54 protein-coding genes and 1 pseudogene (1 of these 55 only partly in view) are annotated in these 55,002 nt (G+C 75.0%); 30 read left to right on the top strand and 25 right to left on the bottom strand.

Annotated features, from left to right (window positions below):
- Positions 1-279, bottom strand: partial view of a putative immunity protein gene (locus HOY81_RS06405; RefSeq protein WP_237319129.1) — the 5' portion only. The gene continues 237 nt to the left of window position 1, outside the view; 279 of the gene's 516 nt are visible here — the first part of the coding sequence; the start codon lies at positions 277-279; its stop codon lies off the left edge, out of view.
- A 274-nt stretch (positions 280-553) separates the two neighbouring features.
- On the opposite strand from HOY81_RS06405, the gene HOY81_RS06400 reads away from it, so the two are divergent.
- On the top strand, positions 554-1,228 hold the full coding sequence (locus HOY81_RS06400; RefSeq protein ID WP_237319127.1) for a hypothetical protein: 675 nt from the start codon (positions 554-556) through the stop codon (positions 1,226-1,228).
- Between the two features lie 214 nt (positions 1,229-1,442).
- Here HOY81_RS06400 and HOY81_RS06395 read toward each other — a convergent pair whose 3' ends face one another.
- Complete coding sequence (locus HOY81_RS06395) at positions 1,443-1,994, bottom strand: FABP family protein (RefSeq protein ID WP_237319125.1); 552 nt, start codon at positions 1,992-1,994, stop codon at positions 1,443-1,445.
- 263 nt (positions 1,995-2,257) lie between these two features.
- Here HOY81_RS06395 and HOY81_RS06390 point away from each other — a divergent pair, with 263 nt between their 5' ends.
- Positions 2,258-2,770: a CHRD domain-containing protein gene (locus HOY81_RS06390; protein ID WP_237319123.1), complete on the top strand. Its 513-nt coding sequence runs from the start codon at positions 2,258-2,260 to the stop codon at positions 2,768-2,770.
- Positions 2,771-3,292: 522 nt separating this feature from the next.
- Here the strand turns inward: HOY81_RS06390 and HOY81_RS06385 are convergent.
- The 3 genes from HOY81_RS06385 to HOY81_RS06375 form a co-directional block, all read right to left on the bottom strand.
- Positions 3,293-4,207 carry a hypothetical protein gene (locus HOY81_RS06385; protein ID WP_237319207.1) on the bottom strand — a complete coding sequence of 305 codons (915 nt, stop codon included), beginning with the start codon at positions 4,205-4,207 and terminating at the stop codon, positions 3,293-3,295.
- A gap of 77 nt (positions 4,208-4,284) precedes the next feature.
- Positions 4,285-4,989 carry a YqjF family protein gene (locus HOY81_RS06380; protein WP_237319121.1) on the bottom strand — a complete coding sequence of 235 codons (705 nt, stop codon included), beginning with the start codon at positions 4,987-4,989 and terminating at the stop codon, positions 4,285-4,287.
- A gap of 121 nt (positions 4,990-5,110) precedes the next feature.
- Positions 5,111-5,341: a DUF397 domain-containing protein gene (locus HOY81_RS06375; protein WP_237319119.1), complete on the bottom strand. Its 231-nt coding sequence runs from the start codon at positions 5,339-5,341 to the stop codon at positions 5,111-5,113.
- Positions 5,342-5,557: 216 nt separating this feature from the next.
- Between HOY81_RS06375 and HOY81_RS06370 the strand changes: the two genes are divergently transcribed.
- The 3 genes and pseudogenes from HOY81_RS06370 to HOY81_RS06360 all read left to right on the top strand — a co-directional run bounded on the left by HOY81_RS06370 (position 5,558) and on the right by HOY81_RS06360 (position 7,929).
- Positions 5,558-6,031, top strand: a complete 474-nt coding sequence (locus HOY81_RS06370; protein ID WP_237319117.1) for a hypothetical protein — start codon at positions 5,558-5,560, stop codon at positions 6,029-6,031.
- A gap of 254 nt (positions 6,032-6,285) precedes the next feature.
- Positions 6,286-6,474, top strand: a pseudogene (locus HOY81_RS06365) (DUF1062 domain-containing protein); the annotation flags it as partial.
- A 144-nt stretch (positions 6,475-6,618) separates the two neighbouring features.
- On the top strand, positions 6,619-7,929 hold the full coding sequence (locus tag HOY81_RS06360; protein ID WP_237319115.1) for an ankyrin repeat domain-containing protein: 1,311 nt from the start codon (positions 6,619-6,621) through the stop codon (positions 7,927-7,929).
- Positions 7,930-7,968: 39 nt separating this feature from the next.
- Here HOY81_RS06360 and ppsA read toward each other — a convergent pair whose 3' ends face one another.
- Both ppsA and HOY81_RS06350 read right to left on the bottom strand, forming a co-directional pair.
- Entirely contained in the window at positions 7,969-10,395 is a 2,427-nt protein-coding gene (gene ppsA, locus HOY81_RS06355) for a phosphoenolpyruvate synthase (protein WP_237319113.1), read from the bottom strand.
- Positions 10,396-10,591: 196 nt separating this feature from the next.
- Positions 10,592-11,029 (bottom strand): Hsp20/alpha crystallin family protein, encoded by a 438-nt coding sequence (locus HOY81_RS06350; protein WP_237319111.1) that lies wholly within the window; start codon positions 11,027-11,029, stop codon positions 10,592-10,594.
- A gap of 307 nt (positions 11,030-11,336) precedes the next feature.
- Between HOY81_RS06350 and HOY81_RS06345 the strand changes: the two genes are divergently transcribed.
- A complete protein-coding gene (locus HOY81_RS06345) occupies positions 11,337-11,621 on the top strand; it encodes a DUF1540 domain-containing protein (RefSeq protein WP_237319109.1) in 285 nt (94 codons plus the stop codon).
- 129 nt (positions 11,622-11,750) lie between these two features.
- Here the strand turns inward: HOY81_RS06345 and HOY81_RS06340 are convergent, their stop codons facing one another.
- The 3 genes from HOY81_RS06340 to HOY81_RS06330 form a co-directional block, all read right to left on the bottom strand.
- Positions 11,751-12,563 carry an amidohydrolase family protein gene (locus tag HOY81_RS06340; protein WP_237319107.1) on the bottom strand — a complete coding sequence of 271 codons (813 nt, stop codon included), beginning with the start codon at positions 12,561-12,563 and terminating at the stop codon, positions 11,751-11,753.
- A gap of 128 nt (positions 12,564-12,691) precedes the next feature.
- Entirely contained in the window at positions 12,692-13,441 is a 750-nt protein-coding gene (locus HOY81_RS06335; RefSeq protein WP_237319206.1) for a cation transporter, read from the bottom strand.
- Entirely contained in the window at positions 13,432-13,809 is a 378-nt protein-coding gene (locus HOY81_RS06330; RefSeq protein WP_237319205.1) for a helix-turn-helix transcriptional regulator, read from the bottom strand. The genes HOY81_RS06335 and HOY81_RS06330 overlap by 10 nt, the downstream gene beginning before the upstream one ends.
- 164 nt (positions 13,810-13,973) lie before the next feature.
- Between HOY81_RS06330 and HOY81_RS06325 the strand changes: the two genes are divergently transcribed.
- Entirely contained in the window at positions 13,974-14,399 is a 426-nt protein-coding gene (locus tag HOY81_RS06325; protein WP_237319104.1) for a VOC family protein, read from the top strand.
- A 150-nt stretch (positions 14,400-14,549) separates the two neighbouring features.
- Here the strand turns inward: HOY81_RS06325 and HOY81_RS06320 are convergent, their stop codons facing one another.
- Positions 14,550-14,948, bottom strand: coding sequence for a RidA family protein (locus tag HOY81_RS06320; RefSeq protein WP_237319103.1), 399 nt, complete (start codon positions 14,946-14,948; stop codon positions 14,550-14,552).
- On the bottom strand, positions 14,945-16,072 hold the full coding sequence (locus HOY81_RS06315) for an acyl-CoA dehydrogenase family protein (RefSeq protein ID WP_237319101.1): 1,128 nt from the start codon (positions 16,070-16,072) through the stop codon (positions 14,945-14,947). Before HOY81_RS06315 ends, HOY81_RS06320 begins: the two co-directional genes overlap by 4 nt.
- Positions 16,073-16,188: 116 nt before the next feature.
- On the opposite strand from HOY81_RS06315, the gene HOY81_RS06310 reads away from it, so the two are divergent.
- The 4 genes from HOY81_RS06310 (at position 16,189) to HOY81_RS06295 (ending at position 20,680) form a co-directional block, all read left to right on the top strand.
- The gene (locus tag HOY81_RS06310; RefSeq protein WP_237319099.1) at positions 16,189-17,862 is read left to right on the top strand and encodes an AMP-binding protein; all 1,674 of its coding nucleotides are present in this window, start codon (positions 16,189-16,191) and stop codon (positions 17,860-17,862) included.
- Between the two features lie 4 nt (positions 17,863-17,866).
- Positions 17,867-18,829 carry a PaaX family transcriptional regulator C-terminal domain-containing protein gene (locus HOY81_RS06305; RefSeq protein WP_237319096.1) on the top strand — a complete coding sequence of 321 codons (963 nt, stop codon included), beginning with the start codon at positions 17,867-17,869 and terminating at the stop codon, positions 18,827-18,829.
- A 458-nt stretch (positions 18,830-19,287) separates the two neighbouring features.
- On the top strand, positions 19,288-20,145 hold the full coding sequence (locus HOY81_RS06300; protein WP_237319094.1) for a helix-turn-helix transcriptional regulator: 858 nt from the start codon (positions 19,288-19,290) through the stop codon (positions 20,143-20,145).
- 37 nt (positions 20,146-20,182) lie between these two features.
- A complete protein-coding gene (locus HOY81_RS06295; RefSeq protein ID WP_237319092.1) occupies positions 20,183-20,680 on the top strand; it encodes a hypothetical protein in 498 nt (165 codons plus the stop codon).
- 7 nt (positions 20,681-20,687) lie between these two features.
- On the opposite strand, the gene HOY81_RS06290 is transcribed toward HOY81_RS06295, so the two are convergent.
- A complete protein-coding gene (locus HOY81_RS06290; protein ID WP_237319091.1) occupies positions 20,688-20,960 on the bottom strand; it encodes a hypothetical protein in 273 nt (90 codons plus the stop codon).
- A 19-nt stretch (positions 20,961-20,979) separates the two neighbouring features.
- The gene (locus HOY81_RS06285) at positions 20,980-21,192 is read right to left on the bottom strand and encodes a DUF397 domain-containing protein (RefSeq protein WP_237319089.1); all 213 of its coding nucleotides are present in this window, start codon (positions 21,190-21,192) and stop codon (positions 20,980-20,982) included.
- 434 nt (positions 21,193-21,626) lie between these two features.
- On the opposite strand from HOY81_RS06285, the gene HOY81_RS06280 reads away from it, so the two are divergent.
- Positions 21,627-21,881 carry a DUF3099 domain-containing protein gene (locus tag HOY81_RS06280; RefSeq protein ID WP_237319087.1) on the top strand — a complete coding sequence of 85 codons (255 nt, stop codon included), beginning with the start codon at positions 21,627-21,629 and terminating at the stop codon, positions 21,879-21,881.
- Positions 21,882-21,945: 64 nt separating this feature from the next.
- Here HOY81_RS06280 and HOY81_RS06275 read toward each other — a convergent pair whose 3' ends face one another.
- From HOY81_RS06275 to HOY81_RS06230, 10 genes are all read right to left on the bottom strand, one after another.
- On the bottom strand, positions 21,946-24,237 hold the full coding sequence (locus tag HOY81_RS06275; RefSeq protein WP_237319086.1) for a bifunctional salicylyl-CoA 5-hydroxylase/oxidoreductase: 2,292 nt from the start codon (positions 24,235-24,237) through the stop codon (positions 21,946-21,948).
- A gap of 1 nt (position 24,238) precedes the next feature.
- Positions 24,239-25,066, bottom strand: a complete 828-nt coding sequence (locus tag HOY81_RS06270; protein WP_237319083.1) for an enoyl-CoA hydratase family protein — start codon at positions 25,064-25,066, stop codon at positions 24,239-24,241.
- Positions 25,067-25,163: 97 nt separating this feature from the next.
- Complete coding sequence (argF, locus tag HOY81_RS06265) at positions 25,164-26,165, bottom strand: ornithine carbamoyltransferase (RefSeq protein WP_237319082.1); 1,002 nt, start codon at positions 26,163-26,165, stop codon at positions 25,164-25,166.
- A 233-nt stretch (positions 26,166-26,398) separates the two neighbouring features.
- Positions 26,399-27,625 (bottom strand): arginine deiminase, encoded by a 1,227-nt coding sequence (locus HOY81_RS06260; protein WP_237319080.1) that lies wholly within the window; start codon positions 27,623-27,625, stop codon positions 26,399-26,401.
- Between the two features lie 142 nt (positions 27,626-27,767).
- On the bottom strand, positions 27,768-30,374 hold the full coding sequence (locus tag HOY81_RS06255; RefSeq protein ID WP_237319077.1) for a polynucleotide kinase-phosphatase: 2,607 nt from the start codon (positions 30,372-30,374) through the stop codon (positions 27,768-27,770).
- On the bottom strand, positions 30,371-32,155 hold the full coding sequence (locus HOY81_RS06250; protein WP_237319074.1) for a 3' terminal RNA ribose 2'-O-methyltransferase Hen1: 1,785 nt from the start codon (positions 32,153-32,155) through the stop codon (positions 30,371-30,373). The genes HOY81_RS06255 and HOY81_RS06250 overlap by 4 nt, the downstream gene beginning before the upstream one ends.
- Positions 32,156-32,189: 34 nt before the next feature.
- Positions 32,190-33,119 (bottom strand): homocysteine S-methyltransferase, encoded by a 930-nt coding sequence (gene mmuM / locus HOY81_RS06245; RefSeq protein ID WP_237319072.1) that lies wholly within the window; start codon positions 33,117-33,119, stop codon positions 32,190-32,192.
- Positions 33,120-33,165: 46 nt separating this feature from the next.
- Positions 33,166-33,627: a DUF6099 family protein gene (locus HOY81_RS06240; RefSeq protein ID WP_237319070.1), complete on the bottom strand. Its 462-nt coding sequence runs from the start codon at positions 33,625-33,627 to the stop codon at positions 33,166-33,168.
- A 104-nt stretch (positions 33,628-33,731) separates the two neighbouring features.
- A complete protein-coding gene (locus HOY81_RS06235) occupies positions 33,732-34,061 on the bottom strand; it encodes a nucleotide pyrophosphohydrolase (RefSeq protein ID WP_237319204.1) in 330 nt (109 codons plus the stop codon).
- Between the two features lie 52 nt (positions 34,062-34,113).
- Positions 34,114-35,256, bottom strand: coding sequence for an AAA family ATPase (locus HOY81_RS06230; protein WP_237319068.1), 1,143 nt, complete (start codon positions 35,254-35,256; stop codon positions 34,114-34,116).
- Positions 35,257-35,524: 268 nt separating this feature from the next.
- On the opposite strand from HOY81_RS06230, the gene HOY81_RS06225 reads away from it, so the two are divergent.
- The 6 genes from HOY81_RS06225 to HOY81_RS06200 all read left to right on the top strand — a co-directional run bounded on the left by HOY81_RS06225 (position 35,525) and on the right by HOY81_RS06200 (position 38,588).
- Positions 35,525-36,079, top strand: a complete 555-nt coding sequence (locus HOY81_RS06225; protein ID WP_237319066.1) for a hypothetical protein — start codon at positions 35,525-35,527, stop codon at positions 36,077-36,079.
- Between the two features lie 51 nt (positions 36,080-36,130).
- A complete protein-coding gene (locus tag HOY81_RS06220) occupies positions 36,131-36,496 on the top strand; it encodes a DUF6479 family protein (RefSeq protein ID WP_237319065.1) in 366 nt (121 codons plus the stop codon).
- A gap of 92 nt (positions 36,497-36,588) precedes the next feature.
- Entirely contained in the window at positions 36,589-37,005 is a 417-nt protein-coding gene (locus tag HOY81_RS06215) for a CBS domain-containing protein (protein ID WP_237319063.1), read from the top strand.
- A gap of 153 nt (positions 37,006-37,158) precedes the next feature.
- Positions 37,159-37,386 (top strand): DUF6480 family protein, encoded by a 228-nt coding sequence (locus HOY81_RS06210; RefSeq protein ID WP_237319061.1) that lies wholly within the window; start codon positions 37,159-37,161, stop codon positions 37,384-37,386.
- A gap of 30 nt (positions 37,387-37,416) precedes the next feature.
- On the top strand, positions 37,417-38,283 hold the full coding sequence (locus HOY81_RS06205) for a polysaccharide pyruvyl transferase family protein (RefSeq protein WP_237319059.1): 867 nt from the start codon (positions 37,417-37,419) through the stop codon (positions 38,281-38,283).
- A 116-nt stretch (positions 38,284-38,399) separates the two neighbouring features.
- Positions 38,400-38,588: a hypothetical protein gene (locus HOY81_RS06200; protein ID WP_237319058.1), complete on the top strand. Its 189-nt coding sequence runs from the start codon at positions 38,400-38,402 to the stop codon at positions 38,586-38,588.
- Positions 38,589-38,741: 153 nt separating this feature from the next.
- Here HOY81_RS06200 and HOY81_RS06195 read toward each other — a convergent pair whose 3' ends face one another.
- Positions 38,742-39,908, bottom strand: a complete 1,167-nt coding sequence (locus HOY81_RS06195) for an NAD-dependent epimerase/dehydratase family protein (protein WP_237319056.1) — start codon at positions 39,906-39,908, stop codon at positions 38,742-38,744.
- 371 nt (positions 39,909-40,279) lie between these two features.
- Between HOY81_RS06195 and ctaD the strand changes: the two genes are divergently transcribed.
- From ctaD to rfaE2, 12 genes are all read left to right on the top strand, one after another.
- Positions 40,280-41,998 carry a cytochrome c oxidase subunit I gene (gene ctaD / locus HOY81_RS06190; RefSeq protein WP_237319054.1) on the top strand — a complete coding sequence of 573 codons (1,719 nt, stop codon included), beginning with the start codon at positions 40,280-40,282 and terminating at the stop codon, positions 41,996-41,998.
- Positions 41,995-42,384, top strand: a complete 390-nt coding sequence (locus tag HOY81_RS06185) for a cytochrome c oxidase subunit 4 (RefSeq protein WP_237319051.1) — start codon at positions 41,995-41,997, stop codon at positions 42,382-42,384. Before ctaD ends, HOY81_RS06185 begins: the two co-directional genes overlap by 4 nt.
- 88 nt (positions 42,385-42,472) lie before the next feature.
- Complete coding sequence (locus HOY81_RS06180) at positions 42,473-44,074, top strand: ubiquinol-cytochrome c reductase cytochrome b subunit (protein WP_237319203.1); 1,602 nt, start codon at positions 42,473-42,475, stop codon at positions 44,072-44,074.
- Between the two features lie 137 nt (positions 44,075-44,211).
- Positions 44,212-45,102: a glycosyltransferase family 2 protein gene (locus tag HOY81_RS06175; RefSeq protein ID WP_237319049.1), complete on the top strand. Its 891-nt coding sequence runs from the start codon at positions 44,212-44,214 to the stop codon at positions 45,100-45,102.
- On the top strand, positions 45,092-45,985 hold the full coding sequence (locus HOY81_RS06170; RefSeq protein WP_237319046.1) for a glycosyltransferase family 2 protein: 894 nt from the start codon (positions 45,092-45,094) through the stop codon (positions 45,983-45,985). Before HOY81_RS06175 ends, HOY81_RS06170 begins: the two co-directional genes overlap by 11 nt.
- Positions 45,986-46,208: 223 nt before the next feature.
- Positions 46,209-47,174: an NAD-dependent epimerase/dehydratase family protein gene (locus tag HOY81_RS06165; protein WP_237319044.1), complete on the top strand. Its 966-nt coding sequence runs from the start codon at positions 46,209-46,211 to the stop codon at positions 47,172-47,174.
- Between the two features lie 181 nt (positions 47,175-47,355).
- Positions 47,356-49,050: a carbamoyltransferase C-terminal domain-containing protein gene (locus HOY81_RS06160; protein ID WP_237319043.1), complete on the top strand. Its 1,695-nt coding sequence runs from the start codon at positions 47,356-47,358 to the stop codon at positions 49,048-49,050.
- Entirely contained in the window at positions 49,047-50,171 is a 1,125-nt protein-coding gene (locus HOY81_RS06155) for a glycosyltransferase family 2 protein (protein ID WP_237319041.1), read from the top strand. The genes HOY81_RS06160 and HOY81_RS06155 overlap by 4 nt, the downstream gene beginning before the upstream one ends.
- Positions 50,168-51,136 (top strand): glycosyltransferase, encoded by a 969-nt coding sequence (locus HOY81_RS06150; protein ID WP_237319040.1) that lies wholly within the window; start codon positions 50,168-50,170, stop codon positions 51,134-51,136. Before HOY81_RS06155 ends, HOY81_RS06150 begins: the two co-directional genes overlap by 4 nt.
- Positions 51,133-52,398 (top strand): glycosyltransferase, encoded by a 1,266-nt coding sequence (locus HOY81_RS06145; RefSeq protein WP_237319039.1) that lies wholly within the window; start codon positions 51,133-51,135, stop codon positions 52,396-52,398. The genes HOY81_RS06150 and HOY81_RS06145 overlap by 4 nt, the downstream gene beginning before the upstream one ends.
- A gap of 88 nt (positions 52,399-52,486) precedes the next feature.
- On the top strand, positions 52,487-53,206 hold the full coding sequence (locus HOY81_RS06140) for an SIS domain-containing protein (protein ID WP_237319037.1): 720 nt from the start codon (positions 52,487-52,489) through the stop codon (positions 53,204-53,206).
- A gap of 59 nt (positions 53,207-53,265) precedes the next feature.
- Positions 53,266-54,711, top strand: coding sequence for a D-glycero-beta-D-manno-heptose 1-phosphate adenylyltransferase (gene rfaE2, locus HOY81_RS06135; RefSeq protein ID WP_237319035.1), 1,446 nt, complete (start codon positions 53,266-53,268; stop codon positions 54,709-54,711).
- Positions 54,712-55,002 lie beyond the last annotated feature (291 nt).

Below are 55,002 nucleotides of genomic sequence, written 5' to 3'. Positions count from 1 at the left end.
ATGCCGTGCCGCCCCGCGCAGGTCCCGGGCCGCGCCCATGGCGTGGCCGCCCGCGGCACGGGCCTGCATCATCCTGACCTCGCCACGCGCCCAGGCGCGGGCATGCTCGATCGCCTGACGCGGCCGTGGGTCCTCAGGCCGAGCCGACTCGAAGTGGCCGAGAACGTGCTCCGCGCACGATGCCGCCCACAGAGCGAGCAGATGGTGATCCGCGTCCGTGAGGGTCCCCCCGCGGCGGATCGTCACGAAGCGGGGGTCCCGGACCTTCGGGAGGATCATCGCCGGCACTCCTCAGCCCGGTGTCTGGCAGATCCTCGACCATAGGGGATCGAACGATTGTCCTCGAATCCGCGCGTGCCACGTTCCCGAACCGGCCGGGAGTTGCCGTGCCCGACCTTGTTCAGAGGGCCCCGGTGCGCCGGGTCCGCACCGTGCTGCTCACCTCCGAGCACCCCCTGTACCGTGCTGGGCGGACACGCGGATCGGGGGATGATGCTCCATGCAGGTCGTGCACAGTGTGTTGACGGCGCCCAGCCCAGAGGTTGCCGAAACGATGACTGCCCACGGGGCGGTCCCCCGGGACCCGTGCCAGTGGACCGGCACGCAGGCCGCCCTGCTGCCGGCGCTGTCCGCGCTGCGTGCCCGCGGGCTCCAGGCCGACCTGCTCTACACCTTCTCCCCGGACGAAGAGGACTCCCCCACGTCCTACGGAGCGGAACTCTGCCTGGTCCCCGAAGGTGCCGCCCCGCTTCAGCAGGGACGCCCCGTCCTCCTGGACTCCGAGGACGAGGAGACGGTACTGGCGAACGACGCCTTGACCGATCTGCTGGCACCCGTCGCGACGGGTCCGGAGTGGCTGCGAAGGCAGACCGACGGGCTCTGGGAGCTCGCGACGGCACCCACCCTCCCCGAACCCGTCGTCGTTGCCGGAGCACTGGAGTTCGACCAGGGAACCACCGGCCTCTGGATGATCGCGCACGACGGCAGAAGGGTCCTCACCCCCGGAAACCTGGACTTTCTGCAGCGTCGTGGCATAGCCGTCGCAGAGACGTACCAGGTGGACGGTGAGACCTACCCCGTCGCTCCTGTCCGCATGTTCAGCGGCCAGGTGGTGGAGCGTCTTCTCGCACACGGAGTCGAGTTCTCCGACCCGCCGGTCTACCTCGTGGAGGAAGCCGCATCGGACGCGGCCGCGGTCCAGGACGTGTCCGGGCGATCCCGTTCGTAGCCGGATGACGAGGGGTGCCGCTGCCGCAGTCCCGGAGGACACAGCCGCGCTTGCCGACCGAGTGGCATCTGCCCGTACTGCCGCAAACGCTTGATCACCACCGCGGTCTCGCTGACCCGAACGCGTTGAGCCACACGGACGGCCGGGCGTCCCCGCGCCGCCCGGACCAACGAGCGGACGGCGCTTCACCACAGGGCAACGGCCTTCTGCGTGCCTAGCCTTCGGCGGCACGCCGGAGCCGTGCCGAGAGGTGGTGCTGCAACGGCCGGCCCACCGCCTGGAGGTCGTGCCGGAAGTCGAGCGTGTCCCGGTCGGTCAGGGTGTAGTGCCGACGGGTGGCGTCGACCTGCTTGGCGGTGGGCGCCAGGGCCACCTGGTGGCTGGCGAGTTCGACCGCGCCGGCACTCACCCGGCCGGTCAGGAGCTCGGCGACCCCGGTGGGCTGGGTGATCAGCGCCTCCACCCGCCCCTCGGGCTGCAGCCGCCACCAGCCGCTCTCCCGGGCCGAGGGACGCAAGGGTGCGCCGTCGGCGTCGAGCAGCCAGGCACGTGCCTCGTAGTGGAGGAAGGGGCGGCCGTCGTGGCTGAAGGTGACCTGCTGCCCGTAGACGAAGTCCTCGGCGAGCGTGGGGTACCCGCCGCTCCCCCGGCCGACCCAGGTTCCGAGCAGCCCCGTCACCGGCGCGAGCAGTGCATGCGGTGGCGGCTCCTCACCCGGGTGCCGGGCGTCCTGGTACGGAGAGTGACCCTGTGCGGGGTCGGCCATGGGGCTGTCCTCCTGGTTCGGCACCTGCGCCCCGGCGGGAGCTCCGGAGCGTCCGCCCGGGCACGAACGGTGACGCGCGACGGGGCAGGCATCCTACCTGCGGCGCCTGCCGCTGATCAGCGTGGACTTCCGTCCGGCTCGGCCCGCGGCCCCGCGGGGCGGAGATTACCGCATATGACCTGAATGCCTCGTCCGCGAGCATTCGCACCGCTCCTCACATACGGTGCAAGGGCAACCCCCCTCCGTACACAAGGAGTAGTGACATGCGCGCCATATCCCTCGCCGCAGCAGCGGCCCTGGCCGCCTCGGCCGTCCTGACCTCGGTGGCCGGTCCCGCCGTCGCGGGTGGCGACACCGGCGGCGGCCGCCACCACGACACGGTCAAGGGCCGGGCGTTCCTCGACGGTGCCCAGGAGGTTCCGGAGGAAGGTGACCCCGACGGCCGGGGCCGCTTCCGGTACGTGATCAAGGGCGACCTGCTCTGCTACACCCTGAGAGTCCGCCGGATCGAGACCCCGACCGCCGCGCACATCCACTTCGGTCCGCGCGGAGAGGCGGGCCCCGTCGCGGTCACGCTGAGAACCCCGCGGGTGGGGGTCAAGGTCAGCGACTGCATCAGAGCCCGGCACGACCAGAACCCGCGCAACGCCGCCAGAGTGCTCACCTTCTGGGAGCTCCAGGGCATCAAGCAGGACGCGTTCTTCTTCTACGTCAACGTCCACAACGAGGAGTTCCCCGCCGGGGCGATCCGCGGCCAGTTGCGCCGCACCCGCTGACTTCGCCGCCCGGAGGGGCGCGAGCGCGGCCCCGCCGCCCCGCCCCTCCGGGCGTGCACGGGTCGTCGTCGACGGGACGGTGGCAGGGCGTACCGGCCGGCCCGCGTACCACGGGGCGACCGGGGTGATGCCCGCGACCGACGGTTCCCCCGCCCCCGCGGGCCGAGGCCGGCGGCCACGAGGGCCCCGTACGACCTTGACGGGACACCCTTCCGGCCGGCCCGGTACGCCTGCCCGCCGGCAGCGGACACGCCGACCCGGTCAGGGCGCAGGCTGATCGCCCGTGCTCGGGGCGTCGAGGCGGGTGGCGAGCAGATAGTCGATCCGCACCTCGTGGTGTTCCGAGATCTCGGTGATCCGCTCGGGGAGGTTGCGTCGTTCACTGCGGGAGACCGAGGTACGGCCCGGCGTCCCGTGGAAACGGACGCCGGTCTCGGGAACCTCGCGAAATCCGAGCCGGTCTGCCTCGACCTGCGAGGCGAACGCGATGTCGTCGGGGGGTGCCGTGGTCGGCGGCGTCCTTCACGGCGGGCGGCCGCGCTCGCGCGCGCCGCGCGTACGGGAGCTGCGTTTCGCAGTCCTCGCACGGGACGAGGTGGCCTGGCGCCCCTTGCCGGGGGCCTGACGTGCGGCCTTCTTCGCCGTCCTGCGGGTGGTCCCGGCGGCGGCGCCAGCGGCCTTCCCGGCGCTCTTCCCGGCCTGCTCGGCGACCTCGCGGGTCCCCTCGCCCGCGTCCTCGACTGCCTTCCCTGCGCCCTCCCCGACGTCCTCGGCCGCCTCCCCGACATCCTCGACCGCCTCACCGGCGCCCTCCCCCACGCTTTCGGCCGCCTCACCGGCACCCTCCCCCACGTCCTCGACGGCCTCACCCGCGCCACGGCCGACATCCTCGACCGCCTCACCGGCACCCTCCCCCACATCTTCGACCGCCTCACCCGCGCCACGGCCGACATCCTCGACCGCCTCACCGGCACCCCGGCCCACGTCCTCCACCGCCTCGCCCGCGCCACGGCCGAGCTCACCGACGGCTTCACGTGCCCCTCCACCCAGTTCCCGGACGGCCGAGCCGACGCCGGACGTCACCTGCTCCAGGATCTGCGGGTTGCGGTCGATCGTGGTCAGCACCCTGCCGACGATCTCGGCGACGTTGTCCAGTCGCACCTTGAGCAGCGCCTGGGCCTCGACCCCCTTGATGTCCAGGTGGACGCGCCCCAGCTCCACGTCGGCCCCCACGTTGAGCCTGAGCAGGTCGAGGACCTCGGCCCGCAGGGAGACCCGTGCACGGAGGTCCTCGACCTCGAGACTGATCTCGTCCACCGACAGGTTGGGAACGTCGAGGAGGACGTCTGGATCCTGGGACGGGCCGCGGCCCGCGCGATCTACAGCCTCCTTGGAGTCGACCGGTTCCACGTCCTCGTTCTCGGCCTCGGAGTCCATCGGCGATCCCTCGACGTGAGCCAATTGCCCTCTTTGTCAGGATAGTGGCCCGGACGGCGACGCGAACATCGCGACCGTCACCGCACCCGCCTGGGCACCCCCAGCCGCACCCTGTGTACCCCCTCGGAAAAGTGCGCGAGGGGCTCCCCGGCGGCCGGCGGCAGAGCGGCGGCACGGAGGAGGGACTGCTGGAACTCTTCGATACCGACCGTGGCCAAGGGCCACGGCTCGTGGTCGACGGGCACCTCCCACAGCCTCCCGGCACGGCGGGTGGCCGCCCGCCAGCGTGACGTGAGCCAGAGGTCACGCTCTTCCGCGGCGATCGGTGTGCCCGGCCGCACGGTGAGCCGGTACGAGGGCTCCCCGCCCCGGCGCGTCCCGGCGTAGGCGACGGTCCCGTCCTCCCCGACGTGCAGGCTGAGATCGCCGACGTAGTACGGCACACCGATGGCGTGGGCGGTCAGCATCACGGCGCTGGAGACCTCGATGGAGAGGAACCACAGCGCGTCCCGGCCGTCCGGCAGGCGGACGTACGTCCGCAGATTGGTCTCGGGGAACGACGCGAGCGCAGTGGCCGGCAGACCGGGCATCCTGAGGCGGCTCATCAGGAACGGGGTGAGGCTCACCCATGCCGCGTCGTCGTACGTGTCCACGGTCAGCCCCGACGGCAGCAGCGCCTGCACGGCGGCGGGGTCGTAGGGCCAGTGGACGAACGTCTGATGCAGCCAGCCCACCTTGAGCATGGGAAGGGAGACCTGCTGCTCTGCGGTGAGAGAAACCATGGCGTGCGCTCCGCTGCTACGGACAGGCCTCCGGCGCGGATGCGGCGTCGCAGCCTGCGTCGGCCACCGCCCGCGAACGTCGGAAGCCCGACTCGTTCCCCTGTGCCCCGCTACGCAGGTCTCATACGCCGTCCGGAGTCCTTCGGGCTGCCAGCCGGCCCTCCCTGACCGCGGACACGAACGCGGTCCAGCCGTCCGCCGGGAAGACGAGGGCCGGGCCGTGCGGCGCCTTGCTGTCACGCACCGGGACGAGGGCGGCGAAGTCGCCGGAGACCTCGACGCACTCGCCCCCGTCCTGGTTGCTGTAGCTGCTCCTGCGCCAGGTCGCGGCACTCAGGTCGATGGGTCGCACGGCACTTCCTCCGACATGGCCGCGCACTCGTCGCCGAACAGAACGCCAACAGCCGCCGCGGCCTCTGACCGGCCTGGCTCCTCAGGTGCCGGGCCCGGCAGCTTCACGGGACGGGGCCGGGCGCACTCCCCGAACCCCTTCAGCCCTGAAGATCCGGTTGACGTAACGTGAGCGTGCGGTAGGGCCACGTACATGCCACCGACGGGGGGATTCGCCGTGAAGACCTGCGCACGCATCGGCGTCGCATCACTCATCGCCGTGCTCGCCGGGTGCACGGGCTCCGGCGCGTCCGACGACGTGCCGACCGCCACCCCCGAACCGTCGGCCACGCAGCAGCCGACCGCCGCGCCCTCGGAGGAATCGGCAGCGGAGCCGACCCCCTCCTTCACGCAGGACGGAAGCACCCGCGTGCTGACCTACGGCACCGTGGAGGTACGCGCCACGCCCGAGGACGAAGGCGTACGGACAGCCGTCACCGTCTCCAACGACACCGACGAGGAGGCCACCTACCAGCTCCGGGTGAGCATCGGCGACGGAGAGGACTGGGTGGCCCACAAGAGCTTCTGGTTCCAGAGCGTCGCGCCTGGGGCGACCGCCGAGGACACCGCTCTCCTCGGCGGAAGCCACCGGGGCGACGACGTCCCGGAGCGACCGGAGATCCACATCGACCGGTTCGAGAGGATCGGGTAGGCCTGCCGGCCCCGGCTGGCCGGCCGGCCGCAGAGCGCTCGCGGGCGTGGCAAGGGCCTGCTGATGTCCCCTACGGCCCGCGCCCTTCCCGCGCTCCCGCACGCTCTGTGGGTACCGAGCCTGCGGGCCTCCTGGACGGCGTCCGCGGCGTTCACCGGCAAGGTGGCGGCCTGGCAGGTCGGTACGCCCGACCGCTCCCGGCGACACACTCCCCCTGTTCACGGCGTGGCCGGACCGCCCCGGGTCAAGCCGGGCGCGAGGTGGTCGACGTCTTGGTCCGCTTCGCGGTGCGGATTCCCGTCCGGCCGGTGCGACTGATCGCTGAAGGCTGCGGTCTGTCGCGGGCCGGGGTCGAGAGACTCCTCGCTGAGGGGAAGCTCGTTTCGGCGGTCCGGCTGGGCGGCAAGCTCTCCGGCGACTTCACCTTCACGCTCAAGCGCTGAGCCTCCCTCAGGGCAGGGGCCTGTCCGGCACGATCCTCCGGGACAGGCCCCACGTCTGCCTGCCGACCGGCGGGTCCGACAGTCCGGGTCCGGTCCGGGCCGGGCCGGGCCGGACTGTCGGACCCCGGCTCTACTCTGCGGGGCATGGCGACTGTGGATGTGTGTGAACAGCTGGCGCGGGCCCACGACATGCGGGGCATCGACTCCGCCCGGGGCGAGGTGGACCCCGGCGACGTGCCCCGGCTGGCCGCGCGGTACTGGGAGCTGCCGGACTGGATCTCCCGGGCGCTGCTGGCCGATCTGCTCGTCGACCGGTGTCACCCGTCCGTGGACGAGGTGCTGCGGGACGTGCTGCGTGCCCCGCCGATCGAGCACTGGAAGAACGACTGGATCGAGATCGTGAAGATCGGGGCTCTCGGGCACCTGTACGAGGAGCACGCGGACCAGCGGTCCCGCTACTTCGGGGACCGGGAGGCCCTGCACCGGGCCGTGGAGGAGGTGCTCGACCGGCTCGGGCTCGGTCTCGACGCTTCCCCGCAGTCGGTGCCGGAGCCGTCACCGCAGCCGGAGCCGTCGCCGCAGCCGCAGTCACCGTCACGGCAGGAGCCGCAGCCCGCCCCGGCGCTCCCGGAGGACGCCGAAGCCGCGCTGTCCGAGGCCGCGGCGGCCGGCCGGGAGGAGGACGTCCGGCGGCTGCTCAACGCCGGGGTGAGCCCGCACGTCACCCGTGACGGGGACCCGGTGCTGCTCGTGGCGCTCGTCGCCGGGCAGTCCGCCGCCGCGCTCGCGCTGCTGGAGGCCGGGGCTGATCCGGCGGCGTGCCGCGGGACGGGCGACCAGTCGGCCCTGTGGTGGGCGGCCTTCCACGGCCACACCGCTGTGGTCGAGGAGCTCGTGCGCCGCGGCGCGCCCGTCGACGCGGTGGACCAGTACGGAGTGACCCCGCTGGCCCAGGCGGCGTCGAGCGGCCACCCGGAGGCCGTGCGGGTGCTGCTCCGCGCCGGGGCTGACCCGGCGGCACGCTGGCGGAGCACGCCGGTGGTGTGCGCGGACGGCACGGAGGTGGTCTCGGAGTGGAGCGTGCTGCGGTCGGCCGTCCGGGGCGGCCGGGTGGAGATCGTCGACCTGCTGCTCGCCGCGGGCGCCGGGAGCGATCTGGACGCGGCCCTGGAGGCGGCCTGTGTGGAGGGTTCGGCCGGCATCGTCCGCCGGCTGCTGGACGCGGGCGCGGACCCGGAGGGGCCCGCCGGAGAGGCCCGGACCCCGCTCATGCACGCGGCGGCGAGGGGGCTGACCACCATGGTGCGGGTCCTGCTGGAGGCCGGCGCCGACCCGTCGGTGGTCCGGAACGGTCGCACCGCGGAGCAGTGCGCCAAGGGTGCACGGGCGGAGCGGATACGCGCGTTGCTCCGCCAGTACGACTCTCGCCGCACCGGGGAGGACGCGCACCGGTGAGGGCGGGGCGCGCTGCCGGGGGCGGGCGGCCGGGGCGGGTCAGGGGCCGTCCCCGGGAGGGTGCTGCCGCGCGTCGCGCTCGGCGGCGGCGACGTTCTGCTTGACGACGAGGAAGCTGTCCGGGGTGACGGAGACGGAGTCGATCCCGGCCTCCACCAGGAGACGGGCGAAGTCCGGGTCGTCACTGGGGCGCTGGCCGCACAGGCCGGTCTTGCGCCCGCGGCCGTGGGCGTCCTGGACGAGGCGTTCGATGCTGCGGGTGACGGCGGGATCGCGTTCGTCGAAGAGCGGGGCGAGCTGCTCGGAGTCGCGGTCCACACCGAGGGTGAGCTGGGTCAGGTCGTTGCTGCCGATGGAGAAGCCGTCGAAGCGGTCGGAGAACTCGGCGGCGAGGACGATGTTGGAGGGGATCTCCGCCATCACGTAGACCTCGAGGCCGTTGCGGTGCCGTTCCAGGCCGTGGGCGGCCATGGTCTCCAGGACCCGGTCGGCCTCCCCCAGGGTGCGGCAGAAGGGGATCATCACGACGGTGTTGGTGAGGCCCATGGTGTCGCGTACGTGGCGGAGGGCCCGGCATTCGAGGGCGAAGCCCTCCCGGTAGCCCTCGCTGTAGTAGCGGCTCGCGCCGCGCCAGCCCAGCATCGGGTTCTCCTCTGCGGGTTCGAACTGTTCGCCGCCGAGGAGCCTGGCGTACTCGTTGGTCTTGAAGTCGCTCATCCGTACGATCACCGGCTTCGGCCACCAGGCGGCGGCGATCCGGGCGATGCCGTGGGCCAGCCGTTCGACGAAGAAGGCGGTCTTGTCGTCATGGCCCCGGGTCAGGCGGGCGATGCGCTCCCGGGCCTCGCCGTCGGGGAGTTCGCCGTAGCGGACCAGGGCCATGGGGTGCACCTTGATGTGGTTGTTGACGATGAACTCCATACGGGCCAGCCCGATGCCGTCGGCCGGGAGCCGCCACCAGCGGAAGGCGGCGGAGGGGTTGGCGATGTTGAGCATCACCTCGGTCCGGGTCCCGGGGATCCCGGTGAGGTCGATCTCGCGTTCCTCGTAGTCGAGGAGCCCGTCGTAGACCAGGCCCTCCTCGCCTTCGGCGCAGGAGACGGTGACGTCCCGGCCGTGGTGCAGGGTGCGGCCGGCGTCGCCGGTGCCGACGACCGCCGGGACGCCCAGTTCCCGGCTGACGATGGCGGCGTGCGAGGTGCGGCCGCCGTGGTCGGTCACGATGGCCGCCGCCCGCTTCATGACCGGTTCCCAGTCGGGGTCGGTCACCGCGGTGACGAGCACCGCCCCGTCCTCGAAGCGGTCGATCTCGGCGGGGCTGCGGAGGTTGCACACCGGGCCGGCGGCCACGGCGTCACCGACGGCCAGCCCGCGGACGAGCGGTGTGCCGTCGCTCTCCTTCAGGCGGTACGAACGCAGGGAAGCCGCCTCCTTGCGGGTCTGCACCGTCTCCGGGCGTGCCTGGACGACGGCGAGCTCCCCGGTCCGCCCGTCCTTGGCCCACTCGATGTCCATGGGACGGCCGTAGTGCTCCTCGATGGTCAGGGCCCAGCGGGCGAGTTGCAGCACCTCGTCCTCGTCGAGCACATAGGCGTCGCGCTCGTCCCCGGTGGTCTCCACGGTGGTGGTCGGGGGATCCCCCGAGTCGCTGTAGAGGACCTTGGACTCCTTGCGGCCCGCCTTCCGGGAGATCACCGGCCGCAGCCCGGCCTCCCGTGCCAGCGGCTTGAAGACCAGGTACTCGTCCGGGTCGACGGTCCCGGAGACGACCGACTCACCGAGCCCGAACGCCGCGTTGACCAGCACCACGCGGGGGAAGCCGCTGTCGGTGTCGAGGGTGAACATCACGCCCGCTCCGGCCAGGTCGGACCGGACCATCTCCTGGACGCCGACGGACAGCGCCACCGCGAGGTGGTCGAAGCCCCGCTCCTCGCGGTAGCTGAGGGCCCGGTCGGTGAAGAGCGAGGCGTAGCAGCGGCGGCAGGCGTCGAGCAGCGCGTCCTCTCCGCTGATGTGGAGGAAGGTCTCCTGCTGGCCGGCGAAGCTGGCCTCCGGGAGGTCCTCGGCGGTGGCGCTGCTGCGCACGGCGACGTCCGGGGCGTCGCGCCCGAGCCGCTCGGCCAGGCTGCGGTACGCGTCCCGTAGCGCCGTGACGAGTGCCTCCGGGAGGTCGGCCTCCAGGAAGGCCCGGCGGATCGCGGCGCCGGCCTCGGACAGCTCCGCGCCGCGCTGCAGGGCGTCGAGCTGTCCGGTCACGCGCTCACGGAGGTCCCCGGTGCCGAGGAGGGCCCGGTAGGCGGAGGCCGTGGTGGCGAAGCCGCCGGGGACCCGGATGCCCTCCTCCGCGAGGTGGGCGGTCATCTCGCCCAGTGAGGCGTTCTTGCCGCCGACCGTGGCGACGTCCTCGTTCGAGAGGTCGTCGAACCACCGGATCCAGGTGGCGTCGTCGGGCTGTCGCCCGGCCATGGTTCTCGCCTCCGTGGAAGGGTGCGTGTTCCGTCCGCGCCTCTCCCCAGCCTGGGAGCCCGGTACCTGCCCGGCAACCGCGGGCGGGTGCGGCCGGCCGCCGCCGGTCCGTACGCGCCGCGGGGAGGGTGCCGTGGCGCCCCGGTGCGTACGGCCGCCGGTTGTGCCGTACGGCGCGCTCCGCGGGACGCCCGCGCTATGCGGCGGGCTCGTCGCCCCGGGCGACCTCGATGCGCCGCTTGGCCCGCGGCGTCTCCGCGGGCAGCGGCGCCCGGACGGTCAGTACGCCGTCCGCGTAGCTCGCGGTGACGTCGTCGGCCGTGACACCGGCGGGGAGGCGCACGCTGCGGGTGAACTCCCCGTAGCGGAACTCCGAGCGGTGCTTCTCCTTCCTCTCCTCCCTGCGCTCCGCGTGCACGGTCAGCACGTCGTCGTCCAGGGTGATGTCCACGTCCCGGTCCGGGTCGATGCCGGGCAGTTCGGCCCGGACCACGTAGGCGCCTTCCTCCTCGGCCTCCTCGATCCGGATCGGGTGCTCGCCCATGGGCGAGCGCAGCTCGAACGGGAAGTCCTCGAACATGTCCGACAGGGTGGGCCACCGGCCGGGGACGCGGCGGAGCAGTTCACCAGCCATCACTGCCTCCTGGTGGTGCATGGACGTACGGCTCTCTCTGCTCCATCGTGCTGCGGGGCGCGGCCTCCCGCGAGCCGGGGCGTCGCCGGGCGCGGGCCGGCGGCCCGCAGGGCCCGCTGCCGGTCACGCCGGCCGGGACAGCCGGCGGGCCTGCCGGGCGGGCGTCACGCCACCGGACGGGGTCGTTCGGACGAACTCCCGCATGTCGCGAGCGGCAGGCCCGGAGGAACCGGGCCGGGCCGTCCATCGTGGGCCTGTCCCGCGCCCCGCGCCGCCGGGTGCACCGACACCCCGAAGGAACCGCCGCATGGACATGCCCATCGTGAACCAGTGCACGGTCACCGAGTGCGTCTACAACCGGGAGGAGGCCTGCCACGCCCTCGCCATCACCGTGGGCGACGTCCAGCACCCCCGCTGCGACACCTACTTCAGCGCGGGCACCAAGGGCGGCGACCCCTCCACCACCGGAAGGGTGGGAGCCTGCAAGGTCTCCGCCTGCCGGCACAACGCCCAGTTCGAGTGCCGCGCCCCCGGGATCACGGTCGGCTACCAGCAGACCGAGGTCGACTGCCTCACCTTCGCCCCCGCGTAGCCCGGGAACCGAGTCGCCGGCGCCGTCCGGGACGCCGCATGGACGGCGGTCGCCGACCTCCACCGCCGTACCCGGGCGGCGGGGGACGTACGGCACCGCCGGCGCGGGCGGTCGGCCCGGTGCCGGCGGTCAGAGGCGGAAGACGCGGCGGGCGTTGCCGGAGAGGAAGAGTTCGGTGGTCTCCTCGTCCAAGCCGAGTTCGCCGAGGTGCTCCAGCGCCCGGGCCGGCGTGATCATGGGGTGGTTCGAGCCGAACAGGACCTTCCTGCGGCCCCGGCCGCGCAGGTAGTCCACCAGTTCCGGTGGGTACCGGCGCGTGGTGTAGGCGCTGGTGTCGATGTGGACGTTGGCGTGCTTGTCGGCCACCGCGATCATCTCCGTGGTCCACGGGTGGCCGATGTGCCCGCACACCAGGGTCAGCTCCGGGAAGTCCAGGGCGACCTGGTCGATGTAGGGGATGGGGCGACCCGTCTCGGACGGGCGCAGCGGACCGGTGTGCCCGACCTGGGTGCAGAAGGGGATGCCGAGGTCGACGCAGGCGGCGTACAGCGGGTAGTAGAGCCGGTCCGTGGGCGGAAGCTGCCACAGCCAGGGGATGATGCGCAGGGCCACGAAGCCGAGTTCCGCCACGGCGCGGCGGAGTTCCCGTACGGCCTGGACGGGCCGGGTGAGGTCCGCGCCGGCCACCCCGCGCAGCCGGCCGCCGGACCGGGCGACGCACTCGGCCACCTCGTCGTTGCTGATCAGCGGCCCCTGGGGGCCGTACCAGGCGGCGGAGAGCCCGATCTCGACCCCGGCCGCCGCCATCGCGGACACGGTGGCCTCGACCGGCAAGGGCTCCTCCAGTGGTCTCTGCCCGGTCCACCGGCGCAGGGACGCGAACATCTCGTGGCTGGAAAGACGGAGGGTGGGGTGCTGCATCCACGCGTCGATGACGGGCACGGGCTGCCTGCCTCTCTCCCGGGGCCGCCGCCCGGGGCCGAGCGACAGGGGCTAAGCGATCGCTTATCGGGAGCCTAGCGGCTCCCCCGGCGCGACGGCCATCCCGGCGGCGGCACCGTCCGGGGCCGTCACGGAGACGAGACCGGGCCGCAGCAGGAACAGCCCGGCGCGCAGCCGCAGGCGTCGGCACCGCCGCCGGGGGCGGCCCCGGTCGCCTTCTCCGGGACGGCGAGGGCCATCCCGGGCGGGGCGCAGCAGTCCTCGCCGCGCCAGGCGTCGAGGCCCTCGCGGACCGCCACGGCGGCGATGACGAGGGCGACCAGCGGGTCCGCCCAGGACCAGCCGAGGGTGGCGTTCAGCAGGAGTCCGGCGAGCAGGACGCCGGAGAGGTAGGTGCAGAGCAGGGTCTGCCGGGAGTCCGCGACGGCGGAGGCGGAGCCCAGTTCCCTGCCGGTGCGGCGCTGCGCGTAGGAGAGGAGGGGCATGACGAGGAGGGAGAGCGCGGCGAGCACGAGGCCGGGCAGCGAGGTGTCCGCCGCTCCGCCGCCGAGCAGGGAGCGGACCGCGTCGAGAGACACATAGGCGGCGAGGGCGAAGAAGGACACGGCGATGACGCGCAGGGCGCGGTGTTCCCGTGCCGCACGCACGGCGTGGTCGCGGGCGGAGAACTGCCAGGCGACGGCGGCCGCGGAGGAGACCTCGATCAGCGAGTCCAGCCCGAAGCCGATCAGGGCGGTGGAGGAGGCGAGGGCGCCTGCGGTGAGAGCGACGGCGGCCTCGACGAGGTTGTAGGCCATGGTGGCCGCCACGAGCCGCCGCACCCGCCGGGTGAGCGCCTCGCGGCGGGCCGGCGACGGGCTCAGCGTCGTCACGGGCAGCACTCCTCCTCCGCCGCGCCGGGGCAGCTACGGCCGGCGGCCACGGTGACCACGGCGCCGCGCAGGTCGTCCAGGGCGTGGCCGAGGCGGGTGTCCGCCAGTTCGTAGCGGGTGCGCCGGCCCTCGGGGACGGCGACGACGAGTCCGCAGTCCCGCAGGCACGCCAGGTGGTTCGAGAGCCGGGTGCGGGAGACGCCCAGGGCGTCGGCCAGGTCGGAGGGGTACGCGGGGGCCTCGGCGAGCCGCAGCAGCAGGCGGCAGCGGAGCGGGTCGGCCAGCGCCCGGCCGAACCGGACGAGCACGTCGATGTCGGAGGGGACGCCGGAGGGGGCGCCGGGAGACGAGGTCAGCACGGGAAGACAGTACATGACTTCCTGAATCCAGGAAGTCATGTACTGAACTTGTTCCCGGAGCGGCGATGAGTTTCCCGGGGCGGTCCGGTCTACCTCTGCACAAGGCAGCCGCGGGCCGCAGGTCCGCGGACCGCCCGGGCCCGGAGGGGACCCGGAACACCCGGAGGAGAGGTACCCCGATGTCCAAGATGATCTTCGTGAACCTGCCGGTGCAGGACCTGGAGCGCACCCGCGCCTTCTTCACGGCGCTGGGCTTCACCTTCAACCCGCAGTTCTCCGACGAGAACGCGCTGGGCATGGTGATCGACGAGGACAACGGCATCCACGCGATGCTGCTCCTGGAGCCGTTCTTCAAGACCTTCACCCCGAAGGGGAAGGAGATCGCCGACGCCACCCGCACCACCGAGACGATCATCGCTCTCAGCGCGGAGAGCCGCGCGGAGGTCGACGACCTGGCGGAGCGGGCGCTGGCGAACGGCGGCAGCCCGGCGAACGAACCCATGGACGAGGGCTTCATGTACGGGCGGAGCTTCCAGGACCCGGACGGTCACGTGTGGGAGGTCGTGTGGATGGACCCGGCGGCGATGGAGAGCGCCGGGAGCTGAGGCGCGGCCGGCGGGGCGCCGTGTGCGGGGACGGTGCCGGCGCCCGTGGCGGCCGCCTGCCGCGGTCCCTCCGGACCGGGACCCGGAGGGACCGTGGCCCTGGGGACCGGCTCGCGCAAGGGCGCACGGGCCGGGCCCGGGCGCGGCAGCTCAGTCGAGCACGGCGACGCCGTCCAGTTCGACCAGCGCCTCCTCGTCCCAGAGCCGTACCACCCCGATCAGCGCCATCGCCGGGTAGTCCCGGCCTGCGTGCGCCCGCCAGATGCGGCCGAGCTCGCGCGCGTGGTCCCGGTAACCGGCCACGTCGGTGGTGTAGACGGTGACCCGGGCCAGGTCCGCCGGGGTGCCCCCGGCGGCGCGCAGGGCGGTGAGCAGGTTGCCCAGGGCGCGGTCGAACTGGGCGGGCAGGTCCGCGCCGGTCACCTGCCCCGTCTCGTCCAGCGCGGTCTGCCCGGCGAGGAAGACGATCCGGGAGCCGGTGGCGGTGACGGCGTGCGAGAAGCCGGCGGGCGGGGCGAGGTCTGCGGGGTTGAGACGGTCGGCGGTCACCGGTAGAGCTCCTTCGCGATGATCGAGCGCTGGACCTCGGTCGCCCCTTCGTAGATGCGCGGTGCCCGCACCTCGCGGTAGAGGTGTTCCAGCAGGTGGCCCCGGCGGAGGGCGGCGGCACCGTGGATCTGGACGGCGGCGTCGACGACGTACTGCGCGGTCTCGGTGGCCAGCAGCTTGGCCATGGCCGCGCGCTGGGCGATGCCCGGATCGCCGCGGTCGTAGGCGGCCGCGGCGGCGTGCACCATCAGCCGTGCGGACTCCGTACGGGTGGCCATCTCCGCGAGCCGGTGCCCGACGGACTGGAGGTCGCGCAGCGGCCCGCCGAAGGCGGTGCGGGTGCCGGCGTGCGTCACGGCGGCGTCCAGCGCGGCCTGGGCCATGCCCACGGCGAAGGCGCCGACGCTGGGCCGGAAGAGGTTGAGCGTGCGCATGGCGACGGCGAAGCCCTGGCCGGTCTGGCCCAGCACGTCCGCGCCGGTCACCGGCACGCCGTCGAAGGAGAGGGTGCCGATGGGGTGCGGCGAGAGCATCTCCAGCGGCTCGCCGGTGAGCCCCGGGCGGCCCGCGGGGACCAGGAACGCGGTGATGCCGCGGGCTCCGCTCTCCGGGCCGGTGCGGGCGAAGACTGAGTAGACGTCGGCGTGCGGGGCGTTGGAGATCCAGGTCTTGGTGCCGTGCAGACGCCAGCCGTCCGCACCGTCCGGTTCGGCGGCCAGCGCGAGCGCGGCGGCGTCGGAACCGGCGTCCGGCTCACTGAGCGCGAAGGCGGCCACCAGCCGCCCGGCACGTACGCCGGGGAGCCAGCGCTCCTGCTGTGCGGTGGTGCCGGAGAGCGCGACGGGGCAGGCGCCGAGGCCCTGCAGGGCGAGGGCGGTCTCGCCCTCCGTGCAGCCGTGGGCCAGGGACTCGCGCAGCAGGCAGAGGTCCAGGGCGCCCGGCGGGCCGCCGCCGGGCGGGAGGACGCGTTCCAGCAGGCCCAGCTCGCCCAGCGTCGCGACCAGCGGGCGGTTGACGCCGTCCGTCGGGGCGTCCTCCGCCAGCGGGCGCAGCCGCTCGGCGGCGAGCGCCCGCAGCTCCGCACACCACTCGAGCTGCTCGGTCTCCAGTGCGAACGCCCGCATCGGCGCCACCCTCCCTTATCGCGGACCGTTGACTGTCGTCACCAACACGTTACGCTCAACGGCATCCCGGCACGCCGGGAACCTCGCCTTCCGGTCCGCCGCAAGGGGGCACCGCCATGGAAACCGTCCCGTCCGCGCACGTCGACACCTTCGCCCGCGACCACCTGCCCCCGCGCGCCCAGTGGCCCGAGCTGCTCTTCGGCCTCCCGGAGCTGCGCTACCCGCCCCGGCTGAACTGCGGCGCCGAACTGCTGGACCGCACGATCGAACGCTACGGCACCGACCGGCCGGCCCTGCTGGCGGGCGACGGCGAGGTGTGGTCGTACGGGGAGCTGCGCCGCCGGGTCGACGCCCTGGCGCATGTGCTCACCGAGGACCTGGGCGTGGTCCCCGGCAACCGGGTGCTGCTGCGCGGGCCCACCGGTCCGTGGCTGGCGGCGTGCTGGCTGGCGGTGATGAAGGCGGGCGCGGTGGCGGTCACGGTGCTGGCCGCGCAGCGCAGCCACGAACTGCGCACCCTCTGCGAGATGGCCCGGGTGAGCCACGCCCTGTGCGCGGCGTCCGCACTGGAGGACCTGGTCAAGGCGGAGGCCCCCGGGCTGCGCATCACCCCGTACGGCGGCGAGGGGCCGGACGACCTGCTGCGGCTGGCGGAGCGGCACCCCGGACCGTACGGCGCGGTCGCGACGGCCGCCGACGACGTCGCGCTGATCGCCTTCACCTCCGGCACCACCGGGCGGCCCAAGGGCTGCATGCACTTCCACCGGGACGTGCTGGCCATCGCCGACACCTTCTCGGCGCAGGTGCTGCGGCCGCGGCCGGACGACCTGTTCGCCGGCAGCCCGCCGCTCGGCTTCACCTTCGGGCTCGGCGGACTGCTGGTGTTCCCGCTGCGTGCGGGCGCGGCGACGCTGCTGGAGCAGTGGAGCGGCCCGGACCAGTTGCTCAGCGCCGTGCGGCGGCACCGGGTGAGCGTGCTCTTCACCGCGCCGACGGCGTACCGGGCGATGCTCGCCGCCCTGGACGAGCAGGCGGCCGGAAGCGGCGGGACCGGCGGCACGGCCGGCGGGGGCGCGCCACCCGGCCTCTCCTCGCTGCGCCGCTGCGTCTCCGCCGGCGAGAACCTGCCGGAGGCCACCTGGCGGGCCTGGTACGAGCGGACCGGGCTGCGGCTCATCGACGGCATCGGCGCCACCGAGATGCTGCACATCTTCCTCTCCGCCGCCGACGCGGCGATACGTCCCGGCACCACCGGCCTGCCGGTGCCCGGCTTCGAGGCCCGGGTGGTCGAGGAGGACGGCAGCACCCCGGTGCCGGACGGGGAGCCCGGGCTGCTCGCCGTGCGCGGGCCGGTCGGCTGCCGCTACCTGGCGGACGAGCGGCAACGCACCTACGTCCGGTCGGGCTGGAACATCACCGGGGACACCTATGTGCGGGAGCCGGACGGCTACTTCCGCTATGTGGCCCGCGCCGACGACATGATCATCTCGTCGGGGTACAACATCGCCGGACCGGAGGTGGAGGCCGCGCTGCTGCGCCACCCCGACGTGCTGGAGGCCGCGGTGGTCGGCAGGCCGGACGAGCGGCGCGGGCAGGCCGTGGTCGCCCATGTGGTGCTCCGCCCGGGGGCGCCCCGCGGACCGGAGGCCGCGGAACTCCTGCGGGAGTTCACCAAGGCGGAGCTCTCCCCCTTCAAGTGCCCGCGGGAGATCGTCTTCTCGGACGCGCTGCCGCGCACCCCCACCGGCAAGCTCCAGCGGTTCCGGCTGCGGCAGTCCGATCTAGAGTGACCGGGTGGCCCAGCTTCCCTCCCCCGGTTCACTCATCGTCACCTTCTACGGCGCCTACGGCCGTACGCACGCCGAAGGCGGCACCGTGCCGGTCGCCGCACTGATCCGGCTGCTCGGTGCGCTCGGCGTGGACGCGCCCTCGGTGCGCTCCGCCGTCTCCCGGCTGAAGCGCCGCGGGCTGCTGGTCGCCGAGCGCGCCGGGAGCCGGTCGGCCGGCTACGCTCCCTCCGCCGCGGCCCGGCAGTTGCTGGAGGACGGCGACCGGCGCATCTACGACCGTCCCCACCCCGCGGGCGACTGGCTGCTCGCGGTCTTCTCGGTGCCCGAGCGGGAGCGGCAGCGCCGCCATGTTCTGCGTTCCCGGCTGGCCCGGCTGGGTTTCGGCAACGCCGCCCCGGGCGTCTGGGTCGCCCCCTCCCATCTGGAGGAGGAGACCCGGCACGTCCTCCAGCGGCTCGGGCTGACGGCGTACGTGGACCTCTTCCGCGGGGGCCACGCCGGTTTCGAGCCGACCGCCGAGGCGGTGGCCCGCTGGTGGGACCTGCCCGCCCTGGCCGAGCGGCACCGCGCCTTCCTCGCGGAGCACGAACCGGTGCTGCGGGCCTGGGAGCGGCGCCGCACCGAACCGCCCGAGCCGGCACCCGTGCCGCCGGAGGCACCACCCGTGCCGCCCGAGGCTGCTCCCGTGCCGCCCGAGGCACCACCCGTGCCGCCCGAGGCACCACCCGTGCCGCCCGAGGCGGCGTATCGGGACTATCTGCTCGCGCTGGACGCCTGGCGCCGCCTGCCCTACGCCGACCCCGGGCTGCCGCCGGCGGTGCTGCCCGCCGACTGGCCCGGTGAACGCTCGGCGCAGGTCTTCGCCGCCCTGGACGCCCTGCTCCGCGCGCCCGGCGCCGCCTTCGTCCGGGAGGTGCTGCACTCCGCGGGCCGGCCGGCCCGCACCCCGGACCGGCGCGGGAGCTGACGGACGCAGCTCCCGGCGGGCAGTGCGCCGGACCGGGCCGGGCGCCCCGGGCGTGCGTGATCAGCCGGGTGGCGTCTGCCGTGGCGCGCGCGCCGCGGCCGAGGCCAGCGCGCGGGCGAGTCCGGTGACCGTGCCGGCCGGGTCGACGACCTCGGAGTCCCCGGCACCCGGGGGGCGACGCCCACCCGGCCGCTGTCCGCGGAAGGCCCGCTGCCGTTCCACCGTCGGCCGAGCGCTGCGGGCGTTCGGCGCGCAGCGGACCGCCTTCTTCCGGCCCGACGGTGGCGGTACGTCAGAAAGCGCCCGGATGTACATCCGCCGCTCGCGGAGAGACATACCCGAAAAGACATGTGTCATACTGCACATGACTGCTCGTCATGCTCACTCTGCAGAGCGCCGTCCGGCACCCGGGGCGTGGCGAGAACCGGACGACTCACCCCTCATGAGGAGAACCCGACGTGGCTACCGACGACCCCGCACTGAACCGGCGCACCCTGCGGGAGGCGCTGCGCGAGGCCCGCGTCAAGGCCGGCATGACACAGCGCCAGGCGGCCGACGCCCTCGAATGGTCCCTGTCGAAAATCATCCGCATCGAAGCGGCGACGGTGAGCCTCTCGGTCACCGACCTCCGCGCCATGCTGCAGCTCTACGACGTCCAGGACCCGGAGACGGTGCGGGAACTGGAGCACGCGGCCCGCCACAGCAAGGGGAACAGCTGGTGGGCGGAGTTCAGCTCCTTCATCCGGCCCCAGTTCGCCCAGTTGCTGAGTTACGAGGGAGCTGCCTCCGAGATCCTGGCCTACCACCCGGTGCTCGTCTCCGGCTACGTGCAGACCTACGACTACGCGATGGCCCTGCTCTCCGCCCAGACAGACGAGGAACAGGCCCGGCGCAGCGCCGACCTGCGCATGAAGCGGTACGAACGCATTTTCGAGGCCGAGTCCGGCCCGGAGGTCCATCTGGTCGTCGACGAGGCGGCGCTGCTCCGGCAGATCGGCACCCCGGCCGTGATGCGGAACCAGTTGCGGCACCTCAAGGCCGTGGCGGCCAATCCCCGGGTCGACCTGCGGGTGCTGCCCCTGACGGCCGGGGCGCACTACAGCGTCCAGTACAGCTTCACCCTGCTGAGCTTCAGCGGCGGCGAGAACGACCTGCTCTACCAGGAGTCCGCCGTGGGCGCCCTCGCCAGCAGTGACGAGATCGAGCACGTCGCGACGTACCGGGAGTGCTTCGAGGACATCAGCGAGCGGTCGGCACAGGGCGACGAGGCGCTGGCGCTGATCGACCGGGCGCTGGAGCGGTTCACCGAGAGCTGACCCCTGGCGGTGCGGCCCACCGGACTGAGGAGCACAGATGCTGGACTGGCGAGAGTGGTGGCGGCGCACCCGCGCGTTGCTCCGTCCGCTGCCCCCGGCCGGGACGGGCGACGGCGCGGCGGCGGCCCTCGGCCACGACCTGGCAGCCGCGGAGGATGCCGAACTGGCTCAGCGGTTCGAGGAGCTGGGGACCAACCGCCACCGCCGGGAGAGCCGACGGCTGGAGGAGCTGAGCCGGCACGACCGGCGGCGGCTCTGGAACGTGGCCGGCGTGTTCTCCGTGGGCTGTCTGGTCGTCACCTTCTGCTTCATCGTGCTCTGCCTGGTGGTGACCCTCTGCGCCGTGCTGGTGATACGTGCCTCCGCCGGCCTGGAGATATCCATGCCCGGCTGGGTGCTGGCGGCCGGCAGCTACGCCCTCAACACCCTGCTCACCGCGGTGGCGGCGGCCTTCGGCCTGACCGTCACCGCGCTGGTCCGCAGGCGTTTCGGCCGCCCCCGCGAGGCCCGCACGCCGGACGGGGACGACGCCTGACCGCCGGTCAGCGATCCATGGTGGACCCGCGCCTCCGGAGCGGCACCAGGCTCCAGCCGAGGCCTGCTGCGAAGGACACCGCCACCATCACCACCAGCCAGGCCGCCCGCTTGTCCGACGCACCGGTAGCGAGCAGCGAGACGCTCGCGCCCGCGACCGTCGCCACGGCACCGGCCACCAGGCAGTACGCCAGGAACGCGCGAGACGACGCGGGACGCCGGGCACTGCGCCGCGTCCCTTCCCGGAGGGGGCCGGCTTCGCCGGAACCGGCAGGGTCCATGGGGCCCACCTCGATACGGTCAGATCGGGTCGTGCGCGTCAACGGGCAGCCCTGCCAGGGAGTCGAGACCGGCGAGAAAGGCGGACCAGGCCCCTGCGGAGAAGGCGAGGACGGGCCCGTTCCGGTCCTTGGAGTCGCGGACCGACGTGTTCCGCACGTCGCGTGCCACCTCGACACATCCCTTCGGGTCCTCGGAACGCGTACTCTTCCGCCAGCCGAATCCACTCACCACGCGACTTCCTCCCGACGAGATCCACGAACTCGCCCGGCCCCCTCGAGGACAGCCCGGCTGCACACTAATGCACATCTGCCCCATCCGCAGATGAACACGTGATCGGCCACTTCCGGCACCTGTGCCGTACACGCACAATCGGTTCATTGTTCACTGCACAGCGTGACAGCGGTTCCGGTCCGCCGGAAGCCCCCTTCCCGGCCTTCCCGTCACCGGAGGGGCACTCCGGGGCGTCCGTCCGGTGTGTGCCGACCGACAGGTGTCGCCCGGCCACACCCCGTACCGCACCTGGCAGATCGCGCCCGTCGGCCCGGTTTCCGGCCGCTCCGTCCGGCGTGGCGGGGCGTGCGGCGGCGGCCGGCGGTCCTCCGTCGCGTGGCGGCACGCCCCGGCGCGGAACGCGCCGCCGCACGCCGCCGACCTACGCTGGAGACATGACGGCACCCCGTTCCAGCCCCGGGGGCGCGGGCGCACCGCGTGGCTCGTACCCGCGGCGTCGCGTGCGCTACTTCGTGCTGATGGGTATCTGCCTGGTGCTCTTCGTGAGCGCCTGGGGCTTCGTGCGCTTCTGGTCGGTGCCGGCCGCGATCGCGATGTGCGTGGTGGCCATGGTGATCCCGCCGGCCGCCGTGATCGTCGGCAACCGGCGGGACGCGGAGGACCGCTGGTGGGACGAGGGCGGGCCCTGACGTCCCCGGGAGTTGTCCCGGCGGTGCGGAGGCGGTGTCCCCGGCGCACCCGGGGCCGGCCCGCTCAGAGGGTGAGGCGCGGCTTGGGCGCGTCGGTGCGGCCGGCCGGCGGTTTGCGGCTGCCCGCCCGGTACGGCAGCGGCCAGGGGGCGCCGGGCCCGGTGTACCCCTGGTCGGCGGCGGCGTGCAGGGTCCAGTGCGGGTCCCAGAGATGGGGCCGGGCCAGGGCGCAGAGGTCGGCGCGGCCGGCCAGCAGCAGGGAGTTGACGTCGTCCCAGGAGGAGATGGCGCCCACCGCGATGACCGGGATCCCGAGGCCGTTGCGGATCCGGTCGGCGTACGGGACCTGGTAGGAGCGGCCGTGGTCGGGCTGCTCCGTGGAGACCACCTGGCCGGTGGAGACGTCGATCGCGTCGGCGCCGTGCGCGGCGAAGGCCGCCGCCATGCCCAGCGCGTCCTCCGCCGAGGTGCCGCCCTCGGCCCAGTCGGTGGCGGAGATGCGGACCGTCAGCGGGCGGTCCTCCGGCCAGACGGCGCGCACCGCGTCCAGCACCTCCAGGGGGAAGCGGAGCCGCCCGTCGAGGTCGCCGCCGTAGGCGTCGGTGCGGTGGTTGGTCAGCGGGGAGAGGAAGCTGGAGAGCAGGTAGCCGTGGGCGCAGTGCAGCTCCAGCAGGTCGAAGCCGGCCCGGGCCGCGCGGCGCGCCGCGGCGGCGAACTGTTCGCGCAGCTCCGCCAGGTCCGCCTGCTCCAGGGCCCGGGGGGTCTGGCTGACGCCGTTCCGGTAGGGCAGCGGGGAGGGCCCGACGACGGGCCAGTTCCCCTCCGGGAGGGGGTCGTCGATGCCCTCCCACATCAGGCGGGTGGAGCCCTTGCGCCCGGAGTGGCCGAGCTGGACGCCGATCGCCGCGCCCGGCGCCTGGGCGTGCACGAAGTCGGTGACCCGGCGCCAGGCGGCCTCCTGCGCGTCGGACCAGAGCCCGGTGCAGCCGGGGGTGATGCGGCCCTCGGGCGAGACGCAGACCATCTCCGTCATGGTCAGGCCCGCGCCGCCGAGCGCCCGGGAGCCGAGGTGGACGAGGTGGAAGTCGCCGGGCAGGCCGTCCTGCGCGGAGTACATGTCCATCGCCGAGACCACGACGCGGTTCCGCAGCTCCAGCCCTCCCAGCCGGTACGGCGTGAACATGGGCGGGGTGCCCGCCGGCACGCCCTGCGCCCGCTCGACGGCGGCGACGAAGCCGGGGTCGCGCAGCCGCAGGTTGTCGTGGGTCACCCGGCGGCTGCGGGTGAGCAGGTTGAAGGCGAACTGGTGCGGCGGCTGGTCGACGTAGGCGGGCAGGTCCTCGAACCACTCCAGGCTGGCGCGGGCCGCCCGCTGGGTGGAGAGCACCACGGGGCGCCGCTCGGCCTCGTAGGCGGCGAGGGCGTCCGGCACCCCGGGGTGCTCCTCCAGGCAGGCGGCGAGGGCGAGCGCGTCCTCGACGGCCAGCTTGGTGCCGGAGCCGATGGAGAAGTGCGCGGTGTGCGCGGCGTCCCCGAGCAGCACGGTGTTCCCGTGCGACCAGGTCTCGTTGACCACGGTGCGGAAGGCGGTCCACTGGGAGTTGTTGCCGTGCAGCGGGCGGCCCCCGAGGGTCTCCGGGAAGAGCTTGGCGCAGTGGGCGGCGGAGGCCGCCTCGTCCATGCGGTCCAGGCCGGCCGCGCGCCAGACCTCCTCGCGCATCTCGACGACGGCGGTGGAGGCGTCCGGCGCGTACGGGTAGGCGTGGAGCTGGGCCACGCCGTGCTCCGTCTCCGCGATCTCGAAACGGAAGGCGTCCAGGGCGAAGGGGGCGGCCAGCCAGATGTAGCGGCAGCGGTGGGTGGTCAGCCGGGGCCGGAAGGCGTCGCGGTGGGCCTCGCGGGTGGTGCTGTGCACCCCGTCGGCGGCGACGACCAGGTCGTACGCCGCGGAGAGCGCGGCCGCCGGCGGGGCCTCGGTACGGAACCGCAGGTCGACGCCGAGGCTGCGGCAGCGGTCGTGCAGCACGCCGAGCAGCCGGCGGCGGCCGAGCGCGGCGAAGCCGTGCCCGCCGGAGACCAGGGTGGTGCCGCGGTGCACGATCTCGATGTCGTCCCAGCGCACGAACGCCTCTTGGAGCGCGACGAAGGCCTCCGGGTCGGCGTGCTCGATGCCGCCGAGGGTCTCGTCGGAGAGCACCACGCCGAAGCCGAAGGTGTTCTCCGGCGCGTTGCGTTCGAAGACGGTGACCTCGCGGGCGGGGCGCAGCCGCTTGAGGAGGGCGGCGGCGTAGAGCCCGCCGGGGCCGCCGCCGATGACCGCGATGCGCTGCGCCGGGCCCGCGCCGTCCGCGGCCATCTCAGCGCCCCTGCCACTTCGGGGGCCGCTTCTCGGTGAACGCGGCGTGGAACTCGGCGTAGTCCTCGCTGCTCATCAGCAGGGCCTGGGTGGCGGCGTCCATCTCGACGGCCGCGGAGAGCGGGAGGTCGAGCTCGGCGGTGAGCAGCGCCTTGGTCTGGGCGTGGGCGAGGGCGGGCCCGTCGGCGAGGCGGCGGGCGAGGGCCGCGGCGGCCTCCGTGGCGCCGCCGTCCTCCGCGGCCTGGCTGACCAGCCCGATGCGTTCGGCCTCCGGGAAGCGGACGGGCTCGCCGAGCATCAGGATGCGGGTGGCGTGGCCGAGGCCGACGACCCGCGGCAGCAGGTAGGCGGCGCCCATGTCGCCGCCGGAGAGCCCCACCTTGGTGAAGAGGAAGGCGAAGCGGGCGGTGGGGTCGGCCACCCGGAAGTCGGCGGCGAGCGCCAGCACCGCGCCGGCGCCGGCGGCGACCCCGTGCACGGCCGCCACCACGGGGAACGGCGCCTCCCGCAGGGCGCGGACGACCTGGCCGGTCATCCGGTTGAAGTCCAGGAGCTGCCCGGTGTCCATGCCGAGCGTGGCGCCGATGATCTCGTCCACGTCACCGCCGGAGCAGAAGCCGCGGCCCTCGCCGCCGAGCACCAGCGCCCGGGCCCGGCGCTCCCGGGAGAGCTCGGCGAGCAGGTCCCGCAGGTCCGCGTAGGCCTCGAAGGTGAGGGCGTTGAGCTTGTCGGGGCGGTCGAGGGTGACGGTGACGACGCCGTCCTCCTCGGTCACCCGGAGGTGCTCCCAGCGTCCGGTGGCGCGGGCGGAACCGGTGAAGGGGCTCATGACACGGGTCTCCTCCGGACGGCGAGTCGGGCGCAACCCCGAACGTATCACCCCTTCGTGACCGTCGTCACCGGTGCGCGATACGAGCGCGCCGTCCTCACTCCGCGAGAGTGGCGACGAGCAGCGCCTTGATGGTGTGCATCCGGTTCTCCGCCTCGTCGAAGACGACCGAGTGCTCCGACTCGAAGACCTCGTCGGTGACCTCCAGGGACTCCAGCCCGTGCCGGGCGTGCAGCTCCCGGGCCACCGCCGTGCCGAGGTCGTGGAAGGCGGGCAGGCAGTGCAGGAAGCGCACCTCGTCGTTGCCGGTGGCGCGCAGCACGTCCATGGTCACGGCGTACGGGCGCAGCAGGGCGATCCGCTCGTCCCAGACCTCCGGGGGCTCGCCCATGGAGACCCACACGTCGGTGGCGACGAAGTCGGTGCCGCGTACGCCCTCGCCGACGTCCTCGGTGAGGGTGATCCGGGCGCCGGTGGTCGCGGCGAGCTCGCGGGCCCGCGCCACCACCGCGTCCCGCGGCCACAGTTTGCCGGGGGCCGCGATCCGTACGTCCATGCCCAGCAGGGCGCCGGTGACCAGGTAGGAGTTGCCCATGTTGGAGCGGGCGTCGCCGAGGTAGGCGTAGGCGATGCGGTCCAGCGGCCGGGAGCAGTGCTCGGTCATGGTGAGCACGTCCGCGAGCATCTGGGTGGGATGCCAGTCGTCGGTCAGGCCGTTGTAGACCGGCACCCCGGCGTGGGCGGCCAGCTCCTCGGCCGTCTCCTGCGCCGCGCCGCGGAACTGGACGGCGTCGTAGAGCCGGCCCAGCACCCGGGCCGTGTCCCGGACCGACTCCTTGTGGCCCAGGTGTGAGCCGGACGGGTCGAGGCAGGTGGTGGCCGCCCCCTGGTGGGCGGCGGCCACCTCGAAGGCGCACCGGGTGCGGGTGGAGGCCTTCTCGAAGATCAGCGCGACGGTCCGGCCCTGGAGCCGCTGCCGTTCCGTGCCCGTGGCCCGCTCCGCCTTCAGGCGGGCGGCGAGGTCGAGCAGCCGGCGGAACTCCCCGGGGGTGAGGTCCAGCTCCTTCACCAGGGGGCGTCCCCTGAGGTCTGTGGACATGGCGGGCTCCTGAGTGCGGACACGGACGCGGACGACGAAGCTGACGCGAACGCCGGACCGGAAGTCTATACGATCCGGCGCATTCTTATACGGGCGCCACCCGGCACGGCCGCGGCACGCGTGCCCGGAAGGGCCCGGCGGCCGCCGGACGCCCCGTGCCGGCCCGGCGCCTCCACCGCACCCCGGACCGGCACGGGCCCGGGACCCGGACCCGGACCCGGACCCGGACCCCGCTACACGGCGTCGCGCTCCACCGGGCAGCTCATGCACCGCGGTCCGCCGCGTCCCCGGCCCAGCTCGCTGCCGGGGAGCTCCAGCACCTCGATGCCGCGCTTGCGGAGGAAGGTGTTGGTGGTCGCGTTCCGGTCGTAGGCGAGCACCACGCCGGGCTCGACGGCCAGCACGTTGCAGCCGTCGTCCCACTGCTCCCGCTCCGCCGAGTGCACGTCCTGGGTGGGCGTGAGCACCCGGATCGCGTCCAGCCCGAGCGCCGCCGCGATCGCCCGGTGCATGTGCTCCGGCGGGTGGTCGGTGACCTTCAGCTCGTGCGGCCCGCCGCCCGGCTCGATGGTGTACGAGCGGAGCATCCCCAGGCCCTCGTACTGCGTGAAGGTGTCGCCGTCGATCATCGTCATCACCGTGTCGAGGTGCATGAACGCCCGGCGCTTGGGCATGTCCAGCGCCACGATGGTGGTGGCCGAGCCGGCCTCGAACAGGTTCCGCGCCAGCAGCTCCACGGCCTGCGGGGTGGTGCGCTCGCTCATCCCGACCAGCACCGCGCCGTTCCCGATCACCAGGACGTCCCCGCCCTCGATGGTGGAGGGGTGGCCGGTGCCCCCGCCCTCGGACCAGAGGCGGAAGGTGTTGCCGGTGAAGAGCGGGTGGTGCCGGTAGATGGCCTCGAAGTGGACGGTCTCCCGGCGGCGGGCCGGCCACCGCATGTCGTTGATCGACACCCCGTCGTAGACCCAGGCGGAGGTGTCCCGGGTGAAGAGGTGGTTCGGCAGCGGCGCGAGCAGGAAGTCGTCCGGCTCCATCACATGGAAGCGGACCGAGGTGGGCTCCGCGGAGCGCTCCAGGAACTCCCGCTTGGTCATGCCCCCTATCAGCGCCTCGGCCAGCTCGGGCGTGGGCAGCGCGTCGAAGGCGGACCGCAGGTGGGCGGTGGCCAGCGGCCCGTACTCCCGCTCGTCGAAGACCCGGTCCAGCACCAGCGAGCGCGCGGCCGGCACGTCCAGGCTCTCGGTGAGCAGGTCCCCGAAGAGATGGACCTGCACCCCGCGGTCGCGGAGGGCGTCGGCGAAGGCGTCGTGCTCCTGCCGGGCGCGGCGCACCCAGAGGACGTCGTCGAACAGGAGATCGTCCTTGTTCGAGGGGGTGAGCCGCTTCAGCTCGAGATCGGGCCGGTGCAGGATGACGCGGCGGAGCCGCCCGGCCTCGGAGTCGACATGGAATCCCATGTCCCCATCCTGTCCGAGGAGGGCGGCCGCCGCGCGGCTCCCGGAACGATTTTTCCCGGCCGTTTCCCGGGGCGGGCCCCCGGCCTGACGCCCGGCCCTGCGACCCCGCCCCCGGCCGGCGCCCGCCGGGACGCAGCGCCGCTCACAGTCGCGGGTCGACGGGCTCGGACTCCAGCGCGAGCACCGCGAACACCGCCTCGTGCACCCGCCACAGCGGCTCGCCGTCCGCCAGCCGGTCCAGCGCCTCCAGCCCGAGGGCGTACTCCCGCAGGGCCAGCGACCGCTTGTGGCCGAGGTGCCGGTGGCGCAGCCGCGCCAGGTGCTCCGGGCGCAGGTACTCCGGCCCGTAGACGATGCGCAGGTACTCCGGGCCACGGCACTTGATCCCGGGCTGCACCGGCCGCCCGTCCTTCCCCCGCACGTACGCGGCCAGCGGCTTGACCACCATGCCCTCGCCACCCGCCGCGGTGAGCTCCCGCCACCACCGCACGCCGGCGGCCACGGAGGCGTCGTCCCCGGTGCCCACCCGCAGCCGGCGGGTCGGGGCCAGCAGCGCGGTGCCGTCGCCCAGCCGTTCCTCGGCCTCGATCATCCGGTCCACCAGGCCGAGCTGACGGTCGTGCGGCAGCGTGGCGAGGCTGCGCCCGGCGAGGGCGAGAAGCTGGAAGGGCGCCAGCCGCAGCCCTTCCGGCAGCCCGTCGCCCTGCTCCGCCACCCGCCGGCAGTACCGCCCGTAGGCCGTGGTGAACGCGGCCGCGTCGGCGGCCCGCTCCCGCTGCCGGCCGAGCAGCCCGGCCACGTCCACCCCGCGCGCGGCGGCGTCCTCCAGCGCGGCGAGCGCGGGCGGGAAGGCCGCGCCCGCAGCGGCGCCCACCGCGGCGTACTGCTCGCGCAGCAGCCCGCCGGCCTTCAGCGACCAGGGCAGCAGCTCGGCGTCGAGCAGCAGCCAGTCGGTCTCCAGCTCCTCCCAGAGCCCGGCGCCCGCCACGCAGGCGCCGATCCTGCGGAGCACCCGGGCGGTGAGCTCCGGATCCCCGAAGAAGGGGCGGCCGGTGCGGGTGCAGAGCGCACCCGGCACCTCGCCGTCCGCGCCGAACCGCTCGCGGGCCACCGCGGCGTCCCGGCAGACCAGGGCGACCGCGCGGGAGCCCATGTGCTTCTCCTCGCACAGCACCTCCCGTACACCGGCCGCCCGGTACTCGGCGAAGGCCTCCGCCGGGTGCTCCAGGTGGCCCTCCTCCCGCGAGGTGGCGCACGGCGCCATGGTGGGCGGCAGGTAGGGAAGCAGACCGGGGGCGACGGCGAACCGGCTCATCACCTCCAGGGCCGCGGCGGCGTTCTCCTCGCGTACGGTGATGCGCCCGGCGTGCCGGGTCTCCACCACGCGCCGCCCCCGCACGTCGGTCAGGGCCGGGGGCCGGTCGCCCGCCGGGGCGGGGGCCTCGGCGGCGAGGGGCCGCACCGGTTCGTACCAGACCCGCTCGGCCGGGGTGTCGACGAGTTCCCGCTCCGGCCAGCGCAGGGCGGTGAGCGCCCCGCCGAAGACGCATCCGGTGTCCAGGCAGAGGGTGTTGTTGAGCCACGCGGCCCGCGGTACGGGGGTGTGGCCGTAGACCACCGCGGCACGGCCGCGGTAGTCCTCCGCCCACGGGTACCGCACCGGCAGGCCGTACGCGTCGGTCTCGCCGGTGGTGTCGCCGTAGAGCGCGTGGGCGCGGACCCGGCCCGAGGTGCGGCCGTGGTACTTCTCGGGCAGCCCGGCGTGACTGACCACCAGCCGGCCGCCGTCCAGGACGTAGTGACTGACCAGGCCGTCCAGGAACTCCCGCACCCGCTCGGTGAAGCCGGGGTCCGCGGCCTCGGCACGCTCCAGCTGCTCCAGCGTCTCCGCCAGACCGTGGCTGCGGGTCACCTTGCGGCCGCGCAGGCAGCGGGCCAGCTTGTGTTCGTGGTTGCCCGGCACGCACAGCGCCGTGCCCGCCACGACCATGCCCCGCACCAGGCGCAGTACCCCCGGGCTGTCCGGGCCACGGTCGACGAGGTCCCCGACGAACACCGCCGTACGGCCCTCCGGGTGCCGTGCGCCGCACGGGCGCCCCGCGGCGTCCCGCTCCAGGACATAGCCGAGCCGGCCGGTGAGCAGGGTCTCCAGCTCGCTGCGGCACCCGTGCACGTCACCGATCAGGTCGAACGGGCCGGTGAGGTGCCGCAGGTCGTTCCAGCGGCGCTCGCGCTCGACCCGGGCGACCCGGTCGGCCTCCTCCGCACCGCGCAGCACGTGCACCCGGCGGAAGCCCTCCCGCTCCAGGCCGCGCAGCGAACGCCGCAGCTCCCGGTGCTGACGGGCCAGGACGTGCGGGGGCAGCCCGGCACGGTCGGGGCGGCCGGCGTTCCGCTCGGCGCAGACCCGCTCCGGCACGTCGAGCACCACGGCGACCGGCAGCACGTCGTGCGCACGGGCGAGGGCGACGAGCTGCCGGCGCGCCTCCCGCTGCACGTTGGTGGCGTCGACCACGGTGAGCCGCCCCGCGGCGAGGCGCTTGCCCGCGATGTGGTGCAGCAGCTCGAACGCGTCGGGGGTGGCGCTCTGGTCGTTCTCGTCGTCGGCGACCAGCCCGCGGCAGACGTCCGAGGAGAGGACCTCGGTGGGCCGGAAGTGGCGCCGCGCGAAGGTGGACTTCCCGGAGCCGGTGGTGCCGATCAGCACCACCAGGCAGAGATCGGGCAGGGCGAGCGTACGGTCCGTCATACGGGGGCCTCCCGGGGCGCGGGGGTGGGCGATGCAGCGGCCTCCCGGGCCTTCGGGGACGCCGTGAACACCGCGAGCTGGGTGGGCGGACCGACCTCGGGATCGTCCGGCCCGACGGGCCGCAGCTCGACGGCGTATCCGTGCCGCCGCGCGACCCGCCCAGCCCACGCCCGGAACTCCGTGCGGGTCCACTCGAACCGGTGGTCGGCGTGGCGCAGGCGGCCGGCGGGCAGGGTCTCCCAGCGCACGTTGTACTCGGCGTTGGGGGTGGTGACGACGACGGTGCCCGGCCGGGCGGCGGCGAAGACGGCGTGCTCCAGCGCGGGCAGCCGGGGCGCGTCCACATGCTCCACGACCTCGCTGAGCACCGCCGCGTCATGGCCCGTCAGCCGGGTGTCGGTGTAGACCAGCGAGCCGTGGAGCAGGGTGATCCGGGCTGCCTGCCGCTCGCTCATCCGGTCCGTCCGGAGCCGGCGCCGGGCCGCCTGCAGGGCGCGCACCGAGACGTCCAGCCCGGTGATCCGGGTGAAGCGCCCGTCGCCGAGCAGCTCCGCGAGCAGCCGGCCCTCGCCGCAGCCCAGGTCCAGCACCTGTTCGGCGCCGGCCTCCCGCAGCGCCGCCAGCACGGCTGTGCGCCGCTGCTCGGCCAGCGACGGACCGGTCGGCGGGGCCGCATGGCCGGGGCGGTGCGCGCGGTCCGCGGTCCGGTCACGTACGGGAGGGACGCCCGGGGCCCCCGCGCCGTCGTGTCCGTGCCCGGCCGACGGCCCCTCGTGCGCCCGGGCAGGACCGGCCGGGGCTTCGGCGCCCGCCGGGAGGCCCGGGTGCGCCACGTCCGCCTCCCTGGCCGCCGGCACCGTCGGCTCCCCGGCCTCCGCCGGAGACGGCGGCCGACCGGGCCCGCCCCCGGCGGAGGCGCCGGGGGCCTGCACCACCCGGGCACCCGCCGTGCCGGTGTGCTCCTCCGCGGAGCCGGGTTGCTCGTCGGGCACCGCGTTGTCGAGCTCCTCCACCGGCGCGTCGTCGGACGTGGCGAGCCGGGCGAGCTCCAGCCGCTCCAGCACCTGCCGGGTGAGCGTGGCGCGGCGGGCCAGGTAACGGCCCGCGATCAGGTCCTGCTCGGGGTGGTGCTCCAGCCAGCCCTCGCCGGCCCGCAGCAGCTTGTCCGCCTCGTCCGCGGTCACCCAGTAGTGCTTCGCGCCGTCCAGGACCGGCAGCAGGACGTAGAGCTGCCGCAGCGCGGCGGAGACCCGCTGCTCGCCCTCCAGCACCAGCCGCACGTACCGGGAGTCCCCCCACTCGGGGAAACGGGCGTCGAGCGGCACCGGCTCGGCGTCGACCGCCCAGCCCAGCGGCTCGAAGAGCCGCCGTACGAGCGCCGGACCGCCCCGTGCGGGCAGCGCCGGCACCTCCGCCCGGAGCGGCAGGATCCGCTCCGGCAGCTCGGGACGCTGCCGGCACTTCCCGGCGAGCGCACTGCGGAAGACCGCGCCGAGGGCCACCGCCAGCAGCGAGGAGGCGGCGTACGGACGGTCGTTGACGTACTGGGCGAGCGCGGAGTCCGGGGCGCGGCCGCGGCCGCGGCGTACCAGGGCCACGGGGTCCACCTCGAGCAGCAGCGCGGCGGTGCAGCGTGCGGCGTCCGCGCGCGGGTAGAAGACGTGCGCGGTGCCGGCGGAGGTGGAGAACGGCTGCGCGCGGTCGGGGTGCTTGTGCAGCAGGTACCCCAGGTCGGTGGCAGGTGCGCCGGGGGTGCCGGCGGCCGAGAGCGACAGGAACACAGGCGCGAGTATCGCCCGCGGCGCGCCGCGGCCCCTAACGCTTTTCCAGCGCCCGGGCCAGTTCCGCGATCGCGTCCGGGCCCACCCGGCAGCAGCCGCCGAGCAGCCGGGCGCCGAGGGCGGTCCAGCCGGCCACCCGCGCCGGGTCCCAGGTGCCGCTGCCCCGCCACCGGTGGGCGGCCGCGTCCCAGTCCTCGCCGCTGTTGGGGTAGGCGACGACGTGCTTGCCGGTGGTCTCCGCGGCGACCGGGACGGCGCGTTCGGCGTCCGCGGCCGTGCAGCAGTTGACGCCCGTCGCGACCACCTCGTCCCGCCCGGCCGCCACCGCGAAGGCCGCGGCGAGGGGCTGGCCGGCCCGGGTGCGGTCCCCGGCGACGGTGTAGCTGAGCCAGACCGGCAGCCCGCAGCCGGCGGCCGCGTCGAGCAGGGCCTCGGCCTCGTCGGCGTCCGGCACCGTCTCCAGCGCCAGCACGTCGGGCCCGGCCTCGGCCAGCGCCTCGATCCGCGGGCGGTGAAAGCGCGTCAGCTCCCGTACGGTCAGCCCGTACCGGCCGCGGTACTCGCCGCCGTCGGCGCGCACCGCTCCGTACGGGCCGACCGACGCGGCCACCAGCACCGGCCGCCCCTCAGCGGCCTTCCGGGCCAGGTGCACGCTGCGCCGGAAGAGCGCGGCCGCGGCGGTGCGGTCCAGGCCGCGGCGGGCGAAGCCCTCGAAGGACGCCTGGTAGCTCGCGGTGAGGAGCACCCGGGCCCCGGCCCGTGCGTACGCCCGGTGTGCGGCGGTGAGCTGCTCCGGGTCGTCGGCGAGCAGCCGGGCGGACCACAGCGCGTCGCCGAGGTCGCAGCCCTGGGCCTCGAGCTGGTTGGACAGCCCGCCGTCGAGGACCACCGGGCCGCGGGCGAGGGCCGCGGCGAGCGGGGACGCCGGGGAGAGCCGGTGCGGGGTGCCGGTACGCCGTTCCACGACCTCCATCCTGCCCTGCGGGGCGCCGGCCCGGCGCCCGGCCCCGTCACACCGCGGGGCCGCGTTCGGGGAGCGCCATCCCGCGCAGCACGCCCGCGACCCGGTCGCCGGCCTCGTCCACCGCGTCGATGGCCTCGATGCACTGCCAGTAGAGCCCCTCCTCCTCGGCGGCCACGGCCACCCCGACCAGCGCCACGCCGGTCTCGCCGAGCAGCCGGGAGAGCGCCACCAGGGTGCAGCGGGCGTCCCGGATCAGGCTGAGCCGGGACGCCCGGAGCCCGCCCGGGACGGCCTGCCACTCGTGGTGGTAGGGCCGGGAGCCGCGCCGCCCCGCCTCCCGCAGGCTCAGCGCCTCGGGGCGCACGGCGGGCGGCCCGTCCGTGGCGAGCAGGGTGCCGACGGCCTCGACGAGGGCCTGCGCCTGCCACGCCTCCGCGATGACCGCCCGCACCGTGCGGCTGCGGGCCACGGCCCGCCGCGTGGCGTCGATCAGAAGAACTGCTTCCATCGGTCGTCCCCCTCCACTGGCGATTACTCAGCGTGACCACCCGGGGTCGCGATCGCCAGAGGGTTTGGATATTCGGGACATTTGGGCGGCGCTGAGCAACTCCGTCACTCCATAGAGTGACCGTTTCCGTGCACCGGGAAACGTTTCTCGTTCCTCTCGATCTTCGCTTCCAGCGCATCCAGCGCGTCGATCTCCAGCACCTCGCAGAACTGCAGGAGATAGGCCAGCACATCGGCCACCTCGTCGCGCACCCGGTCCGCCGCGTCCGGAGCGGTCATCACCCGCAGCGACTCCTCCGGGGTGAGCCACTGGAAGATCTCCACCAGCTCTCCCGCCTCCACGCTCAGCGCCGCGGCCAGGTTCTTCGGCGTGTGGTAGCGGCCCCACTGCCGGGCCTCGGCGAACTCGGCCAGCCGGCGCTGCAGTTGCTCCAGCGTACGGGCGGACGAGCCGGGGGGCCGGCCGGCGGGCCGGGAGGACGCGGAGTCAGGGGATTCGCTCACCCCCCAGGTCTACCAGGCGGCCGCCGGGCACCTCGGCGACGCCCTGGGCCGCGCCCAGCAGCCGCACGTGGCCCCGCTCGCACATCCGCGCCGCGAGCGCCAGCAGTTCCTGCGTCTGCCGCCGGTCCATGCCCCGGTCCAGCCCGTCGGCCAGGACCGTCAGCGCCTGCCGGGCCGGCAGCACCTCCCGGACCGGGTCCACGGCCAGCACCCCGGGGCCGGTGAGCAGCACCAGGGCCAGGGCCAGGTAACGGAGCTCGCCGTCGCCCAGCCACTCCACCGGCATGTCCGCCCGCCCCGCGCCGCGCTCGAGCACCGCGGTCACCCGGGCCCGCTCGCCCGGGGTGGTGGACAGCCCCGCCACGGGACCGGCACAGCCCGCCCGCACCGCCTCCACCAGCGCCGCGTGCCGGGTGCCGCACTCGGCCCGGGTACGCCGCAGCACCGCGGCCAGGTTCTCGCAGCCGCGGCGCAGCAGGCCGTCCGCCAGGTCCGCCGGGGCGCGCATCGCCTCCGGCCGGGGATCGCAGGCGAACGCCGCGCGCAACGCGATCACCACCTGTTCGGCGGCGGCCAGCACCTCGCGCTGGCCGTCGGTGACGCCCGCGACGCGCAGCGGCAGCAGGGCCGTCGCCAGCCGGTCGTCCGGCAGCGGCGCCCGGGTCACCCGGGCCGTGCCCGCGGTGTGCCACTCGGCGTGCACCTGCCGCCGGCCGGGGTCGCGCAGTGCGGTGGAGAGGAGCGTGCGCCCGTCGGCCGCGGTCAGCCGCTCCCCCGCGACACGCAGCTCCGGCTCGGCCTGCACCGCCACGTCGCAGCGCACCGGCCCGGCCGGGCCGTCCACGGTGCAGCCCAGCCGGAAGCCGCGGCGGCCCTGCCGGTCGGGGCGCGCGTCCCGCGGGACACAGCCGGCGGGGCCGCCCCGCACCTCGCCGAAGACCTGCCCGAGCTCCTCGCCGCCGGCCAGCCGGGCGAGCGCGGCGTACGCCTCCAGCACCGCCGACTTGCCGCTGCCGCTGGGCCCGGCCAGCACGGTGAGCGGTGCCAGGGGCAGCGCCAGGCCACGGTGGGACCGGAAGGCCGAGAGCCGCAGTTCGGTGACGGCGGCCGCGGAAATCGGGGGCATGTCCGGACCGTACGCAGCGGCCGCGCTGGCGAACCGTTCCGGCAGCCCGGGCTTCCTCCGATCGGGCGAAGTCGGGGCGGGACGTGCGGCGGAGGGTCACCGGTGCGGGCGGCGGACGGCAGGGTGCCAGGACGCCGGCGGGACCGCCGGCGACGCCGGAACGTCACCGGTGAGGTCCGGAGCACACCGGGGAAACCCGGGACGGCGAGCCACGCCCGATCCGGCCGGCGGCCGCCCGCCGGAGAGCCCCGGAAGGAGGACTGCGGTCGTGACGGAGGAGAGCGACGGGACCGGTGAGCCGGACGACGGCCGGGAAGGGCACGCCCCGGGACGGCGGGGACGGCGGCGGAAACCGCTGCCGGGCGCCGTGGGGAAGCACAAGCCGGCCCAGCTCGACCGCTACGGGCGCGCGGTCCGCACTGCCCTCCGCGACAACGCCACCGCCTACGGCTTCTCCCTCTCCGTCACGGCGGCCTACGGCCTGGTCAGCGGCGCTCAGGGCCCCGCGTCCCCGCTGGAGACGGTCACCTTCGCGGTCACGGGCGCGGCGGCGTTCCTCCTGGTGGGCCTGGCCGCGCTGCTGGGCGTACGGCCGGAGCGGCTCGGCGAGGACGAGCGCGAGCAGACCCTCAGCGGCGGCCTGGACGTGCTGTCGGTGATCGCCGCGGTGCTGACGGCCTACGCCCTCTCGCGCGTCCCCGGCTTCGCGGCCTGGCCGCTCACCGGGGTGGGCACGGTCACCGTCTACCTGCTGGTCGGCGCCCTGGACGTGCTGCTCGCCCGGGTCGCGGCGCGCCACACGTACATGGGCGAGCCGGACTGACGCCGGGCAGCCGCCCTGCTTAGGCCGCGGCAACCGTGGAACCCGTGCGGCATGGACACAGCGGCAGCGACCACCGTCTTGCTCGCGGTCACCCGCGACCACCTCATCGGCCTGGCGCCGCTGGTGATCGGGCTGGGCGCCGTCGCGGTGCTGATCGGAGCGGTGGCGTACGGGATGCGCCTGCGCAGCCGGGGCGAATACCGCAGGTCCGGCGCACCGCCGGGCCGGCCACGCGGTGCCCGCACCCATGAGGAGCACATCACCTCGCCCGACGAGATGCCGCACGACGGCCGGCGACGGTACCCGTACGAGGTGCGGGACTGGGGCGTCACCGAGTCCGACGACGCACGGGAACGGCCCAAGTGGCAGGAGGGCGGCGGCGGTTTCGGCAGCGGCGGGCCCGGACACACCGGCTGAGCCGGGCAGACGGTGCCCGCCCGGCGGTCGCCCGTCGCCGCCCACCGGCCGGACGAGACGAACAGAGCGAGCAGAGCAGGAGTGCGACAGACATGACCAAGGCACGCGACATCATGAGCCCCGGCGCCGAGTGCATCGGCACCGACGAGAGCGTCCAGCTCGCCGCGGAGAAGATGCGCCGGCTGGGCGTGGGCGCCCTCCCGATCTGCGGCCAGGACAACAAGCTCAAGGGCGTGCTCACCGACCGCGACATCACCGTGAAGGTGCTGGGCGCGGGCCGGGACCCGCAGACCACGCCCGCGGGCGAGCTGGCCCAGGGCGAGGCGGTGACCATCGGGGCCGACGACGACGCCGAGGAGGTCATGGCCACCATGACCCAGCACAAGGTGCGGCGGCTGCCCGTGATCGACGGACACGACCTGGTCGGCATGGTCGCGCAGGCGGACGTCGCCCGGGCCCTGCCGGACCCGGAGGTCGGCGACCTGCTCGAGGCGCTGTCCACCGACTGACCCGCCCCGCCCGGCAGGACGACGCGGCGGAACGCTCCGGCGCGGCACCCCGCGGGGTGCCGCGCCGTAAGCGTGCCCGCCGATCCCGCCCCGCACGTGGCCGGGCCGCCGGAAGGGCGGTTTGACCCGGCCCCCGGCGCGCACTCGGCCGGTATGGACGACAGGAATCCCGATCCCGATCCCCGGACCACGCCGGGGCTCGAGCGCGGTGGTCAGGTCCCGCCCGGCGAGACGCCGCCCGCGGAGGGCAGTACGCCCGGCGCGGGTCCGCGGGAGACGCACAACCCGGTCCGCGGCTGGGCCAGGACGCCGCTGCTCGTCCTGGCGGTCCTCGTGATCGTGTTCGTCGTCTACTTCCTGGCCTGGGCGGTGCTCCTCTGAACCGGAGCCACGAGATCACGGAGGCCCCGCATGGGAGGCCGCAGGACGCTACTGACCGGCTGGTTCAGCTTCCTGCACGGAGAGATCACGGCCGGCGACACGCTCGCGCTGCGCCATGTGCAGGCGATGCTGGACAGTGCCGGCATCGAGTACGACACCGCCTGGAGCCCCGGGTTCCGCTCCGGCGCGCTCTCCCTGGATACGGCGGACCCGGAGGACTACTCGCGGCTGCTCTTCATCTGCGGACCGCTGCACGGCCCGCAGATCGCGGCGCTGCACGAGCGTTTCGCGCACTGCTACCGGGTGGCGGTGGGCACCACCACGATCGACCCCGGCGACCGCGCGGTGAGCGGCTTCCACCGGGTACTGGGCCGGGACGGGCCGGGCAGCCTGCGGGACCGGCTGGACCTCGCCGCCGGGGCGCCACCGGAGGAGACGGTGCCGGTCACCGGCGTGGTGCTCACCGGCGGCCAGCGGGAGTACGGGCGGCTGCGCCGGCACGACAGGGTCGCGGAGACGGTCACCACGTGGCTCGCGGGCAAGGACTGCGCACGGCTGGAGGTCGACACCCGGCTGGACGCCGGGGACTGGCGGCACTGCGCCAGCGCGGGTCAGTACCTCTCCGTGGTGCAGCGGCTGGACGTCGTGGTCACCGACCGGCTGCACGGGCTGGTCCTCGCGCTCCGCTGCGGCGTGCCGGCGCTCGCCGTGGACCCGGTCGAGGGCGGGGCGAAGGTCACCGCCCAGGCCCGGGTGTGCCGCTGGCCGGCCCTGGTGCCGGTGGAAGGGCTGGACCGCGCACGCCTGGAGCAGTGGTGGCGCTGGTGCCTGGGCACGGGGAGGGAGCTGGCGGAGCGGCGCAGCCTGGAGTTCCGGGCCCGGCGGCCTGTCGGCTGAGCCGCACCCGGAGGCGGCGCGGAGGAATCGGCGCGGCCGTGCCGGGTACCGCCGAGGGGTGACCTCGGATACCGCCGAGGACGACCCGCACCACGCCGGACGAGGAGGCGAGCACCATGCCGGAGCCCGGCAGCCACGAGTACGACAAGAAGCGGAAGCATCTGCGCAAGAACGCCGAGAAGGAGGGCATTCCCGACCGGCACGCCAACGCGGAGGCGAAGAAGCGGCTGGAACAGGACCCCGAGTACCGGCCCACGGGGCCGCACACGGAGCGCGGCCGCGGCCCCAAGGGTGAGCGCGAGTGACGACGGCCCCCGGCTGAGGGCGGTACCGGCGAGGCGTCCCCGGGACACCCGGGGGCGCTCTTGTGCGCGCCGCCGGGCGCCGGGACGGCGGCTGCGGGGCGGGGCCCGGGCGCAGCGCGGCGGCCCGGGACGTGTCCCGGCGCGGCACGGCGCTCAGGGCGCTGCGCGCACCCGCTTCGCCGTCTCCTCCAGGCGGCCGCCCGGCAGCCGGGTGCGCAGCGGAGGGGTCGCCATGCCCGCGTGCTCGCGGAGGCCGCGGACGAACTCCCGGAGCGCGTCCGTGCTCGAGTGCCGGGGGTACCAGTGCAGTTCCTCCCGCGCCCGGGAGGTGTCCATCAGCGGCAGTCGCAGCACCGCGTCGAAGAGGTGCGGCGAGGCGGGCACCATCCGCGTGCGCCATCCCGCGCGCAGCGCGGCCCGTACGGCCGCCGCGGGCACCCGCACCGGGCGCGCGTCGAACATGCGGCCGAGTTCGGTGGCGTCCACGACGGGCTCGGCCGCCAGGTTGAAGGCCCCGTGCACGGTGCTGGTGGCGGCCTCCCGGACCGCGTCCGCCGCGTCGTCCGTGTGCATCGTCTGGAACCGCAGGCCCGGTACGTCGGGCACCACGGGCAGCAGTTCCGGGCGCGCGAGCCACTGCGGGAGCAGCGGTCCGGCGAAGAGCCGGCGCTGCTCGGCGGCGGCCTCCCGCTTGAAGAGGAAGCCCGGACGCATCCGGACCACCCGGATCCACGGGTACCGGCGTTCGAAACCGTCCAGATAACGCTCCAGGTAGGCCTTCTCGCGACAGTAGGCGGCGTCCGGCCAGCCGTGGGTGGGCCAGGACTCGTCCACCTTCCGGTCCTTGGGGCCCGGGGAGTAGGCGCCCACGGAGGAGGCGTGGATCAGCGCCGGGACGGCCGCGTCGGCCGCGGCCTCGTACACCCGGACGGACCCCAGGACGTTGGTGCGCCAGGTGAGCACCGGCCGGTGCGTCGGCTGGAACAGCCAGGCGAGGTGGACCACCACGTCCATCGCCCGGAAGAGTTCGGCCAGCCGGGCCTCCGTCACGATGTCGGCACTCACCCAGGTGGTCTTCGGCGGCTGCCAGGACGGTACCCGGCGCGCCAGCCCGATCACCCTGCCGATCCGGTCGTCGCCGGCCAGGGCGTCGACCACGCTGGTGCCGAAGTTGCCGGTCGCGCCGACCACGGCCACGTTCAGGCCGTCGAGTCCGCCCGTGCGGGCGCAGGACGCGACCACGCCCGCCACGTCCGACCAGGCGGCCGGTTCCTTCCGCCGCGGGTCGCCCGCCGCGCGTGCGGCGCCGCCCTGAGCCATCGGTCCACCTCCGTTCGGGGGAGCACCGGGACACCCGGAAGGCCCAGTGGGCCGGGACACCCGGCGAGAGCGCCGGGTACCCCGGCCCCCGGGGCGGAAACGGAGGGTTTGACATGCGCGAGACGGGTTACTCCTGCGCGGATGTGCGCCGCTCGACCCGCCCTCCCCCGGCCCCCGCACCCCGCGACACGCCACTCAGGTGGCCCGTCGGCGTGGCGGGCCACCGCCGCGGACGCCCTTCGGCACGATGACGGGGGCCGCGGCCCCGCCCGGAGGCTCCTGCGCCGGTCGCGCCGCGGCCCGGGCCGCAGACCACCGAGCGGAAGGACCGGTCCCGTCCCGCTGCCGCAAGCCGCACCCGGGAGGCGTTGATGGAGTCTGCCCAGGAGGAGACGCCGCCGGCCGGGTCGGCGGCGGAGAAGCGGCTGTCCACCGGCCGCAGGGTGCTCGAACTGCTGGGCACCACCGATCACAAGGTGATCGGGAACATGTACCTGGTCACCTCGTTCGTCTTCTTTCTGGCGGCCGGGCTGATGGCCATGCTGATGCGGGCCGAACTGGCCCGTCCCGGCATGCAGATCGTGAACCACGACCAGTACAACGAGCTGTTCACGATCCACGGCACCATCATGATGCTGCTGTTCGCCACGCCCACCTTCGCGGGCTTCGCCAACGCCGTGATGCCACTGCAGATCGGCGCTCCGGACGTGGCCTTCCCCCGGCTGAACGCCTTCACCTACTGGGTCTTCCTGTTCGGCGGCCTGATGGTGGTCGGCGGCTTCCTGACCTCCACCGGTGCGGCGCCCTTCGGCTGGTTCGCGTACGCGCCGCTGAACCGCTCCGAGTACAGCCCGGGCACCGGCGGCGACCTGTGGACCATGGGCCTGGTGGTGGCGGGTCTGAGCACCATCCTCGGCTCCGTCAACTTCATCACCACCATCATCTGCCTGCGGGCCCCCGGCATGACGCTCTTCCGGATGCCGATCTTCACCTGGAACGTGCTCTTCACCTCGATCCTGGCACTGCTCGCCTTCCCGGTGCTGAGCGCGGCGCTGCTGGCGCTGGAGGCGGACCGGCAGTTCGGGGCGCACGTCTTCGACGCCGCGAACGGCGGCGCGCTGCTCTGGCAGCACCTCTTCTGGTTCTTCGGCCATCCCGAGGTGTACATCGTCGCGCTGCCCTTCTTCGGGGTGGTCACCGAGATCATCCCGGTGTTCAGCCGGAAGCCGATCTTCGGCTACATCGGCCTGGTGGGCGCCACCATGCTCATCACCGGGCTCTCCGCGACCGTCTGGGCGCACCACATGTTCGCCACCGGCGCCGTGCTGCTGCCGTTCTTCTCCTTCATGTCGTTCCTCATCGCGGTGCCGACGGGCGTGAAGTTCTTCAACTGGATCGGCACCATGTGGAGGGGCTCGCTCTCCTTCGAGACCCCGATGCTGTGGTCCATCGGGTTCCTGGTCACCTTCCTGCTCGGCGGCCTCTCCGGGGTGCTGGTCGCCTCGCCGCCGCTGGACTTCCATGTGACGGACACCTACTTCGTGGTGGCCCACCTGCACTACGTGCTCTTCGGCACCATCGTGTTCGCCATGTTCGGCGGCTTCTACTTCTGGTGGCCCAAGATGACCGGCCGGATGCTGGACGAGCGCCTGGGGAAGATCCAGTTCTGGACCCTCTTCGTGGGCTTCCAGGGCACGTTCCTGGTGCACCACTGGCTCGGTGAACAGGGTATGCCGCGCCGGTACGCCGACTACCTGGCGGCCGACGGCTTCACCCTGCTCAACACCGTCTCCAGCATCAGCGCCTTCCTGCTGGGGCTCTCCACGCTGCCGTTCCTCTACAACGTCTGGAAGTCCGCCCGGTACGGCGAGAAGGTGACCGTCGACGACCCGTGGGGCTACGGCCGGTCGCTGGAGTGGGCCACCACCTGTCCGCCGCCGCGGCACAACTTCCACGCGCTGCCGCGCATCCGCTCCGAGAGCCCCGCCTTCGACCTGCACCACCCCGAGGTCAGCGAGACCGGCTCGCCCCGCCCCCACCGGGGCCCGTACCGGGACGCCACCACCGCACCGCAGGAGGACACCCGGTGAAACTCGAAGCCCTGGTCTTCGCCGGCGTGGCGGTCTTCTTCGGCATCGTCGCCACCGGCTACGCCACGAACCACCTGGAACCCGTCGGCACGGTCGCGCTGACCGTCTCCTGCCTGATGGCCGCGCTGATCTCCGCCTTCTGCTGGCGGCAGCACCTGAAGCGGGGCACCCGGCTCCAGGACCGGAAGGACGCCCGCGTCCAGGAGGGCGTGGGCCACCTGGACTTCTTCCCGCCGAAGAGCTACGCGCCGGTGATCACCGCGCTGGGCGCGGCCGTGCTGGCGACCGGGGTCGTCTACGGCGTCTGGCTCGCCTGCATCGGGGTGGGCGTCCTCGCCCCCGGGGTGGCCGCGTTCGCCTTCGAGTTCACCCACCGCTCGGCCTGAGGAGAGGAGTGCCGTGTCGCCGCTGAAGCGGAGGAAGAGCGTCCCGGCAACGACGGCCGGGCACCTCGCCGAGGAGAGCTACCGGGCCGTGGACCGCCGGCTCCCCGCGTCCGAGGGGGCCGGGCTGCTGCGGAAGGCCTTCCCGGACCACTGGTCCTTCCTGCTGGGCGAGCTGGCGCTGTACAGCCTGCTGGTGCTGGTCCTCACCGGCGTGTACCTCACCTTCTTCTTCGACCCCAGCATGACGGAGGTGGTGTACCACGGCGACCACGTGCCCCTCCAGGGGGTACGGATGTCCGAGGCGTACGCCTCCACCATCGACATCAGCTTCGACGTGCGCGGCGGGCTGCTGACCCGGCAGATCCACCACTGGGCCGCGCTGGTCTTCGTCGCGGCCATCGGCGTGCACCTGCTGCGCATCTTCTTCACCGGCGCGTTCCGCCGGCCGCGGGAGGCGAACTGGGTGCTCGGCGTGACGCTGTTCATCCTCGCGGTGGTGGAGGGGTTCGCCGGCTACTCGCTGCCGGACGACCTGCTCTCCGGGACGGGCCTGCGCATCGCGCAGGGCATCATGACCTCGATCCCGGTGGTCGGCACCTATGTCGCCTTCTTCGTCTTCGGCGGGCAGTACCCGGGGCACGACATCATCCCGCGGCTGTACGTCACGCACATCCTGCTGGTGCCGGGCATCCTGATCGCCCTGGTCGTCGTCCACCTGGTGCTGGTGGTCTACCTCAAGCACACCCAGTGGGCGAAGCCCGGGCGCACCAACCGGAACGCGGTCGGGCAGCCGATGGTCCCGCACTTCACCGCCAAGTCCGCCGGGCTGTCCTTCCTGGTCTTCGGTGTGCTCACGGTGATGGCCGGGACCGTCCAGATCAATCCGGTCTGGGTCTACGGGCCGTACGACCCGAGCCAGATCAGCATGTTCTCCCAGCCGGACTGGTACGTCGGGTTCCTGGAGGGCTCGCTGCGGCTGATGCCGCCGTTCGAGACGCATGTGCTCGGCCACACGATCATGTGGAACGTCTTCGTGCCCGCGGTGCTGCTGCCGGCACTGCTCTTCCTCTGCCTGTTCGTCTATCCCTTCTTCGAGAGATGGGTGACCGGCGACGACGAGGAGCACCACCTGCTGGACCGGCCGCGGAACCGGCCCACCCGCACCGGGCTCGGCGTCGCCGGGGTGACCTTCTACGCGGTGCTGCTGATGGCCGGCGGCAACGACGTGCTCGCCGTGGTCTTCCAGGTCTCGGTGAACGCGCTGACCTGGACGTTCCGCATCTCGCTCGTCGTGGCCCCGGTGCTGGCGTACCTGCTGACCAAACGGGTCTGCCTCGCCCTGCAGGCCGCCGACCGGCAGCGGCTGGAGGAGGGGGAGGAGACCGGTCAGGTCCATGTCAGCGTGGAGGGCGGCATGGCGGAGACCCACACCTCGCTCCCGGCCGAGCGGGCCCACCACATCCTGGTCCGGGAGCAACCGCGCCCGCTGACGCTCGCGCAGCTCGGCGCGGGCCACCGGCCCACCCGGCGGCAGCGGCTGCGGGTGCGGCTGAGCCAGTGGTTCCACCACGACAGCGTGGACTTCACGGTGGCGCCCGGCCCGCGCCGCGAGATCGCGCGGCGGCTGGCGGGGCCGCGGCACGCCGGCCCCGGCGAGACCGAGGACCAGGGAGAGCGCGCGGCGGACTGAGACCGGCGCCGCCCGGGCGGGCGCCGGGCCGGGGCCCGGGGTTTCGCCCGGGCCCCCGCGGGTTACCGGGGGACCCGTTCCGGAACGGTGCGCGCGGACGCGGCGGCACCGCCCGTCACCGACGGAAGGGGCCCGCCATGACCGCACCGGCGCCGGTCGGCGTCGTCGTCGCCACCAGGAACCGCGCGGAGCGCCTGGCGACCGCCCTGGAGCGCCTGCGGGATCTGCCCGAGCGCCCCCCGGTGGTCGTGGTCGACAACGCCTCCCGGGACCGCACCGCCTCCCTGGTCGCCGGGGAGCACCCGGAGGTACGGCTGATCCGGCTGGCCCGCAACCGGGGCGCCGTGGCCCGGAACGACGGGGTGGCGGCCCTCGACACCCCGTACGTGGCGTTCAGCGACGACGACTCCTGGTGGGCCCCCGGCGCACTGCGGACCGCCGCCGGCCTGCTGGACCGCCATCCCCGGCTGGGACTGGTCGCCGCGGGGGTGCGGGTCGGCGAGGCGGCCGTCCCGGACCCGCTGGACGCCGTCCTGGCCGCGTCCCCGCTGCCGCCCGACCCCACCCTGCCGGGCCCCGCGGTGCTGGGCTTCCTCGCCTGTGCGGCCGTGGTGCGGCGGTCCGCCTTCCTGGACGCGGGCGGCTTCCATCCGCTGCTCTTCTTCGGCGCGGAGGAGACCCTGCTCGCGTACGACCTGGCGGCGCGCGGCTGGGGCGTCGCGCACTGCCCCGAGGTGGTCGCCCACCACCACCCCTCCCCCGGCGGCCGCGGCGACCGCCCGGTCCTGGTGCGCCGCAACGAACTGCTGACGGCGTGGCTGCGGCGCCCGCTGCCGCTGGCGCTGCGCCGCACGGCGGCGCTCGCCGCCGACGGCCGCCACGACCCCGCGGCCCGGCGGGCGCTGGGTGGGGCCCTGCTGCGGCTGCCGTCCGCGCTGCGCCGGCGCTCCCCGCTGCCGCCACGGGTGGAGGCGGCCGCCCGCCGGGTGGAGCGGCAGCGGGAGGAGGCCCCCGCCCATGCCGGATGACCGGGTCAGTGTCGTCGTCATCACCCACGACCGGCGGGAGAGCCTGCTGCGCACTCTGGACCGGCTCGCCGCCCTGCCCGAGCGGCCGCCGGTGCTGGTGGTGGACAACGCCTCCACGGACGGCACCGCGGACGCGGTGGCCCGGCACCACCCCGGGATGCGGTTGCTGCGCTGCCCGGAGAACCTGGGGGCGGTGGGGCGCAACCTGGCGGCCCGCCAGGTGACGACCCCGTATCTCGCCTTCTGCGACGACGACACCTGGTGGGAGCCGGGTTCGCTGGCGCGCGCCGCCGGCCTGCTGGACCCGCGCCCGCGGCTGGCCGGGGTGACCGCACGCATCGTGGTGCAACCGCGCGGCACCGAGGACCCGGTGGTGCGGGAGCTGCGGGACTCGCCGCTGCGCGGGCCGTCCTGGCTGCCCGGGCCGCCGCTGGGCTCGTTCCTCGCCGCCGCGACCGTACTGCGCACCGACGCCTTCCGCGCCGCGGGCGGCTTCTCGCCGCGGCTGCGGCTGGGCGGCGAGGAGGAGCTGCTCGCCGCCGACCTGCTGGACCGCGGCTGGTGGCTGGCGTACGCCGAGGAGCTCACCGTGCACCACGCGCCCTCCGCGCGGGACTCCACCGCCCGGCGGATCCAGGGGCTGCGGAACACCCTGTGGTTCTGCTGGCTGCGCCGCCCGGCGGGTGCCGCGCTGCGCCGCACCTGGCATCTCGCCCGTACGGTGCCGCGGGACCGGGCGTCGCTGCGCGCCTTCGGCCGTGCCGCCGCCGGGCTGCCCTGGGTGGCGCGGGAGCGGCGCGTGGTCTCCCCCGGGGTGGAGCACCAGCTCCGCCTGCTGGAACGCGCCCAGCGCAGGTCGGCAGCCCGCCGTTACGTGGGCTGAGCGACCGCGGTGACCGCCCCCCGCGGTGGTGGCGGGACCGCGAACGCGGCCGGAACGTGGTTGAACACGGAATATCCTGATTCGAACCGGTTCTCCCGGGTACTGCGGTGAGGCATCGGTCGGTGACTCCCGGCCGTTGACTGCACGACCCCGGCGGGCGTCCCCCGCCGGCCCACGCGTCGGACGCCTGTGGCGCCACAGCGGCGCAGAGGGGAGACCGTCCATGAAGGCTGCTGCCACCGCCCCCCGTTGGGAACACGCCGTGGTCACCGGCGGAGCCGGCTTCCTCGGCTCTCATCTGTGCACCGCACTGCTCACCGAGGGGACCGCCGTCACCTGTGTCGACGACTTCTGCACCGGCTCCCCCGAGAACGTCGCACACCTGACCGGCCGGCCCGGGTTCCGGCTGCTGGAGGCCGACGTGAGCCGCCCGTTCGACGTCGAGCGCCCGGCCGACCTGGTGCTGCACTTCGCCTCCCCGGCCTCGCCCGCCGACTACCTCCGGCTCCCGCTGCACACCATGGAGACCGGCAGCTCCGGCACCCGCAACGCGCTGGCCCTGGCCCGCCGGTACGGCGCCCGCTTCCTGCTGGCCTCCACCTCCGAGGCGTACGGCGATCCGCAGCAGCACCCGCAGAGCGAGCAGTACTGGGGCAACGTCAACCCCGTGGGCCCGCGCAGCGTCTACGACGAGGCCAAGCGCTTCGGCGAGGCGCTGACCACCGCGGAGGCGGGCGCCCACGGCACGGACACCGGCATCGTGCGGCTGTTCAACACCTACGGTCCCCGGATGCGCGGCTACGACGGCCGCGCCGTGCCCACCTTCGTACGGCAGGCGCTCGCCGGGGAGCCGCTGACGGTCACCGGCGACGGGCGGCAGACCCGCTCCCTGTGCTACGTCGACGACACCGTGCGCGGGGTGCTCGCCATGGCCGCCTCCGACCTGCTGGGACCGGTGAACATCGGAAACCCGGACGAGATCAGCATGCACGACCTGGCCCGCAGGGTCATCGCGCTGGCGGACTCCCGGTCGGAGGTCTCCTTCACCGAACGTCCCACCGACGACCCGGCGGTCCGGTGCCCCGACATCACCCTCGCCCGCGGCAAGCTCCAGTGGCAGCCGGAGGTGCCGGTGGACGAGGGCCTGTCCCGCACCATCGCCTGGCACCGCGCCCACGACCCGGGCTGACCCCCCGGCAGACCGCACGGCCCCGCACGGACCGCGCAGAACGGCGCGGGCGGGCGGCCGTCCGGCGGCGGAGCCCGGAGCACCGGTGCGGCACCCCCGTCGTCGCCGCCGTCCGCCCCTCCGCACCGCCGTTCCGGCCCGGTCGCCGTCCCCGGACGCTCCTTCCTCGAAAGGCCCGCCCATGCGGATACTCGGCATCAACGCCCTCTTCCACGACCCCGCCGCCGCTCTCGTGGTGGACGGGCGCACCGTCGCGGCCGCGGAGGAGGAGCGGTTCTCCCGGCGCAAGCACGGCAAGCGCCCCGTGCCCTTCGCCGCCTGGGAGCTCCCGGAACAGGCGGCCGCCTGGTGCCTGCGGGAGGCCGGGCTCCGGCCGCAGGACCTGGACGCCGTGGCGTACTCCTTCGACCCGGCGCTGGCCCGGCCCGCCGACGCGATGGGCCTCGACGACCCCTGGGACTCCCTCCGGCTGACCTACGCCCGCGAGGTACCCGGCTTCCTGCGCACCGCCCTGCCCGGGCTGGACCCGGAACGCGTCCGCTTCGTGCCGCACCACATGGCGCACGCCGCCTCCTGCGCGCTCGCCGCACCCGCGGAGGCGTCCTCGTCAGAGCCGTCGGCGGCGGTGCTCGTGCTGGACGGCCGCGGCGAGGCGACCTCCCACCTGGCCGGCCGCCGCCGCGGCGACCGGATCGAGCCGCTGCACGGGCAGGAGCTGCCGCACTCGCTGGGCCTGGTCTACGAGGAACTGACGGAGCATCTGGGCTTCCTCCGCTCCTCCGACGAGTACAAGGTGATGGCGCTCGCCTCCTACGGCCGCCCGCGGATGCTCGCCGAGCTGCGCCGCCACGTGTACCCCACGGGCGACGGCGGCTTCCGTGCCGCCGGGGTGCCCTGGAGCGAGCTGTGCGCCCCGCGGCGGCCGGGCGAGGCGTGGTCCCAGGACCACGCCGATCTGGCCGCCAGCGCCCAGCTCTGCCTGGAGGAGACCCTGCTGGACCTGGTCCGCTGGCTGCACGGACGCACCGGCGACCGGCTGCTCACCATGGCCGGCGGGGTGGCGCTCAACTGCGTGGCGAACAGCCGGATCGCCCGCGAGGGCCCCTTCGACCGGGTGTGGGTGCAGCCGGCCGCCGGCGACGCGGGCACCGCGCTCGGCAGCGCCCTGCAGGCCGCGGCGGACGACGGGGACCGGCCCGAGCCGATGGCCGGCGCCGCCCTCGGGCGCCGCTGGTCCGACGCGGAGCTGGAGGCCTGGCTCAAGACCGCGGCCGTCCCCTTCGAACGCCCGGAGGACCTGCCCGCCGCGGTGGCCGACGCGCTGGCCGGGGACGCGATCGTCGCCTGGTTCCAGGGACGGTCGGAGTACGGGCCGCGGGCGCTGGGCCACCGCTCGCTCCTGGCCCACCCGGGGCGCTCCGGCAACCTGGAGCGGCTCAACGACGTCAAGGGGCGGGAGCAGTTCCGGCCGGTGGCGCCGATGGTGCTCGAGGACCGCGCGGCGGAGATCTTCGACGGGCCGCTGCCCAGCCCGTACATGCTCTTCGTGCACGAGGTCGCGCCCGAGTGGCGGGAACGCATCCCGGCCGTCGTCCACGTCGACGGCACCGCGCGGATCCAGACGGTCGACGCGGAGAGCGAACCGCTGGTGGCCCGCATGCTGGAGGACTTCGAACGGCTGACGGGGCTTCCGGTGGTGGTCAACACCAGTCTGAACACCGCGGGCCGGCCGATGGTCGACGACCCCCGCGACGCCCTGGAGTGCTTCGGCTCGGCGCCGGTGGACGTGCTGGCCATCGGCCCCTTCCTGGTCCGGCGCAGCGCCTTCTTCGCCCACGGGCAGCCGGACGCCGCGCGCGCGGAGGCGGACCGGTGACCGCGCCCCGTAAGCCCGCGGAGGCCACCGGGCACCGCACGCACCCGGAACCCGCCTACGCCGTGGTGATCCCCACCCTCGGCCGGCCCAGCCTGAACGCCACGCTGGCCGCCCTCGCCGCGGCCGCCGGGCCCCCGCCCCGCCGGGTGGTGCTGGTGGACGACCGCCCGCACGGGGACTGCACCCCGCTGCCCGCGGAGATCCCGGAGGAGCTGCGCGCCGCCGCCGGGTCCGTCGAGATCGTCCCGGGGCGGGCCGCCGGGCCGGCCGCCGCGCGCAACGCCGGCTGGCGCGCCACCTCCGAACCCTGGGTGGCCTTCCTCGACGACGACGTGGTGCCCGGACCCGCCTGGGCCGCCGAGCTGGCCGCGGACCTCGCCGCGGCGGGCCCGGACACCGGGGGCGTCGAGGCCCGTGTCGAGGTGCCGCTGCCCCCGGACCGGCGGCCCACGGACTGGGAACGCGGCACCGCCGGGCTCGCCGGCGCCCGCTGGATCACCGCCGACATGGTCTACCGCCGGGCGGCGCTGGAGGACGCCGGCGGCTTTGACGAGCGTTTCCCCCGTGCCTTCCGGGAGGACGCGGACCTGGCACTGCGCGTCCGGGACGCGGGCTGGACCCTGGCCCGCGGCACCCGGCGCACCGTCCACCCGGTGCGCCCCTCCGACCGCTGGGCGTCGCTGCGCGCGCAGGCCGGGAACGCCGACGACGTGCTGATGCGACGGCTGCACGGCCCCGGCTGGCGGGACCGCGCGGAGGCGCCGCGAGGCCGTCTGCCGGCCCATCTCGCGGTGGTCTCCGCCGCGGTGGCGGCCGTCGCGCTGGGCGCGGCCGGCCGGCCCCGGACCGCGGCGCTGAGCGCCGGTCTGTGGCTGGGCGGCACCGCGGAGTTCGCGCTGCGGCGCATCCTGCCGGGCCCCCGGGACCGGGAGGAGGTCGTCACCATGACGCTCACCAGCCTGCTCATCCCGCCCGCCGCCGTCGCACACCGGCTGCGCGGGCTGGTACAGCACCGCCGGGCGGCCCCGACCGCCCGGCACCGCGCCGCCCGCGCCGCCGCCGCGGAGCCGCGGCGGCGCGTGCCCGGACGGGCACCGGCCCGGACGGAGGTGGGCGGGTGAACATCCTGCTGTGGCACGTGCACGGCTCCTGGACGACGGCGTTCGTCCAGGGCCCGCACACCTATCTGGTGCCGGTGCTGCCCGGCCGCGGCCCGGACGGCCTGGGCCGGGCCGCCACCTTCCCCTGGCCGGACGCGGTGATCGAGGCCACCCCGGAGGAACTGCGGGAGACACCCGTCGACCTGGTGGTGCTGCAACGCCCGCACGAGGCGGAACTCGCCGAGCGCTGGCTCGGCGGGCGGCGCCCCGGACGGGACGTCCCCGCGGTCTACCTGGAGCACAACGCCCCGGACGGGGGCGTGCCGCACACCCGGCACCCGTACGCCGACCGCGACGACCTGGTGCTCGTCCATGTCACCCACTTCAACCGGCTCTTCTGGGACAACGGCGGCACCCGCACGGCCGTGATCGAACACGGCATCGTCGACCCCGGGCAGCTCTACCGGGGCACCGAGCCGCGCGCCGCCGTCGTCGTCAACGAGCCGCTGCGCAGGGGACGGACCACCGGCACCGACCTGCTCCCGTTCTTCGCCGGCTCGGTGCCGCTGGACGTCTTCGGCATGGGCACCGGGGACCTGCCGCGGCGGCTCGGGCTCCCCGCGGAGCGGTGCCGCAGCGCGGACCTGCCGCAGGCGGAGCTGCACACGGCGATGGCCCGGCGACGGCTCTATCTGCACCCGGTGCGCTGGACCTCCCTGGGGCTGTCCCTGCTGGAGGCCATGCACCTGGGCATGCCCGTGGTCGCGCTGGCCACCACCGAGGTGGTGGAGGCCGTCCCGGAAGGCGCGGGCGCCCTGTCCACCCGGCCCGAGGTGCTCGCCCGACGGGCCCGCGACTACCTGCACGACCCGCAGGCCGCCGCCGAGGACGGCGCCCGGGCGCGGCGCGCCGCGCTCGAACGCTACGGGCTCAAGCGCTTCCTGACCGACTGGGAGCGCCTGATCGAGGAGGTGACGCGAGGATGACGCGCACACCGGAACCGCACACCGAGCCGTACTCCGTCGCGCTCGTCTCCGAACACGCCAGCCCGCTGGCGGTGCTGGGCGGTGTCGACGCGGGCGGGCAGAACGTCCATGTCGCCCACCTCGCCGGTGCGCTCGCCGACCGCGGCCACCGGGTCACCGTCTACACCCGCCGGGACGACCCCGCACCGCCGGACACCGTGCCGTTGCGGCCCGGCGTCGCGGTACGGCACGTTCCCGCGGGCCCGCCGCGGCCCGTGCCCAAGGACGAACTCCTCCCCCACATGGCCGCCTTCGGCGCGTTCCTCGCCCGGGAGTGGCGGACGGCGCCGCCGGACGTGGCGCACGCGCACTTCTGGATGTCCGGGGTGGCGACGCTGCACGCCGCACGCGAGACCGGCGTGCCGTTCGCCCACACGTACCACGCGCTGGGCAGCGTGAAGCGGCGCCACCAACGGGAGGCCGACACCTCACCGCCCGAACGCGTCGCCTGGGAGACCGAGATCGGCCGCGCCTGCGACCGGATCGTCGCCACCTGCCACGACGAGGTCGCCGAACTCCGCGCCATGGGCGTCGACCCGGACCGCGCCACCGTGGTCCCGTGCGGGGTCGACCCCGCGCACTTCTCCCCGCACGGCCCCGCCGCCGGGCGCGGCACGCTGCGCCACCGGCTGCTCCAGATCGGGCGGCTGGTGCCGCGCAAGGGCGCGGCGCTGTCCGTGGCCGCGCTGTCGCTGCTGCCCCGCGCCGAACTCGTCATCGCCGGCGGCCCGCCGGCGGCCGGGCTGGCCGGCGACCCGGAGGTGCGCCGGCTGAGCCGCCTCGCCACGGACCTGGGCGTCGCGGACCGGGTGCGGTTCGCCGGCGCGGTACCGCCCGCGGCGGTGCCCGCGCTGCTGCGCGGCGCCGACGCGGTGCTCTGCCCCGCCGACTACGAGCCGTTCGGCATCGTGCCGCTGGAGGCCATGAGCTGCGGCACGCCGGTGGTCGCCACCGCCGTCGGCGGCCACCGGGACACCGTCCGCGACCCGGAGACCGGACGGCTGGTGGCTCCCGGCTCCCCTGCGGCCCTCGCCAAGGCCGTGGCGGTGCTGCTGGCGGACCCGCAGACGCGGGCCGCCTGCGGCGCGGCCGGGCGGCGCCGGGTCCTGGACCGCTTCGGCTGGGACCGGGTGGCCGCCGCCACCGAGGCCGTCTACCACGACCTGGCCGGGGCCGCGGCGCGCACGGGCGCCCGGTCGCTGCTGACCCAGCGCGCGGCCTGACCGCGCCGCCGACCCTTTCCGTACCGCACCTGTGAAGGAGGAAGGGCCACCGCCGCCCCGCACCGGGCGGCACCGGCCCGCACCCCCCATGAGCGACACTCTTCACCAGGCGCAGGAGCACTGCCGGTCGCTGCAGACCGCGCTCCACCGCTTCCGCAGCAGCGGCCTGCCGCAGGTGACCTCCTGGGGCCGGCACCTGGCGTCCGTGCTCCCCGTGGGCGGCCGGCTGCTGGCGGCGGGGAACGGCGGCAGCGCAGCCCAGGCCCAGCACCTCACCGCCGAACTCGTGGGCCGGTACCGCACGGAGCGTCCCGCGTACTCGGCACTGGCACTGCACGCGGAGACCTCCAGCGTCACCGCGATCGGCAACGACTACGGCTTCGAGGAGCTCTACGCCCGCCAGGTCGCCGCCCACGGCCGCCCCGGAGACGTGCTGGTGCTGCTCTCCACCTCCGGCCGCAGCGGCAACCTGCTCAAGGCCGCGGACACCGGCCGGGCGGCCGGGGTGCTGGTGTGGGCCATGACCGGCCCGGCGCCCAACCCGCTGGCGGAGCGGGCGGACGACGCACTGTGCATCGAGGGCGGCAGCACGGCCACGGTGCAGGAGGCCCACCTGGTGGCGCTGCACCTGCTGTGCGAGGCGTTCGACGCGGCCGCCGCCGACGGCACGGCCGCGGTCCCGGCCGCCGCCGCACCGGCCGGCTCCCCCGCCCCCTCCACACCGGCGGCCCCGCCCGGCCCGTCCGGCCGGACCACACCGGCCGCACCCGCGGCTCCGTACGGGGTGCGGCGCCGCGGCGTCGCCTGAGGCCCGGCGGCGGACGGCGGCCGACGCGCCCGGCACACCCCCACGACCCGGAGGAATCCATGGACGACCGGCAGCCCCTCGTCGTGATCGGCGACACGCTGCTCGACCAGGACGTCGACGGAGAGGTCAACCGGCTGGCGCCGGACGCGCCGGTGCCCGTCGTGGACGTCCTGGGCGACCGCAGCAGGCCCGGCGGTGCCGGGCTCGCGGCCGCGCTGGCCGCCCGGTCCGGCCGGCCGACCGTGCTGATCACGGCGCTGGGCACCGAACCGGCCGCGGACCCGCTGCGGGCGGCGCTGGAACAGCGGGTGCGGCTGATCGAGCTGCCGCTGCGCGGCACCCTGCCCGTCAAGTCGCGGGTCCGCACCCGGAACCGGCCGCTGCTGCGCATCGACCGCGGAGACGGCGCCCCCGGCCCGCCCGGCCACGGCGTGCGGGCCGCCGTACGGGAGGTCCTCGGGGAGGCCGCGGCCGTGCTCGTCGCCGACTACGGGCGCGGTCTGGCGGACGCGCTGCGCGACGAGCTCGCGGAGGCCGCCCGACGCACCCCGGTGGTGTGGGACCCGCACCCGCGCGGCGGGCCCCCGGTGGCGGGGGTCCGGCTGGCCACGCCCAACGCCACCGAGGCGTGCGCGCTGGACACCCCCGGCGGGCGGCCCGCCGAACGGGACGGCCTGCGGACGCACGGCGCCCGCGGCGCACGGCTCGCCGAACGCTGGCGGGCCGCCACGGTGGCGGTCACCCTCGGGGAACGCGGAGCCCTGCTCACCCGGGCGGGCGGGCACAGCCCGATGTACGTGCCGACCACCCGCACCTCCGGTGGCGACCCGTGCGGCGCCGGCGACTGCTTCGCCGCCACCGCGGCAGCCGCCCTGGCGGCCGGGGGCCTGCCGGAGGAGGCGGTGCAGCTCGCCGTCTCCGAGGCGGCCGCCTTTGTCTCCTCCGGGGGCGCCGGCAACCCGGCGCTCTGGGAGGACGCCCCGGGCGGCGGACGCGGCCCCGCCCGGCGGCCCGCGGACCCGTTCGCGCTGGCGGACGCCGTACGGGCCCGGGACGGCACCGTCGTCGCCACCGGCGGCTGCTTCGACCTGCTGCACGCGGGACACGTGGGGCTGCTGGAGAACGCCCGCCGCACCGGCGACTGCCTGATCGTCTGCGTCAACTCCGACGCCTCGGTGCGCCGGCTGAAGGGCCCGGGCCGCCCGCTCAACCCGCTGGACGACCGGGTGCGGGTGCTCTCCGGGCTCAGCAGCGTGGACGCCGTCGCGGTCTTCGCCGAGGACACCCCGGAGCCGCTGCTCCGGCGGCTGCGCCCGGACATCTGGGTGAAGGGCGGCGACTACCGCGCCGACGAGCTGCCGGAGGCGGCCGCGCTGGGCGAGTGGGGCGGGCAGGCGCTGGTCCTCCCCTACCTCGACGGGCGCTCCACCACGGAGATCGCCCGGCGGGTCGCCCTCACCCGCAGCGCCCACCCGCCGCTCGCCGCGGACGAGGCCCACCCGTGACGGAGGGGGACGCGCCGGGCGCGCACCCGGAGACGTCCGCGGACCGCACCGCGGAGCCGCCGGGCCGGGACGCCCCGGCACCCGCGCGCGCGCACCGTGCGACGCGGCCCGTCCCCGTGCCGGTGACGCCCGCCCGCCCCGGGAGGCCCGGCCCACCCGGGCAGGAACGGCCCGCCGGGCCGGGAACACCCGCCGGTCCCGGGGCGCCGCACGGCTCCGGTACGGGGCCGCAGCCGGGCGTGAGCCCGCCCGGCCCGGTCCGGCGGGCGGCACCCGCGGGCCCCGCCCCGG

Origin of the sequence: Streptomyces sp. JJ36, from assembly GCF_021696945.1 — a bacterium.
GTDB lineage: Bacteria > Actinomycetota > Actinomycetes > Streptomycetales > Streptomycetaceae > Streptomyces.
Note: the sequence above shows the minus strand (reverse complement) of the source record. Positions and strands in the feature narration are given on the sequence as shown.

Excerpts from the sequence above, each read along its gene's own strand:
- HOY81_RS06175 (WP_237319049.1), top strand. The coding sequence starts at position 44,212 with ATGACCGCACCGGCGCCGGTCGGCGTCGTCGTCGCCACCAGGAACCGC.
- rfaE2 (WP_237319035.1), top strand. The coding sequence starts at position 53,266 with ATGGACGACCGGCAGCCCCTCGTCGTGATCGGCGACACGCTGCTCGAC.
- HOY81_RS06270 (WP_237319083.1), bottom strand. The coding sequence starts at position 25,066 with ATGAGCCCCTTCACCGGTTCCGCCCGCGCCACCGGACGCTGGGAGCAC.
- argF (WP_237319082.1), bottom strand. The coding sequence starts at position 26,165 with ATGTCCACAGACCTCAGGGGACGCCCCCTGGTGAAGGAGCTGGACCTC.
- HOY81_RS06290 (WP_237319091.1), bottom strand. The coding sequence starts at position 20,960 with ATGGACCCTGCCGGTTCCGGCGAAGCCGGCCCCCTCCGGGAAGGGACG.
- HOY81_RS06200 (WP_237319058.1), top strand. The coding sequence starts at position 38,400 with ATGCCGGAGCCCGGCAGCCACGAGTACGACAAGAAGCGGAAGCATCTG.
- HOY81_RS06330 (WP_237319205.1), bottom strand. The coding sequence starts at position 13,809 with ATGTACTGTCTTCCCGTGCTGACCTCGTCTCCCGGCGCCCCCTCCGGC.
- HOY81_RS06240 (WP_237319070.1), bottom strand. The coding sequence starts at position 33,627 with ATGGAAGCAGTTCTTCTGATCGACGCCACGCGGCGGGCCGTGGCCCGC.
- HOY81_RS06310 (WP_237319099.1), top strand. The coding sequence starts at position 16,189 with ATGGAAACCGTCCCGTCCGCGCACGTCGACACCTTCGCCCGCGACCAC.
- HOY81_RS06385 (WP_237319207.1), bottom strand. The coding sequence starts at position 4,207 with ATGGACTCCGAGGCCGAGAACGAGGACGTGGAACCGGTCGACTCCAAG.
- HOY81_RS06350 (WP_237319111.1), bottom strand. The coding sequence starts at position 11,029 with ATGGCTGGTGAACTGCTCCGCCGCGTCCCCGGCCGGTGGCCCACCCTG.
- HOY81_RS06205 (WP_237319059.1), top strand. The coding sequence starts at position 37,417 with ATGGGAGGCCGCAGGACGCTACTGACCGGCTGGTTCAGCTTCCTGCAC.
- HOY81_RS06390 (WP_237319123.1), top strand. The coding sequence starts at position 2,258 with ATGCGCGCCATATCCCTCGCCGCAGCAGCGGCCCTGGCCGCCTCGGCC.
- HOY81_RS06295 (WP_237319092.1), top strand. The coding sequence starts at position 20,183 with ATGCTGGACTGGCGAGAGTGGTGGCGGCGCACCCGCGCGTTGCTCCGT.
- HOY81_RS06400 (WP_237319127.1), top strand. The coding sequence starts at position 554 with ATGACTGCCCACGGGGCGGTCCCCCGGGACCCGTGCCAGTGGACCGGC.
- HOY81_RS06260 (WP_237319080.1), bottom strand. The coding sequence starts at position 27,625 with ATGGGATTCCATGTCGACTCCGAGGCCGGGCGGCTCCGCCGCGTCATC.
- HOY81_RS06255 (WP_237319077.1), bottom strand. The coding sequence starts at position 30,374 with ATGACGGACCGTACGCTCGCCCTGCCCGATCTCTGCCTGGTGGTGCTG.
- HOY81_RS06210 (WP_237319061.1), top strand. The coding sequence starts at position 37,159 with ATGGACGACAGGAATCCCGATCCCGATCCCCGGACCACGCCGGGGCTC.
- HOY81_RS06170 (WP_237319046.1), top strand. The coding sequence starts at position 45,092 with ATGCCGGATGACCGGGTCAGTGTCGTCGTCATCACCCACGACCGGCGG.
- HOY81_RS06160 (WP_237319043.1), top strand. The coding sequence starts at position 47,356 with ATGCGGATACTCGGCATCAACGCCCTCTTCCACGACCCCGCCGCCGCT.
- HOY81_RS06380 (WP_237319121.1), bottom strand. The coding sequence starts at position 4,989 with ATGGTTTCTCTCACCGCAGAGCAGCAGGTCTCCCTTCCCATGCTCAAG.
- HOY81_RS06315 (WP_237319101.1), bottom strand. The coding sequence starts at position 16,072 with ATGCGGGCGTTCGCACTGGAGACCGAGCAGCTCGAGTGGTGTGCGGAG.
- HOY81_RS06280 (WP_237319087.1), top strand. The coding sequence starts at position 21,627 with ATGACGGCACCCCGTTCCAGCCCCGGGGGCGCGGGCGCACCGCGTGGC.
- HOY81_RS06140 (WP_237319037.1), top strand. The coding sequence starts at position 52,487 with ATGAGCGACACTCTTCACCAGGCGCAGGAGCACTGCCGGTCGCTGCAG.
- HOY81_RS06230 (WP_237319068.1), bottom strand. The coding sequence starts at position 35,256 with ATGCCCCCGATTTCCGCGGCCGCCGTCACCGAACTGCGGCTCTCGGCC.
- HOY81_RS06195 (WP_237319056.1), bottom strand. The coding sequence starts at position 39,908 with ATGGCTCAGGGCGGCGCCGCACGCGCGGCGGGCGACCCGCGGCGGAAG.
- HOY81_RS06395 (WP_237319125.1), bottom strand. The coding sequence starts at position 1,994 with ATGGCCGACCCCGCACAGGGTCACTCTCCGTACCAGGACGCCCGGCAC.
- HOY81_RS06165 (WP_237319044.1), top strand. The coding sequence starts at position 46,209 with ATGAAGGCTGCTGCCACCGCCCCCCGTTGGGAACACGCCGTGGTCACC.
- ppsA (WP_237319113.1), bottom strand. The coding sequence starts at position 10,395 with ATGGCCGGGCGACAGCCCGACGACGCCACCTGGATCCGGTGGTTCGAC.
- HOY81_RS06145 (WP_237319039.1), top strand. The coding sequence starts at position 51,133 with ATGACGCGCACACCGGAACCGCACACCGAGCCGTACTCCGTCGCGCTC.
- HOY81_RS06345 (WP_237319109.1), top strand. The coding sequence starts at position 11,337 with ATGGACATGCCCATCGTGAACCAGTGCACGGTCACCGAGTGCGTCTAC.
- HOY81_RS06220 (WP_237319065.1), top strand. The coding sequence starts at position 36,131 with ATGGACACAGCGGCAGCGACCACCGTCTTGCTCGCGGTCACCCGCGAC.
- HOY81_RS06325 (WP_237319104.1), top strand. The coding sequence starts at position 13,974 with ATGTCCAAGATGATCTTCGTGAACCTGCCGGTGCAGGACCTGGAGCGC.
- ctaD (WP_237319054.1), top strand. The coding sequence starts at position 40,280 with ATGGAGTCTGCCCAGGAGGAGACGCCGCCGGCCGGGTCGGCGGCGGAG.
- HOY81_RS06275 (WP_237319086.1), bottom strand. The coding sequence starts at position 24,237 with ATGGCCGCGGACGGCGCGGGCCCGGCGCAGCGCATCGCGGTCATCGGC.
- HOY81_RS06215 (WP_237319063.1), top strand. The coding sequence starts at position 36,589 with ATGACCAAGGCACGCGACATCATGAGCCCCGGCGCCGAGTGCATCGGC.
- HOY81_RS06360 (WP_237319115.1), top strand. The coding sequence starts at position 6,619 with ATGGCGACTGTGGATGTGTGTGAACAGCTGGCGCGGGCCCACGACATG.